53 protein-coding genes and 1 tRNA gene are annotated in these 51595 nt (G+C 62.4%); 17 read left to right on the top strand and 37 right to left on the bottom strand.

Annotated features, from left to right (window positions below):
- Nucleotides 1–538: aldehyde dehydrogenase family protein (locus VK804_RS24205; RefSeq protein ID WP_325374936.1), on the top strand; the 538-nt coding region annotated here is incomplete at its 5' end.
- Between the two features lie 251 nt (nt 539–789).
- Nucleotides 790–1995: a CoA transferase gene (locus VK804_RS24200; protein WP_325374934.1), complete on the top strand. Its 1206-nt coding sequence runs from the start codon at nt 790–792 to the stop codon at nt 1993–1995.
- Between the two features lie 157 nt (nt 1996–2152).
- Here VK804_RS24200 and VK804_RS24195 read toward each other — a convergent pair whose 3' ends face one another.
- From VK804_RS24195 to VK804_RS24175, 5 genes are all read right to left on the bottom strand, one after another.
- Nucleotides 2153–2311, bottom strand: a complete 159-nt coding sequence (locus VK804_RS24195) for a hypothetical protein (RefSeq protein ID WP_325374932.1) — start codon at nt 2309–2311, stop codon at nt 2153–2155.
- Nucleotides 2312–2373: 62 nt separating this feature from the next.
- Complete coding sequence (locus tag VK804_RS24190; RefSeq protein WP_325374930.1) at nt 2374–3783, bottom strand: MFS transporter; 1410 nt, start codon at nt 3781–3783, stop codon at nt 2374–2376.
- 144 nt (nt 3784–3927) lie between these two features.
- Nucleotides 3928–5166, bottom strand: coding sequence for a flavin-dependent oxidoreductase (locus tag VK804_RS24185; protein ID WP_325374929.1), 1239 nt, complete (start codon nt 5164–5166; stop codon nt 3928–3930).
- A gap of 93 nt (nt 5167–5259) precedes the next feature.
- Nucleotides 5260–6825, bottom strand: a complete 1566-nt coding sequence (locus VK804_RS24180; protein ID WP_325374927.1) for a hypothetical protein — start codon at nt 6823–6825, stop codon at nt 5260–5262.
- Between the two features lie 146 nt (nt 6826–6971).
- Nucleotides 6972–7997 (bottom strand): hypothetical protein, encoded by a 1026-nt coding sequence (locus VK804_RS24175; protein WP_325374926.1) that lies wholly within the window; start codon nt 7995–7997, stop codon nt 6972–6974.
- Between the two features lie 258 nt (nt 7998–8255).
- On the opposite strand from VK804_RS24175, the gene VK804_RS24170 reads away from it, so the two are divergent.
- The 3 genes from VK804_RS24170 (at nt 8256) to VK804_RS24160 (ending at nt 10241) form a co-directional block, all read left to right on the top strand.
- Nucleotides 8256–8627 carry a cyclic nucleotide-binding domain-containing protein gene (locus VK804_RS24170; protein ID WP_325374924.1) on the top strand — a complete coding sequence of 124 codons (372 nt, stop codon included), beginning with the start codon at nt 8256–8258 and terminating at the stop codon, nt 8625–8627.
- Nucleotides 8624–9436 (top strand): MBL fold metallo-hydrolase, encoded by an 813-nt coding sequence (locus VK804_RS24165; protein ID WP_325374921.1) that lies wholly within the window; start codon nt 8624–8626, stop codon nt 9434–9436. Before VK804_RS24170 ends, VK804_RS24165 begins: the two co-directional genes overlap by 4 nt.
- 193 nt (nt 9437–9629) lie before the next feature.
- Nucleotides 9630–10241 carry a glutathione S-transferase family protein gene (locus VK804_RS24160; protein ID WP_325374919.1) on the top strand — a complete coding sequence of 204 codons (612 nt, stop codon included), beginning with the start codon at nt 9630–9632 and terminating at the stop codon, nt 10239–10241.
- A gap of 134 nt (nt 10242–10375) precedes the next feature.
- Here VK804_RS24160 and VK804_RS24155 read toward each other — a convergent pair whose 3' ends face one another.
- From VK804_RS24155 to VK804_RS24140, 4 genes are all read right to left on the bottom strand, one after another.
- Nucleotides 10376–10873, bottom strand: coding sequence for a TPM domain-containing protein (locus VK804_RS24155; protein WP_325374917.1), 498 nt, complete (start codon nt 10871–10873; stop codon nt 10376–10378).
- A gap of 18 nt (nt 10874–10891) precedes the next feature.
- Nucleotides 10892–11809 carry a YgcG family protein gene (locus VK804_RS24150; RefSeq protein ID WP_325374915.1) on the bottom strand — a complete coding sequence of 306 codons (918 nt, stop codon included), beginning with the start codon at nt 11807–11809 and terminating at the stop codon, nt 10892–10894.
- A gap of 22 nt (nt 11810–11831) precedes the next feature.
- A complete protein-coding gene (locus VK804_RS24145; protein ID WP_325374913.1) occupies nt 11832–12434 on the bottom strand; it encodes a LemA family protein in 603 nt (200 codons plus the stop codon).
- 144 nt (nt 12435–12578) lie between these two features.
- Nucleotides 12579–14906, bottom strand: coding sequence for a xanthine dehydrogenase family protein molybdopterin-binding subunit (locus tag VK804_RS24140; protein WP_325374911.1), 2328 nt, complete (start codon nt 14904–14906; stop codon nt 12579–12581).
- A gap of 196 nt (nt 14907–15102) precedes the next feature.
- Between VK804_RS24140 and VK804_RS24135 the strand changes: the two genes are divergently transcribed.
- Complete coding sequence (locus VK804_RS24135) at nt 15103–15936, top strand: hypothetical protein (protein ID WP_325374909.1); 834 nt, start codon at nt 15103–15105, stop codon at nt 15934–15936.
- A gap of 49 nt (nt 15937–15985) precedes the next feature.
- On the opposite strand, the gene VK804_RS24130 is transcribed toward VK804_RS24135, so the two are convergent.
- Complete coding sequence (locus VK804_RS24130) at nt 15986–16861, bottom strand: dihydrodipicolinate synthase family protein (RefSeq protein WP_325374907.1); 876 nt, start codon at nt 16859–16861, stop codon at nt 15986–15988.
- Between the two features lie 337 nt (nt 16862–17198).
- On the opposite strand from VK804_RS24130, the gene VK804_RS24125 reads away from it, so the two are divergent.
- Complete coding sequence (locus VK804_RS24125; RefSeq protein ID WP_325374905.1) at nt 17199–17726, top strand: hypothetical protein; 528 nt, start codon at nt 17199–17201, stop codon at nt 17724–17726.
- Nucleotides 17727–17739: 13 nt separating this feature from the next.
- Here the strand turns inward: VK804_RS24125 and VK804_RS24120 are convergent, their stop codons facing one another.
- Nucleotides 17740–18909, bottom strand: a complete 1170-nt coding sequence (locus tag VK804_RS24120; RefSeq protein WP_325374903.1) for a patatin-like phospholipase family protein — start codon at nt 18907–18909, stop codon at nt 17740–17742.
- 421 nt (nt 18910–19330) lie between these two features.
- Between VK804_RS24120 and VK804_RS24115 the strand changes: the two genes are divergently transcribed.
- Nucleotides 19331–20143, top strand: a complete 813-nt coding sequence (locus VK804_RS24115; protein ID WP_325374902.1) for a J domain-containing protein — start codon at nt 19331–19333, stop codon at nt 20141–20143.
- 8 nt (nt 20144–20151) lie between these two features.
- On the opposite strand, the gene VK804_RS24110 is transcribed toward VK804_RS24115, so the two are convergent.
- The 8 genes from VK804_RS24110 to VK804_RS24075 all read right to left on the bottom strand — a co-directional run bounded on the left by VK804_RS24110 (nt 20152) and on the right by VK804_RS24075 (nt 27586).
- Nucleotides 20152–21624, bottom strand: coding sequence for a GH1 family beta-glucosidase (locus VK804_RS24110; protein WP_325374900.1), 1473 nt, complete (start codon nt 21622–21624; stop codon nt 20152–20154).
- 56 nt (nt 21625–21680) lie between these two features.
- Nucleotides 21681–22637 carry a glycoside hydrolase family 16 protein gene (locus VK804_RS24105; RefSeq protein WP_325374898.1) on the bottom strand — a complete coding sequence of 319 codons (957 nt, stop codon included), beginning with the start codon at nt 22635–22637 and terminating at the stop codon, nt 21681–21683.
- A 143-nt stretch (nt 22638–22780) separates the two neighbouring features.
- Nucleotides 22781–23575, bottom strand: coding sequence for an IclR family transcriptional regulator (locus VK804_RS24100; protein WP_325374896.1), 795 nt, complete (start codon nt 23573–23575; stop codon nt 22781–22783).
- Complete coding sequence (locus VK804_RS24095; protein ID WP_325374894.1) at nt 23568–24596, bottom strand: LLM class flavin-dependent oxidoreductase; 1029 nt, start codon at nt 24594–24596, stop codon at nt 23568–23570. Before VK804_RS24095 ends, VK804_RS24100 begins: the two co-directional genes overlap by 8 nt.
- 53 nt (nt 24597–24649) lie before the next feature.
- Nucleotides 24650–25198: a cupin domain-containing protein gene (locus VK804_RS24090; protein WP_325374892.1), complete on the bottom strand. Its 549-nt coding sequence runs from the start codon at nt 25196–25198 to the stop codon at nt 24650–24652.
- A 34-nt stretch (nt 25199–25232) separates the two neighbouring features.
- Entirely contained in the window at nt 25233–26234 is a 1002-nt protein-coding gene (locus tag VK804_RS24085; RefSeq protein WP_325374890.1) for a tripartite tricarboxylate transporter substrate binding protein, read from the bottom strand.
- Nucleotides 26235–26357: 123 nt separating this feature from the next.
- Entirely contained in the window at nt 26358–27071 is a 714-nt protein-coding gene (locus VK804_RS24080; protein WP_325374888.1) for a hypothetical protein, read from the bottom strand.
- 263 nt (nt 27072–27334) lie between these two features.
- Nucleotides 27335–27586 carry a hypothetical protein gene (locus tag VK804_RS24075; protein ID WP_325374886.1) on the bottom strand — a complete coding sequence of 84 codons (252 nt, stop codon included), beginning with the start codon at nt 27584–27586 and terminating at the stop codon, nt 27335–27337.
- Nucleotides 27587–27908: 322 nt separating this feature from the next.
- Here VK804_RS24075 and VK804_RS24070 point away from each other — a divergent pair, with 322 nt between their 5' ends.
- Nucleotides 27909–28628, top strand: a complete 720-nt coding sequence (locus VK804_RS24070) for a hypothetical protein (protein ID WP_325374884.1) — start codon at nt 27909–27911, stop codon at nt 28626–28628.
- Between the two features lie 53 nt (nt 28629–28681).
- Here the strand turns inward: VK804_RS24070 and VK804_RS24065 are convergent, their stop codons facing one another.
- On the bottom strand, nt 28682–30088 hold the full coding sequence (locus VK804_RS24065) for an aspartate aminotransferase family protein (protein ID WP_325374882.1): 1407 nt from the start codon (nt 30086–30088) through the stop codon (nt 28682–28684).
- Between the two features lie 125 nt (nt 30089–30213).
- Nucleotides 30214–30522 carry a hypothetical protein gene (locus VK804_RS24060; RefSeq protein ID WP_325374880.1) on the bottom strand — a complete coding sequence of 103 codons (309 nt, stop codon included), beginning with the start codon at nt 30520–30522 and terminating at the stop codon, nt 30214–30216.
- 349 nt (nt 30523–30871) lie between these two features.
- Between VK804_RS24060 and VK804_RS24055 the strand changes: the two genes are divergently transcribed.
- Both VK804_RS24055 and VK804_RS24050 read left to right on the top strand, forming a co-directional pair.
- Nucleotides 30872–31537 carry a hypothetical protein gene (locus VK804_RS24055; RefSeq protein WP_325374878.1) on the top strand — a complete coding sequence of 222 codons (666 nt, stop codon included), beginning with the start codon at nt 30872–30874 and terminating at the stop codon, nt 31535–31537.
- Complete coding sequence (locus VK804_RS24050) at nt 31534–31800, top strand: HGGxSTG domain-containing protein (protein ID WP_325374876.1); 267 nt, start codon at nt 31534–31536, stop codon at nt 31798–31800. Before VK804_RS24055 ends, VK804_RS24050 begins: the two co-directional genes overlap by 4 nt.
- A 51-nt stretch (nt 31801–31851) precedes the next feature.
- On the opposite strand, the gene VK804_RS24045 is transcribed toward VK804_RS24050, so the two are convergent.
- Nucleotides 31852–33021 (bottom strand): DUF2235 domain-containing protein, encoded by a 1170-nt coding sequence (locus VK804_RS24045; protein ID WP_325374874.1) that lies wholly within the window; start codon nt 33019–33021, stop codon nt 31852–31854.
- Nucleotides 33022–33310: 289 nt separating this feature from the next.
- Between VK804_RS24045 and VK804_RS24040 the strand changes: the two genes are divergently transcribed.
- Entirely contained in the window at nt 33311–33670 is a 360-nt protein-coding gene (locus tag VK804_RS24040; protein WP_325374872.1) for an HGGxSTG domain-containing protein, read from the top strand.
- A gap of 129 nt (nt 33671–33799) precedes the next feature.
- Here VK804_RS24040 and VK804_RS24035 read toward each other — a convergent pair whose 3' ends face one another.
- The 3 genes from VK804_RS24035 to VK804_RS24025 all read right to left on the bottom strand — a co-directional run bounded on the left by VK804_RS24035 (nt 33800) and on the right by VK804_RS24025 (nt 37028).
- Nucleotides 33800–35143, bottom strand: coding sequence for a hypothetical protein (locus tag VK804_RS24035; RefSeq protein WP_325374870.1), 1344 nt, complete (start codon nt 35141–35143; stop codon nt 33800–33802).
- A 182-nt stretch (nt 35144–35325) separates the two neighbouring features.
- Nucleotides 35326–36321: a hypothetical protein gene (locus tag VK804_RS24030; RefSeq protein WP_325374869.1), complete on the bottom strand. Its 996-nt coding sequence runs from the start codon at nt 36319–36321 to the stop codon at nt 35326–35328.
- A gap of 425 nt (nt 36322–36746) precedes the next feature.
- Nucleotides 36747–37028 carry a hypothetical protein gene (locus VK804_RS24025; RefSeq protein ID WP_325374867.1) on the bottom strand — a complete coding sequence of 94 codons (282 nt, stop codon included), beginning with the start codon at nt 37026–37028 and terminating at the stop codon, nt 36747–36749.
- Nucleotides 37029–37441: 413 nt separating this feature from the next.
- Between VK804_RS24025 and VK804_RS24020 the strand changes: the two genes are divergently transcribed.
- Nucleotides 37442–37867: a hypothetical protein gene (locus tag VK804_RS24020; RefSeq protein WP_325374865.1), complete on the top strand. Its 426-nt coding sequence runs from the start codon at nt 37442–37444 to the stop codon at nt 37865–37867.
- A 201-nt stretch (nt 37868–38068) separates the two neighbouring features.
- Here the strand turns inward: VK804_RS24020 and VK804_RS24015 are convergent.
- Both VK804_RS24015 and VK804_RS24010 read right to left on the bottom strand, forming a co-directional pair.
- Nucleotides 38069–38143 (bottom strand) — tRNA-Glu (locus tag VK804_RS24015).
- A gap of 199 nt (nt 38144–38342) precedes the next feature.
- The gene (locus VK804_RS24010) at nt 38343–38675 is read right to left on the bottom strand and encodes a hypothetical protein (protein ID WP_325374863.1); all 333 of its coding nucleotides are present in this window, start codon (nt 38673–38675) and stop codon (nt 38343–38345) included.
- An 11-nt stretch (nt 38676–38686) separates the two neighbouring features.
- Between VK804_RS24010 and VK804_RS24005 the strand changes: the two genes are divergently transcribed.
- Nucleotides 38687–39703, top strand: a complete 1017-nt coding sequence (locus VK804_RS24005; RefSeq protein WP_325374861.1) for an RluA family pseudouridine synthase — start codon at nt 38687–38689, stop codon at nt 39701–39703.
- Nucleotides 39704–39919: 216 nt separating this feature from the next.
- Complete coding sequence (rpoH, locus tag VK804_RS24000) at nt 39920–40819, top strand: RNA polymerase sigma factor RpoH (protein ID WP_325374860.1); 900 nt, start codon at nt 39920–39922, stop codon at nt 40817–40819.
- 98 nt (nt 40820–40917) lie between these two features.
- On the opposite strand, the gene VK804_RS23995 is transcribed toward rpoH, so the two are convergent.
- Entirely contained in the window at nt 40918–42561 is a 1644-nt protein-coding gene (locus VK804_RS23995) for a hypothetical protein (protein WP_325374858.1), read from the bottom strand.
- A gap of 177 nt (nt 42562–42738) precedes the next feature.
- Between VK804_RS23995 and VK804_RS23990 the strand changes: the two genes are divergently transcribed.
- Nucleotides 42739–43095, top strand: coding sequence for a hypothetical protein (locus tag VK804_RS23990; RefSeq protein ID WP_325374856.1), 357 nt, complete (start codon nt 42739–42741; stop codon nt 43093–43095).
- A 15-nt stretch (nt 43096–43110) separates the two neighbouring features.
- On the opposite strand, the gene VK804_RS23985 is transcribed toward VK804_RS23990, so the two are convergent.
- From VK804_RS23985 to VK804_RS23960, 6 genes are all read right to left on the bottom strand, one after another.
- Nucleotides 43111–43395 carry a type II toxin-antitoxin system RelE/ParE family toxin gene (locus tag VK804_RS23985; RefSeq protein WP_325374855.1) on the bottom strand — a complete coding sequence of 95 codons (285 nt, stop codon included), beginning with the start codon at nt 43393–43395 and terminating at the stop codon, nt 43111–43113.
- Nucleotides 43392–43661, bottom strand: coding sequence for a hypothetical protein (locus VK804_RS23980; RefSeq protein ID WP_325374854.1), 270 nt, complete (start codon nt 43659–43661; stop codon nt 43392–43394). The genes VK804_RS23985 and VK804_RS23980 overlap by 4 nt, the downstream gene beginning before the upstream one ends.
- Nucleotides 43662–43735: 74 nt before the next feature.
- A complete protein-coding gene (locus VK804_RS23975) occupies nt 43736–44359 on the bottom strand; it encodes a peptidoglycan recognition protein family protein (RefSeq protein WP_325374852.1) in 624 nt (207 codons plus the stop codon).
- Nucleotides 44360–44378: 19 nt separating this feature from the next.
- Nucleotides 44379–45599, bottom strand: a complete 1221-nt coding sequence (locus tag VK804_RS23970; RefSeq protein ID WP_325374850.1) for a GGDEF domain-containing protein — start codon at nt 45597–45599, stop codon at nt 44379–44381.
- 717 nt (nt 45600–46316) lie between these two features.
- Nucleotides 46317–46934, bottom strand: coding sequence for a LysE family translocator (locus tag VK804_RS23965; protein WP_325374849.1), 618 nt, complete (start codon nt 46932–46934; stop codon nt 46317–46319).
- Nucleotides 46935–46947: 13 nt separating this feature from the next.
- Nucleotides 46948–47832, bottom strand: a complete 885-nt coding sequence (locus tag VK804_RS23960; protein WP_325374847.1) for a dienelactone hydrolase family protein — start codon at nt 47830–47832, stop codon at nt 46948–46950.
- A gap of 315 nt (nt 47833–48147) precedes the next feature.
- Between VK804_RS23960 and VK804_RS23955 the strand changes: the two genes are divergently transcribed.
- On the top strand, nt 48148–48990 hold the full coding sequence (locus VK804_RS23955) for an SDR family NAD(P)-dependent oxidoreductase (RefSeq protein ID WP_325374845.1): 843 nt from the start codon (nt 48148–48150) through the stop codon (nt 48988–48990).
- A 117-nt stretch (nt 48991–49107) separates the two neighbouring features.
- On the opposite strand, the gene VK804_RS23950 is transcribed toward VK804_RS23955, so the two are convergent.
- The 3 genes from VK804_RS23950 to VK804_RS23940 all read right to left on the bottom strand — a co-directional run.
- Complete coding sequence (locus tag VK804_RS23950) at nt 49108–49998, bottom strand: hypothetical protein (RefSeq protein WP_325374844.1); 891 nt, start codon at nt 49996–49998, stop codon at nt 49108–49110.
- Nucleotides 49999–50140: 142 nt separating this feature from the next.
- Nucleotides 50141–50947, bottom strand: a complete 807-nt coding sequence (locus VK804_RS23945; protein ID WP_325374843.1) for a lytic murein transglycosylase — start codon at nt 50945–50947, stop codon at nt 50141–50143.
- 217 nt (nt 50948–51164) lie between these two features.
- Nucleotides 51165–51595, bottom strand: a 431-nt coding sequence (locus VK804_RS23940) for a lytic murein transglycosylase (RefSeq protein WP_325374841.1), incomplete at its 5' end; no start/stop codon positions are given.

The following is a 51595-nucleotide window of genomic DNA, read 5'->3' as shown; positions in this document are numbered from 1 at the left end:
CGGCGATCCACGCGACAGTGCCACGCAGATCGGGCCGGTGATCGACGCCGAGGCGAAACAGCGGCTGCAGGCGCATATTGCACGCATGCAACGCGAGGCCCGCGTGCATTACGCAGGCATCGCTCCCGCCGGCAATTACGTCGCGCCGCATATCTTCGAATTGACCGACGCCGGAGAACTGACCGAGGAAGTGTTCGGACCGGTGCTGCATGTGGTGCGCTATGCCGCCGACAGCCTCGAGCGCGTGCTGCAGGCGATCGAAGGCAGCGGCTACGGGCTGACGCTCGGCATTCACTCCCGCATCGACGACACGATCGAAGCCGTGATCGACCGGCTGGCCGTCGGCAACGTCTATGTCAACCGCAACATGATCGGCGCGGTGGTCGGCGTTCAGCCGTTCGGCGGCTTTGGCTTGTCGGGCACCGGCCCCAAGGCCGGTGGCCCGCATTATCTGACGCGCTTTGCGACGGAGCAGACCATCACCATCAACACAGCGGCGGCGGGCGGCAATGCCGCGCTGCTGTCGGATACGGAGTGAGATCGTCATCCTGAGGTGCGAGCCTCTTCGGCGAGCCTCGAAGGATGACAGCCCGGTGTATGCGGCCATCCTTCGAGACGCCGCGCAAAGGCGCGGCTCCTCAGGATGACGACGTTGTTTGCGGCGCGCCACACTTCACCCGTTGCATCTCGCGGCCAACATCGGTCAAATGCGCCGTTCAAAGCCGCTGATATAGAGCGATTCCACCGCGCGGAATAAGACCAACAAACGTCACGGGAGCGACGGCCACCATGGAAAAAGGCATCTTCGAAGGCCTCAAGGTTCTGGATTGCGCGAGTTTCATCGCGGCGCCCGCGGCCGCGACCGTGCTGTCGGATTTCGGCGCCGACGTCATCAAGATCGAACCGCCCGGCCAGGGCGATCCCTATCGCAACCTGACCAACCTGCCGGGTTACCCCGCCAGTCCGCACAATTTCGCGTGGATGCTGGAATCCCGCAACAAGAAGAGCCTGGCGCTCGATCTGTCGAAACCGGAGGGACAGGCGGTGCTGTACCGCCTTGCCGCCGAGGCCGACGTCTTCATCACCAATTTTCCGCCCGCGGTGCGCGCGCGGCTCGGCATCACCTACGAGCAGTTGAAGCCGCTCAACGACCGACTGGTCTACGCGTCGTTCACCGGTTACGGCGAAAAGGGCGCGGAAGCCAACAAGCCCGGCTTCGACAGCAACGCCTATTGGGCGCGCTCGGGCCTGATGGATCTGGTGCGCGCGGACGAGAACACCACGCCGGCGCGCTCGGTCGCCGGGATGGGCGACCACCCCTGCGCGATGGCGTTCTACGGCGCCATCGTCACCGCGCTCTACAAGCGCGAGCGCACCGGCCATGGCTCGCATGTCAGTTCCAACCTGATGGCCAACGGCGTCTGGGCCAGCGGCGTGCTGGCACAGGCAAAATTATGCGGCGCCAAATTCCAGCCGCGGCGTACGCGCGAGCACGCGCTGAACGCGGTCACCAATCACTACAAGTGCAGGGATGGCCGCTGGCTGATCCTGTCGTTGCTCAACGAGGACCGGCAATGGCCGACCCTGGCGCGCTGCATGGAACGGGAGGATCTGATCACCGATCCAAGATTTGCGACCAGGCCCGGCCGCCACGCGCGTTCGCTGGAACTGATAAAATTGTTCGACGGGATCTTTGCCACCAAGGACCTCGCGGAATGGCGCAGGATCCTCGACGGCAACGGGCTGGTGTTCGGCGTGGTCGGCATCCTCGACGATATTCCGGGCGACCAACAGATGATCGACAACGATGTGCTGGTGCCGTTCGAGGGCGACACCATGCTGACGATCAACAGCCCGATCTGGGTCGACGGCAGCCAGAAGGTCAAACCGCGGCGCGCGCCCGGCATCGGCGAGCACAGCGACGAGATTCTGCGCGCGGCCGGCTACGACGAGGCGGCGATCCGGCAATTGCGGGCGTCGGGCGCGGTGGCGTGAACGGCGCCGTCATCCTGAGGTGCGAGCATTCGCGAGCCTCGAAGGATGAATGAGGGCGGTGTATGCGGCCGTCCTTCGAGACGCGCGCTCAAGGGGGCGCGCTCCTCAGGATGACGGGATTTGAAATAAGCTTGCCGATTGACGGCAAAGACGTCCGCTAGTGATTGTGGATCAGCACCCAGCCGACCGCCGCGAGCGCGATGATCACCGCGGCCGCGATCGCCCATGCACTGACGCGGATGTCGCCGACGGTTTGCCGGTCGGCTTCATTCTCGGCGATTTCACGATTTCGCTGCTTGTTCTCGCTATCGCTCACCGCCTGCCCTCCCCGCCATCAGGTCGACCTGCCGCTCACGCTTCCAGTTCGCGCAACCTAGCCTAGACGCCCGCCGTCGTCGATGGGCGCAAGGGTGCCTCGAACGCCTGCGCATCCGCGGCGCCCTTGCCGCTGCCTCCCAGCCCGGCAATCCGGCTCAGCGAAAACGCCGCCAGCGCCGCGCACAGGGCCGCGGCCGCAGCCGCCATGAAGACCGACTCCGTGCTCCATTTCATGGTCAGCAGCACACCTCCAACCAGCGGCCCGACAATCGAGCCGACGCGCCCGATCCCCAGCGCCCAGCCGACGCCGGTGGCCCTGACCGAGGTCGGATAGAACGCCGCAGCCAGCGCGTTGGCCGCGATCTGGCCGCCGACGACGCAGAAACCGGAGGCAAAAACGGCCACCCAAATCAAAAAAGCGTTGTGCCCAAGCTCGCCGATCGCACCGACCGCGAACACCGCGATGAAATACACCAGCGCCAGCGCGCGAAACGAGAAGCGATCGATGATGCTGCCGAGCGCAAAGGTGCCGACCACGCCGCCGACCTGCAGCATCGATCCGATCGCCGCGGCTTCCGAGACCGAGGCGCCGAGGTCGTTGAGCACCGTGGGCAGCCAGTTCGCCAGGAAATAGATGTCGAGCAGGCTCATGAAGAACACCACCCACAACAAGAGCGTGACCAGGGTTCGGCCTTCCCGGAACAGATGCAGCACCGGAATCCCCGGCAGATGCGGTTCATGCACGACGAATTGCGTGGCCGGCGCAAAAGCCGCCTTCGGGTTGATGAGCCCGAGCAACTCGGCGACGCGTTGATTGGCGTGCCCGGTAAGCGCGAGGAACCGTACTGATTCAGGCAACCGCAGCGCCAGGATCGGAGCCAGCAGCAGCGGGGCTACGCCGCCGATGATGAAAACCGAGCGCCAGCCGAAATGCGGAATCAGCGCCGCGGCAAGCAGGCCGCCGAGCGCCGCGCCGACCGAGAAGCCGCAGAACATGATCATCACCATGGTGGCGCGGCGGCGGCGCGGATTGAACTCCGACGTGATGGCGATGGCATTCGGCATCGCCCCACCGAGCCCGAGCCCGGTCAGAAACCGGATCGCGAGCAACGAGTTGACGTCCTGGACGAACGCGGTGACGAGCGCGCCGATGCCAAACGCCAGCGTGGAAAAGATAATGATGTTCTTGCGCCCGATGCGGTCCGCCAGCGGCCCGAACACCAGCGCGCCGATCATCAGCCCGAACAGGCCAGCCGAGAACACCGGCCCGAGCGCGCCCTTGGTCAGGCCCCATTCTTTTGCGAGAGCCGGCGCGACATAGCCGATCGCCTGGGTATCGAACCCATCCAGAAACAGCACCGCCGCGCAGGTCAGGAGCAGCTTCAATTGAAATCCGCCGACCGGCTGCTGGTCGATGAACTCGGCAACATCGATCTGCGGTGCGCCGCCCTGCACTTCCGAAATCGTCATCGTTGTTTCCCCCTACTGTCGTCTCTGCGTGAAGCGACCAAGCAAATCCGGCCTCCGTCATTCCGGGGCAATGCGAAGCATTGAACCCGGAATCTCGAGATTCCGGGTCTGGTGCTACGCACCATCCCGGAATGACGGCCGTTTTCACCTCGTCCGCAATGCTTCCTTCGAATAGCCGGCAATCTTCTTGTAGCCTTCGGATAACGCCAGCAGTTCCTCGCGGCTGATGACGTCGTCGATGGCCGCAAAAGGCTGGTCCCTGGTCCGCTGGAACACCTCGCGCAGGATGGCGTCCGGCGGGTTGGTGCGGTTGGTCAGTACGATGCGCGTGGTGGCCTCGAGCCGCTGCTTCTCGTAAGCGGCCAGCGCTGCGACGGGATCGCCGTGTCCGAGCAGCGCCGAGGTCAGCGCGCGCGCATCCAGGATCGCCTGCCCCGCGCCGTTGGAGCCGCGCGGCACCATCGGGTGCGCGGCATCGCCGAGCAATGTCACCCGGCCAAAGCTCCAGCGCGGCAGCGGATCCTGATCGACCATCGGAAATTCCAGCACGCTGTCGGAAGCGCGGATGAAGGCCGGCACGTCGAGCCAGTCGAAATGCCAGTCGGCGAACGCGCCGATGAAATCCTCGCGTGAGCCTGTCCGGTTCCAGTCGCGCTTGCGATAGACCGGCGTCTCGATCTCGGCGACCCAGTTGACGAGTTGCAATCCGTCCGCACCGGTGGGGCGGATCGGATAGATCACCATCTTGCCATGCGACAGCCATCCCGCCCGCACCATGCTGGCGCCCGACAAGATCGGCTGCCATCGCGTCACGCCGCGCCACATGTTGACGCCGGAATAGCGCGGCTCGCCTTCGTCGGGAAAAAACTGCTTGCGGACCGCGGAATTGATGCCGTCGCAGGCGATCGCAACCCCGCCGCGCACGGTGGAGCGGCTCGCCCCTCCCGGCCCGTCGGAAAAAATAGCGCTGATGCCGGTTTCATCCTGTTCGACGGCGAGGCAATGATGGTTGGTGACCAGACAATCGGCTCCCGCGCGGGCAACGAAGGCGTCGCGCAGGACCATCTGGAGGTCGCCGCGATGGACAGAGAATTGCGGATGCTCGTAGCCCGCCGCGCAGCCGAGCGGCTCCTGATAGATCAGCTGGCCGAAGCGATTGAAGAAGGTCGCATCACTGGTCGCGATCGCAACATTTGCCAGCGCTTGTTCCAGCCCCAGGGCTGCAAGCTCCTTGGTGGCGTGCGGAAGCAGGTTGATGCCGACGCCAATCGCCTTGATCTCGGCTGCCGATTCGAAAATGCGGCAGGGGATGCCGGCGGCGTGCAGCGCGAGCCCGAGCGTCAAACCGCCAATGCCGGCGCCGACGATAATGACGTCGTCCATGTTGCCTCCCCGGCGCGTGTTATCAGGCGGTTGCCGGGATGAAACAGATTAGTGAGCCTACTGTCAATCTGACCGATCGAATGATCGCACGTGTTATTTGACGAAGCACATCCCCATCCGCGACGCGCCCATCGCCTGACATGCCAGCCCCTCGGCACAGGTCCATGAGGCAAAGCTCTTGTCGTTGTCGGCGGCGACCGCGTGCTGGACATAGCAGTGCGCGCCCCAGCCGTCCTCATATTCGGTTCCCGCCAGTTCCGTGCTGCCGCGCAGCTGCGGACGGCTGGCGAAGCCGCGCGAATAGTCCGGTAGTTTGCCGTCGCGCAGCGCGGTGAGCACATCGCGGCGGCGGATCTGGTCGCCGAAGAAATGCGGCGAGGCCGGAACCACGATCGAATTGTCCGGCTTGGCCGCCATCCAGTCGACGCCGGGGAAATGGAAGCCGCCGATACCGCGGGTCTGATGGCAGCCTGCGCAGGTGACGTCGTTGAGCCGACGCTCGAAGCCCGCGACTGAGCGGATGTTCTGCAGGCCGTCCCCGCGCTCGGCGGCCTGCTTCAGGGCCGTGACGACGTCATTCTCGGTGAACAGAGGGGACGCCGAAGCGCCATCGCCCTGCACCAGACCGAAGGCGGGCTGCAGATCCGAATTCGAAAATCCGACCGGGGTCGGGGCGATCGCGCCCTTGGCCAGGAATTTCTCGGGGATCAGGATCGTGCCGCGATCGAGTTCGGCAAAATGCGCAGGATCGAGCAGCCACGCCTTGAACTCGCGCCCGAGCGGTTCGTCGGCCAAAATCCGGTCGCGGTCGATCTGGTTCTCGAGCGGCGATTCCTCGAATGCGCCCGACTGCCTGTTGAAGTCGAATACCTTCAGGAGATAGTCGGTGCGAAAATCCCTCACCGCGGATTTCGGCGCATGCGCGATCTGGAGATTGGTTTCGATGCGCTCGATATTCTCCGGCCCGATCAGATCCAGCGCGCCGTCTTTCGCCGTCAGTTTTTCCGCAAGGTCGGCTCCCGTCAGCGGCAATTCGCCGGCAGCGAGCCAGCGTCGCGCGATCTCGGCGCAGGTGACGGCCTTGCCGTCGCCGTCGATCGCAAGGTCGCCCTTGGCCTTCAACACCACATTCAGCGTCATCGGCAGCCGCGGTGAGACCGCGCCCTCGCCGGCCGTCTCCGGCAGATCGGTTCGCGTCAGGCGATAGATCAGCCGGATTTCACCGCAGCTCGCCTCCTGCACATAGGCGCGGTCCATCCGGTTGACGATGCCCGCCAGCACGAAGCGCGCATCGGGAGAATCAAGCAGCGCGCGCTCGAACAACTGAAAATCAAAGGACGTTCCGACCCCGATGGTCTCGTTGGGCAGGCTGGCGCTATGCCGTGCGATATATCGGTCGAACTCCAGATCGAGCGCCTTGCGCACGGCCACCATCGACGGAAGCGCGAACAACTGGCTGTTGGTGAGCGGCGCGCTACTCGATCCCGCCGGCAGCATGATTCGGGTCAGGCCAAATCTTCCATGATCAAGCTCGCGCAAGGCCAGCGGATCGGTGATCGCGGTTCCGCGCTCCAGCGCCGGCCCAGCCTGGGCATGGCGCACAGGCAAAATGCCGGCGAGCAAAATCAGCAATGAGAGAACAAGTCGCACGCGGTCCATATCCCGACAAACACCGTGGTGGACGCCTCATTCCAGGCGTCTCGCGGATGGCGTTTCGGGAAAATAGCCGAAAAGCGCACGGGCTGTCCCGCGGCAAGCCGGACGCCTCGGAACCGTCGCTTCACGTCACGGTGAAGCAACAGGCGTTAGCGCGCGACGATCAGGCCTTTGCTGGTCACGACGACCCAGTGTCCGTCCTGGCGCCGGACCGCGTCGATCCGGCCCAGTCCCGGGATCATGTCTCCGGCATAGACTTCGTAGGTCCCGCGCCGGCTTTCAATCAGCGCACCGCCATAACCGACGTCCCGCAGCACCCAGCCATCGATCGTCGGCAACCGGCCGACTTCGACTTTCGGCGCAGCGGTAGGCGCCGCCGCGGGAGGCGCGATCGATCCCGTGACTTCCTTCGGCGCGGCCGGCGCCGCGGCGACCGGCGCAGGCGCGGCCGGTGTGGCGGCAGCGACGACCGGAGCAGCCGTTGCGGGCTGGACGCGCAGCTTGTCCACGGCCTCGCTGAGCTTGGCGAGTTTGGCATTGGGCTCGGCTTGCGCCTTCTCGAGTTTGTCGAGCCGGTCACTGGTCTTGTTGTACTGGCTCATGCCCATCTTGGCGGTGTGCTCAACACTGACCTTCAGCGCCAGGACATCGGCATCGATCCGCGCGACCGAGGTTTCCAAGGTGCTATTGTTCGATGCTACCACGTTGCTGCCGAAGTAGCGTTCGATGCCTGAGGTCGCGAGCGCACCACCGATTGCGCCCGCCACGGTAGCCAGCGCAACCACCGCCGCCATGGCGCCGAAACGGCGCTTGCCGGATGATCCGGAACTCGGCTCGGCTTTCGACGCCGCCGCCTCCTCGCCGTGCCAGGCGCGCTCGCCGGGCGACATGATCATCAATTTGCCGGGCATCCGCGGCGCATCCGGTTCGGCCGCACCGGCTATGTCAGGTTTGGCCGGCTCAACCCTGAATGGCTCGGCCTTCGGCATGTTCATCTTGGGCAAATCCGGCTTCGGCGCCTCGTGGTCGGGCGCGATGGTGGGAGATTCGACCCCGGCTTCCAGGGCCGAAGCGATCACGGGCGTGTCTTTCCCGTCGACGGAACTGGAAGCCTCTGGCGCGGCACTGAGGGCACTGGTTTCAGTACTGCTCTGCTCGGCCTGTTGCTCGCTCACTTGCAAATCTCCAGTAAAGGTTGACCATTTGGTAACTTTTATTGCTTGCGAAATCGTTACCGGCGGCCGGCTTACGGAAATTTTAGGAACTCTTCGGGGCCGTTTTCGGCCCCTTGCGCGGCGCCGGCGCGGCAGCCGCGCGTGGACCGGTTCATGCTGCCCTGCGGCATCTAATACCATTGGCTGCCGAAGCGTCGTTTGCGCGGCCGTATTTCCCGACTAACATGACAAAATGACCAGCCAGAAGGCGGGCACCCCATGGCCATCGAAAAATGCATCAATGAATTTGATGTCGGCGACGTCATTTTCGAGGAAGGCTCGAGCGGGCGCGAGCTGTTCGTGGTGCTCGACGGCCTGGTCGAGATCGCCAAGGTCAGTGGTGCCAGCAAGACCGTGATCGTCACGCTCGGCAAGGGCGAATTCTTCGGCGAGATGGCCGTGATCGACGGCTCGTCGCGTTCGGCGACCGCGATCGCAGGCACAGCGAACACCCGCGTGATGCGCATCAATCATGCCCGCTTCGTCTATCTGGTCAGCCAGCAGCCGGCGTTCGCGCTGATGATCATGGACGCGCTATCGAAGCGCTTACGCGCCTCCAACGCCGTCACCTTCCGGGCGGCCAACCCATGAGCGACCGCAAACCGAGCCCGTTTCCGGTCCTGCTGAACAACGACATCTGTTCGTTGATCGAGGCGGCGAAGGACGTCTACCAGGTCCGTTTCAAGAACCGCGCCGCCAACGCTTATGTGGTGCGCGGCAAGTCCCGCACCGTCATGATCGACGTCGGGCTGTCGTCCAATTTCCCGGCATTGCGCGAATGCCTGCAGCATATCGACTGCCCGCCTGAAAAAATCGACATGGTGATCCTCAGCCACGAGCATCTCGACCACATCGGCGCCGCCTGGCATTTCGGCGGCCGTACCATCATCGCGGCGCACCGGCTCGCCGCCAACAAGATCATGCTGCGCGACGATTTTTCCATGCTGCGCAAGATGTTCAACGAGCCGAACGTGCCGATCAACGTCGATATCTGGCTGGAGGAGGGCAATCTGCTCGACCTCGGCAATTTCCGTCTCAACGTGATGTACACGCCGGGCCATACCTCGGCCTGCATCACCCTGTTCGACCAGGAACAGGGACTGCTGTTCGCGGCCGACACGCTGATGCCCGGCGGGGTGATGGGCGGGGTGTTCGGCTCGGGCAGCATCTCCGACTACATCCAGTCGCTGGAGCGGCTGAAGGGCCTGAATTCCAAAATCCTGCTGTCGGGCCATGGCCGGCTGTCCGACACGCCGCAGGAAGACGTCCGCATCGCCATCGCGCGCTCGCACGGGTTGCTGTCGGACACAGCCCAGCTGTTCGACGCGCTCGATGCGCGGCAGAATTTCGAGCCGATCATGCAATCGGTACGCGACCTCAACAAGCTCGACGACGCTTGATTCATGGCGTCATTCCGTCGGGTTTGACAAATGACCCGACGGTCTGCTCAAAGCATCGCCAAGACCGGGATGACTTTTCTTCGAGTAGTCATCCCGCTCTATCTTTTTGTTCGAGCATGATCTTTTCGGAAAACCGGTTCCCACTTTTCCGGATCATGCTCTAGGATGCCGAAATCATGATTGGGGGAAACCAATGAAACTCTACGATTCGATCGGGCCCAACCCACGCATTGTCCGCATGTTCATGGCGGAAAAGGGCATCGAAATGCCCAGGCAGACCGTCGACCTGCGCGGCGGCGAGAACCGGCAAGACGCACATCTCAAGCGCAATCCGCATGGTCAGATGCCGACGCTCGAGCTCGACGACGGCAGCTATCTGTCGGAGATCACCGCGATCTGCGAATATCTCGAGGAGAAGACGCCTGCGCCCGCGATGATCGGATCGACGCCGGAAGAGCGCGCCGAATGCCGGATGTGGACCCGGCGGGTCGACCTCAATATCGCCGAGCCGCTCGCCAACGGCTATCGCTTCGGCGAGGGCGCGAAATTTTTTGAAAAGCGGATTACGGTCGTGCCGGAAGCCTCACCCGGCCTGAAGAAGATCGCGGCCAACCGCCTGCAATGGCTGGACGGGCAGATGGCGGGCAACGCGCATCTGTGCGGCAAGCGCTTCACGCTGGCGGACATCCTGCTCTATTGCTGGATCGATTTCGGCAACCAGGTCGGCCAGCCGCTGGACCCGGCAAATACGAATATCGCGGCGTGGTTCGCGCGGGTTGGCGCGAGGCCGTCGGTGAAAGCGTAGGCGGCAACAAACTCCGCCGTCATCCTGAGGTGCGCGCTCTTGCGCGCCTCGAAGGATGAGACGCAGAGCACCTTAATCATCCTTCGAGGCTCGCCGAAGAGGCTCGCACCTCAGGATGACGGCGGTGGTTGGTGCTACATCACCACCGGCCTATCCGGCAGTTCATTCGGCCCTGCACCCTGCTTGGGAAAATACGCCGCCAGCTGGCGCGACACTGCCGCGATCCCCTTGATGACACCCGTTTCGAAGTTGCCCGCCTTGAAGTCGGCTTCCATCCCGGCGCAGATTTTCTGCCAGCGCTCGCGGCCGACGTTTGCGTCGATGCCGCGGTCGGCGACGATCTCGACCTTGCGGTCGGCGAGCAAGAGATAGATCAGCACACCGTTGTTATGAGCGGTGTCCCAGATCCGCAGATGCGCGAAAATATCCAGCGCGCGCTCGCGCGCCGACTGGTCGTGGAACAGCGGCGCGCCGTCGAGCGCGCCTTCGACCACGAAACGCACCTGGCCGGAATGGGTGGCCTCGCCGGCCTTGATCGCCTGCTCGATGTGGTCGAGCACCTCCGGCGTAAAGATCCGCCGCACCCGCCAGTGGTGCTCGATCAGATGCCTGCCGATCCGCCTGATATCCATCCCTGCCAGCTCCAGATTCTACCAGCTTCCAGACGCGCCGCCGCCGCCGAAACTGCCGCCCCCGCCCGAGAAACCGCTATCGCTGCTGCTCGAACTGCTGCCGCCGCTGCTCCAGCCGCCTCCGGAAGAGGAGCCGCCCGACCAGCCGCCGCCTCTGGCGCTGCTGCGCTGATAATTCTGGTTCGCCGCGGTGAGGACGTCGACAAAGAAGGTCAGCACGGAAATACCCCCGCCGATGAGGACCGCAAGCACGGTCGATCCCAGGAGATACCAGGCGAGCCCACCGATCACGCCGCCGGTTGCGACCGAACCGATCAACCTGCCAAGCGTGTGGCGCAGGATGCCCCCGACGGCGAAGGCGCCGAAGATAAAGAACGGATTGAGCGGATTGAAAAAGCCGATCCAGTTGTCGAAATCCCCGCCGTGCGACGCCTCCGGCGCGGGTGCCGGCAGCGGCTCGCCATCGATCACGCCGATGATCCGCGTTAGCCCGGCGGCAATTCCGCCGGCAAAATCGCCGCTCTTGAACCTCGGTGCGATCACCTCGTCGATGATGCGTCTTGAGGTAACGTCGGTGAGCGCGCCTTCGAGGCCGTAGCCGACCTCGATGCGAAGCTTGTGGTCGTCCTTGGCAATCACCAGCAGTGCGCCGTCGTCGATCTTCTTGCGCCCGATCTTCCAGGCCTCCGCAACCCGGATCGAATACTGCTCGATGGTCTCCGGCTGGGTCGTCGGCACGATCAGCACCGCAACCTGGCTGCCCTTGCGCGTTTGCAGGTCCTTCAGCCGTTGCGACTGCGTAGCGATGTCGTCGCTCGACAGGGTCCCTGTCAGGTCGACCACGCGGCCCGTGAGCGGCGGCACCGCGACGTCGGCGAACGCCGGAAGGGTCCAGCCCATCAGCAGCGCAAGCATGGCGGCTCTTGCAGCGTTCATCTCGGCCGATCCGGTTGTCGAACTACCTGGCCGGCGCCGGATTGAAGTCCACCTTCGGCGCGGTCGAGATTTCCTTCTCGTTGTCGACCGTGAAGTTGGCCTTTTCCTTGTAGCCGAACACCATCGCCGTCAGGTTGTTCGGGAAGGTTCGGATGCCGACATTGTAGTCCTGCACCGCCTTGATATAGCGGTTGCGCGCCACCGTGATGCGGTTTTCGGTACCCTCCAGCTGCGACATCAAATCGTGAAACAACGCGTCCGATTTGAGTTGCGGGTAGTTTTCGGTGACCACAAGCAATCGCGACAGCGCGCTGCTCAATTCGCCCTGGGCGGCCTGGAATTTCTGGAATGCTGCGGGATCGTTGACGAGCTCCGGGGTGGCCTGGATGCTGCCGACCTTGGCGCGCGCATTGGTGACGCCGAGCAGCACGTCCTTTTCCTGCTGCGCAAAACCCTTCACCGAATTGACCAGGTTGGGCACGAGGTCGGCGCGGCGCTGATACTGGTTCAGCACCTCCGACCAGGCCGACTTGACCTGCTCGTCATTGGTCTGGATCGCGTTGTAGCCGCAATTGGTCAGGCTCAAACTCGCCAGTGCCGCCAGCACGGTGAAAAATCTGCGCATCGAAGGCTCTCCATTGAAATCTGCCGCAAGCTAGCAGAACGATATTGCAATTACATCGTCATTCCGGGGCGCGCGTCGGCGCGAACCCGGAATCTCGAGATTCCGGGTTCGATGCTCCGCATCGCCCCGGAATGACGGAGGGTATTACACCCCCGCCGCCTTCGCGTCCCTGATCGCCTGCCAGACCTTTTGCGGCGTCAGCGGCGTGTGCAGCGTCTTGATGCCGAGTTCGGCGAGTGCGTCCATCACGCCATTGGCGATGCAGGGCGGGCCGCCGATGGCGCCGGATTCGCCACAGCCCTTGGCGCCCAGCGGATTGGTGCGGCACGGCGCGCTGCCATCGAGCGTGACCGCGATCGGCGGAATGTCGTCGGCGCGCGGAAGGCAGTAGTCCTGATAGCTCGCGGTCAGCAATTGTCCCTCGGCGTCGTAGGCCACGCCTTCGAACAGCGCCTGCCCGATGCCCTGCGCGACGCCGCCATGCACCTGTCCGGTCACCAGCATCGGATTGACGGCGACGCCGACATCGTCGACCGTGGTATAGCGCACCACCCGCGTGACGCCGGTCTCGGGATCGATCTCGACTTCGCAGATATGGGTGCCGTTGGGCCAGCTCGGGCCGTCGACTTCGCCGGTCGAGTCGACGGAAAGCCGCGCGCCCTTCTCCGCCCTGGCGATTTCGAACAGGTTGATCCGCTTGTCAGTGCCGACCACGGTGAGAAAACCGTCGCGATATTCGATGTCCTCCACGGAAGCCTCCAGCATGTGGGAGGCTTTCTCGCGCGCCTTCGCGATCAAATCGTTGGCGGATACCACGGCTGCGGTGCCGCCGACGAACAGCGAACGCGAGCCGACGCTGCCGAAGCCGATGGCGAGATCGGTATCGCCCTGCACGACGTCGATCCTGTCCATGGGGATGCCGAGCGATTGCGAGATCATCTGGGTGTAGGTGGTCTGCAGCCCCTGGCCCATCGCCATGGTGCCCGAATGCAGGACGACGCGGCCCTCGGCCGTGGCGTGCAGGCTGACGGTTTCAGTATGCACGCGGCCACCGGTCCATTCGATGTAGCTGGTCAGCCCGCGGCCGTAGAGCAGGCCCTTCTTTTTCGCCGCCTTCTTGCGTGCGCCAAAACCGTCCCAGTCCGCGAGCTTTGCGGCGCGCTCCATCATGTGCGCGAAAGCACCGCTGTCATAGACCTGGCCGACGGCGTTGGTGTAGGGCAGTTGCGCGGGCTTGATGTAGTTCACTTTCCGGATCGCGCGCGGATCCATGCCGAGCTGCCGTGCGGCGGCGTCCATCAGCCGCTCGACGATGAACACGCCCTCGGGGCGGCCCGCGCCGCGATAGGCGCCGACCGGCGCGGTATTGGTCATCACCGCCTTGACCTCGTAATGCACCAGCGGCAGGTCGTAGACGCCCGACTGCACGAACGGCCCGAGCACCAATGGAATGACGGTGCCGGCTCCCGAGACATAGGCGCCGGTGCCGCCGACCGAGCGCACCCGATAGGCCAGCACGCGGCCCTTGGCGTCGAGCGCGAATTCGCCGGTCGATGTCAGATCGCGGCCATGGGTGCCGCCGACGAATTCATCGGTGCGGTCGCCGCGCCAGCGCACCTTGCGGTTCAGTTTGGTCGCGGCATAGGCCACCAAGCCGTCTTCCGGATAGAGGCTGGTCTTTTGCCCAAAACCGCCGCCGATATCGCCGACCAGCACGCGGACGCTTTCCTTCGGCCGCTTCAGCACGGCTTCGGCGAGCAGATCGCGGGTCGAGCCCGGGGTCTGCGACTGCGTATGCAGGATCAGCCGGCCGGACTTCTTGTCGACCTCGGCAATACTCGAGCGCGGCTCCATGGCGGAGGGCGCCAGCCGTTGGCTGACCAGATCGAGCGATACCTTATGCGCCGCGTCGGCGAACGCGGCCTCGACGGCCGCGGCATCGCCATAGCTCATGGCGGCGAGGATATTGTCGGGGGCTTCCGCCCACACCGCGGGCGCGCCTGGTTTGGTGGCCTCGATCGGATCGACCACCGATGGCAAGACTTCGTATTCAACGGCGATCGCTTCCGCCGCGGTCTGCGCCGCGACCCGCGATGTCGCCACCACGGCTGCGACCGGCTCGCCGGCAAAGCGCACGATTTCGTGGGCGAGCAGCCGCCGCGGCGGCACCGTCATCGGCTTGCCGTCGGGGCGCATGAAGACCAGCAGCGTCGGCAGCGTGCCGATGTCGTCGGCGATCAGATCGGCGCCGGTGTAAACAGCGCTAACGCCCGGCATCCCGGAGGCGGGTTTAGTGTCGATCAACATGATTTTCGCATGCGCATGCGGCGAGCGCAGCACATGCAGCCACAGCGCGCCGTCGTCCGGCTTGTCGTCGATGAATTGCCCCTTGCCGGTGAGAAGTCTCTGGTCCTCTAGCCGCTTGACGGGCTGGCCCGCTCCGAAACGCAGGTTGCCGGGAAGAATATTCATCAGTTTGTCCTTCGAGTCTTTTGTTTGGTCACTGCGTTCTAGCCGAAAGGCAAGCGCCGGGCCAACCCGCGTTTTGCGAATGGTGACTGGAATTAGAACCGCTGAGACAGGTTGCACGGCTTGCTCACCGCACTTCTCGGATGTAGCTTGATGTATTGCAAATCGATCGTACTGCGCCAGTGAAACGGGGGAAGATATGCTTCAGATCAAAATAGGTATTACCGATACGACCGGAAAAGTTGACCCGGAAGTGATGGTGGCTGCCGCCGCGGCAATCAACATTCAGGTCACCAGAGACCTTCCGCAGTTTTGGAGTGTAAGCGCCAGCGTTGCCTATCTCCCAGACCACACAAAGATTCCGCAAGGCGTGTGGCCGGTGCAGATCGTCAAGACGTTGCCTCCGACCGAAGGTGGATTCCATTTCACCCAGAACAATCAGCCATACGCGAAAGTGATCGGCACGCCGGGGAGCAATGAGTGGACCCTGGACGCTAGCCACGAGACGCTTGAAATGCTGATCGATCCTTCCGGAAATCGGCTGCAGACTTCCACCGCCATCGCAATCGCAGATAATAAAATCGTCGATGGCACCGGCCAATTCGAATATTTGGTCGAGGCGTGTGACCCATGTGAGGCCGATGTTTTCAGTTACCAGATTAGCGGCATAGCCGTTTCAGATTTCATTACACCTCACTTCTATGAGCCCTATCCGCTGCCGGGGACGAGATACAGTTTCACGGGCGCGCTCACGGCGCCAAGGCAGATTCTCGACGGTGGTTACATTAGCTGGACCAATCCCGAGACCGCCGAAATTCAGCAATTGCAGAACTTCGGCGGCAAGCCCATCGTCAAGAACCTGGGGAGCGCCAGTGGCGCCAACCTCAGAGCATTTGTCGACTCGCGTACGCGCATTAAGGTGCCCGGACCCAAAGCATCGCCCAAATTGCTGCAAAAAAAGGCCCGTCTGGACGACGCCTACACCAAGGCCCTCGAGGCCGCGACCATCGCAAGGTCGAAACACTATGTCTGACACCGTTCCGAACAGGTGAGCACGAGGCCATTGAACACATAGTCGCGGGTTACACAATTTCCCGCAGCACCATCGCGACCACCCTGCGCTCTTCCGGCGAGAGCGCCGGCTGCGGGGCGATGGGATCGCCGACGTCATAGCCCTGGATTGCAAGGCCTGCCTTGATGCAGGCCGCGAGATTGTAGCGCGCAAACGCCTCGTTCAGCCGCCACAGTTTTCGTTGCAGCACAAGCGCGTCGTCCCAGCGCGCGGCCTTGCAGAGATCGTAGAGCTCCACGCTCTGCCGTGGAATGAGGCAGGCCGGCCCTGCCATCCACCCAACCCCGCCGATCAGCATCACCGCGGCCGGGATGTGCGCGGAGGCCGAAAACACGCGGATGGCGTCGCCGCAGCGGTTGATGATCGACAACAGCCGCCCGGTATTGGTGGAGGCATCCTTGATGTATTGGATGCGCGGATGGCTGGCGAGCCGCGCGATCACCTCCAGCGTCAGGTCGGAGCGCTGAAAATTCGGATTGGTGTAGATCACCACGGGAATATCGACCGCATCCGCGATGGCGCGGAAATAGGCCTCGATTTGCGCGTCGGCCAGCGGAAAATAGGCTTCGAGAATGGCGAGAATCCCATCGGCGCCGAGCTTCTGGTAGGCCCTGGCCTGCGCGACCGCATCCAGCGTCGAGGTCGAGGCGACGCCGGCCACCACCGGTACTCGACCTTTCGCGGCCTCGATCGTGGTGCGCACCACGGCAGTGCGCTGCGCGTTGCTGAGGTAGGCGAACTCGCCGGTCGAGCCGAGCGGCGTCAACCCGTGCACGCCCGCGCCGATGAGATCCTCGCACAGACGGCCGAGCACGTCATCGCGGGTTTGCCCCGACGCATCGACGGGCGAGACCAGATAGGGAAAGACGCCGTGGAAATCAGTCATGGCGCCCGCCGACACGTACGTCGATCGGCGCGACCGATCATGCAACGACGAATGCAATTCGACAGTTGAGACAACATCAATAATTTCCGCATCTGCAAAGCACGCCGGAATCGGCATGACCCGCACCGCCGGGATGGAACAGGGCCGACCCTGATTCATTATCAGACAAATGGCGTGGTGCGGGCGGGTTTTCCCCGCCGCCCGCGCCACGCGATCCTGCCGAACGGGTAGCCGCTGGACCAAAATGGGATCAGACTGGCTCGAAGCGAGACCCTCAAGGTGCCCCATGTCGAACGAAAATGCGCCTCCGCGCCAAGTCTTCCTCTTCAGCGGGCACATGATCGATGCCCCCGGACGCAAGGAGCCGCGTTTCCCGGCGGACAAGGAGGACGTTGCCAAAGCCGCGATCGAGGCAACGCTCACGAAAGCCGGCGCGGAAGCCGGCGATCTGGCGATTTGCGGCGGCGCATGCGGCGGCGACCTGATTTTTGCGGAAGCCTGCCTCGCGCGCGGAATGAGACTCGAACTCTACATCGCGTTCGACGAACCGACCTTCCTTGCAGAGTCCGTTGATTTTGCCGGCGCCGATTGGCACGAGCGTTACCTGGCGGCGAAATCGCGCGCTACACTGCGCATACTGCCGGTCGAGCTTGGTCCTGTGCCGGCCAGCGACAATCCTTACGAGCACAACAATCTGTGGATGCTGGACGCCGCTGCGCGCTTTGGACCGGAAAAGATCGTCTTCATCTGCCTCTGGAACGGCCAGGGCGGCGACGGTCCCGGCGGAACGCGTCACTTCATGGAAGAAGCCGGCCGCAAGACCGAAAAGATCTACTGGCTGGATACGCGCAAGCTCTGGGGCTGACGGCGATGGCCCGTCACGGCTTGAACGTTGCGAGATTGAAGTGCTCGGCCTTCACCCGTTGCGCCGCGGCTTTTCCAACCCTTTGCAGGCTATCGAGCGCATCGATCGAGTCCATCTTCTGGACGCTGGCCGGCTCGATGTCGTCGCAGCCGAGCGCCTTGAGGCCTTCGGGCGTGAGTTCCGCGTTGTAGCGGACGAAGCGGAACAGCTTGTTGTCGAGCGGCCCGCGCGACGGCATCATGGTGTCGATTTCGCGGTCGAGCAGCGGACCGCAAACGCAATCGCCAAACACCCGGCAGAGGAAATCCTGTTCGTTCAGCGCCGCATACATCAGCGCCGAGGGAATCGTGGTGGCGTTGAACAGCAGGTTCATCTCGTCCGGCTTCAGGCTGTAGTTTTCGCCGGCGCTGGTCCCGGTGCCGACCGACACGATCAGCATGTCGTCAACGCCGGTTTTCCAGCCGCGACTTTCGGGCGGCGCGTCGATCCAATAGCGATCGACGGTCGCCATCAGGAACATCTGAAACGTCGGATTATTGTACATGGTGACGCCGCCATCGACGAAGATGAAGGACTTGCCGCCGCAGTCGATCACCTCCGGCGGGAAATAGGTCGGCGCCGCCGTGCTGGCACGGACCAGCTGCCACAGCGGGAAATTCAGGTTGCTGGCGGCTTTATAAGCCGCGTTGTTGTACTTGGCGAACGGATTGTTCGAGATCGGCCAGGGCGAGTCGGTGGTGGCGTTGCGCATCACCAGAAGCAGCAGGGTTTCGATCTCGGGCGCGCCGAGCGGGGTCGCCGCGCCAAACACCTCCTGGAGCTGCAGGGCAAGCGGCTCGCTCTTGTACTGATACTTCAGCCGGCGAATGATGCTGGCCTTGTCGAACATCTCCTTGCCGTGGTTGAGATAGAAGCCGAGGATATCCTTCACCGACATCCCGATCGAGATTCCGGCGGCGATGATTCCGCCGGTGCTGGTGCCGGCCACATAGTCGAAATAGTCGGCGAGCCGGTAGTCCGGCCGCCCGCTTTCCGCGATCAGCAATTTCTCGATTTCGGCCAGGATTTGCAGCGAGAGCACGCCGCGGATACCCCCTCCGTCAATCGCGAGCAGCTTGCGGGGCCCCTTGCGCGCGAGTCGGCTATGCAAATCAACGCGGCGCTCCGGCGTACGACCTACCATTGTGCTTCTCCCAATGTTTTGAAATTCAAGCCAAATCCACGGTTAACGCCGGCGGCCGCATCACACCGAGCCAATCGAGCCGCCGATTTGCAGTCATTACTTTGCGGGAATATCGCTTCGGAGCTAAACACGCTGTGGTGGTGTTTTCAAGAATTGTCTCTCGATGACCAGATGTCTTTTTTGCAAGTTGACCTGTCGCGACGAGGCAGCTTGCCCAGCAGGTTCCTGGACGCACATGCGCATCCCAACTGCGCCTTACCGGCGCCATAGACCGTGCCGGTTTGTGGCTCGGGGCGACATTTTTCCGCCGCACTGGATCAACAATATCCACAGCCAGTTGAGTTCAATTTGTATGCGTGCTCCAGCGTAAATTCGCGGCGGGAATTTCGGACGGGGGACGAATCTCGCAGCGAGAGCGACGATGCAGACGCTTTACGATTTGCTCGGGGCGCTTCCGGACGACGACGCCGAAGCTCTCAGGGCCGCGTTCCGCAGGGCCGTCAAGGGCGCCCACCCCGACATCAGGCCCGGCGATCCGGACGCGGCGCGGAGATTCCGGGAAATCGTCCGCGCCAACGAAATCCTCAGCGATGCCGAGCAGCGCGCGGTCTACGACGACCTGCTGGACCTCGCACGCCAGGAGCAGGATCAGACATTCAGATACGCCATCGCCGCCAGGATTCAGAGGCTGGCCTCCGGGGCGTTCGCCTTCGCCGGAGGTTCGGCTTTGACCGTCGCAGGCTATTTGCTGTTCATGCAGATGTCGGCGGCATCGGTCGATCCGGCCAACCATATCGACGTCGCCATGCGCGTATCGCCCGGGATCGCCACCGTCGGCCAAGCTGGGCCAACGGAGACCAAGGGCGACAGCGCATCGTCTGCGAAGCCGCAAGGTTCAGGCTCATCCGGCGAGACGGTCGTCGCAAACATCGCCATGCCAACCGCGGTTGAGAGCACTCCGTCGGCCGATTTCGGCCCGTCTTCCACCCAGGCCTCGAGCGCGGCGGTATGCCTGCGGGCCTACGGCGACGGCGACCTCAACGCGTTCGCCGACATCGCGCCGGAAAAACGGGTCGAAAAGGCGAGCCATGCCAGATCGGCGCCGCCGATGATCCGGAAGCCGCACTACGATCAGGCCGCGATCGCGCCTCGGGTACTTCCGTTGCCGCGACCGCGAACGGCGGCGCAGGATCCGTCGCGACAGGAGGGATTCGCCGCCCTGCGATGGCGCTGAAATCCCCTCTATACGCCTATCGCGTTCCGGGCGACGACATCGCGATAGAATGAGACGCTGAGCTTCGGCGTGCGGATTTCCGTGTCGAAATCCACGTGGTACAGGCCGAAGCGTTTTTCAAATCCGAATATCCACTCGAAATTGTCCATCAGGCTCCACAGGAAATAGCCGCGGACCGGCACGCCCTCGGAGGTGGCGCGCTGCAGCTGCGTCAGATAGTTGCGCAGATACATGATGCGATCGAGGTCGCTGACCTTGCCGTCGGCGGCCGGCACATCGGTGGACGACGTGCCGTTCTCGCTGATGTAGATGGTATCGATGTTCCAGATTTTTGCCGCCAGTCGCGGTACCCAATAAATCGTCTCGGGGCCGACCCGCAGCCACTCGGAATTCATGTGCGGAAACGAAGCCGGAAACGGCAGCACGGAAAATCCCGGCGCATGGTCGGACGCGACCACGTAAAATTGCGGCGCGTAGATGTTGAGGCCGACGAAATCGATCGGGGAGGAGATGATCTTCAGCTCCTCGGCGGTGAAGGTCGGGGCATCCTTGCCGGAATAGGCGAGAAATCCCTCGGTGTACTTGCCCTCCAGGATCACGCCGAGAAAGCCTGCGTTCAATTCGCGCGTCGCGATCTCGGCGGCGCGGATGTTTTTCGGCGTATCGATTGCCGGTACGCAGGCCGCGATGTTCTCGGCCGGACCGACCCTGGTGCCCGCGCGTCCCCGCGCCCGGATCGCCTGCACGGCGAGCCCGTGGCCCAACGCAACGTAATGGTGGACCTGGTTCAGTTCGCGCAGCGGTAGCTTGAGGCCGGGAGCATCGATGTTCCAGCCATAACCGAAATTCACGAACCTTCCGGGTTCGTTGACCGTGAAGATATTCTTCACCCGATCGGTGAGCCGCTCCGCGACGTAACCGGCGTAGTCTCCGAACGCTTTGGAGGTTTCGCTGGATTGCCAGCCGCCGACGCGATCCTGCAGCGATTGCGGCAAGTCCCAATGATACAGCGTCGCATAGGGCTCGATGCCGTTGCGCAGCAGCTCGTCAATCAGGCGATCGTAGAAATCGAGGCCCTTGGGGTTGGGCGCCCCGCTGCCTTCGGGAAACACCCGCGGCCATGCGATCGAAAAGCGATAGGCCTTGACGCCGAGCTCTTTTACCAGGCCGACGTCTTCCTTGTAGAGGTGATAGTGATCGTTGGCGCGATCGGCCGTGCTGTGATCGGCGATCCTGCCCGGCGTGTGGGCGAAGGTGTCCCAGATCGAACGGCCGCGGCCGTCTTCGGCGACCGCGCCCTCGATCTGGTAGGCCGAGGTCGCCGTGCCCCACAGAAAGCCGTCCGGAAAACTGGCCGGCGCATGGCGGTCGGGCAAAGCTTTTGGTCCGCCCTCCTCCGACTTCGCCCGCGTCGCCGCCATTCCAAGCGCGGCAGACCCCGCGAGCTTCGCAAACGCCCGACGCGAGAATTTTCCGAACATCGAGTTCTCCCGTCAGGCTGGCTTCCTGGCCACGGCGCTGCAGGCGCCGACAATAACTAGTATGAATCGATTTGATAAGCCGAAACCCGGTCGATCTGGAATTCCACCACATCAGGAGATTTGGCGTCGACGAATCCTACGCCGCCAAAACGCTTGGCGCCCATCGCCAGGTTCACGATCATGTACATCGGGTCACCGAATCCGGCCGGAGCCTTGATATCCAGCACCGGTTTGCGATCGATATAGTAGACCACGCGATCCCGCTGCCACAGCGCACCGTAATCGTGGAAGTCCATCCAGGCGTTCGCGACCGAAAAATCCATGCCGCAGTCTTGCACGAAGCCGGTGACCGGAACCCGCCAATGCGTCGTCATCACGATGTCGCCGGGCCGTTGCCCGCGGCCTTCCATCGCATCGATTTCCGGCGGCCAGCCGCCGTCATTGGCGAGCAGCCAGAACGCCGGCCACACGCCGACGCCCAGTGGAATCTTGGCGCGGATCTCGAAATATCCGTATTTCTGCGAAAACGATTTCTGGGTGGTCAGGATGCCCGACACATATTCATTGTTGAACAACAGCGCTTTGAGCGTGGGCGGCGTCCGGCTGGCGACGATCGAGAGAATTCCGTTGCGAACGATGAATGGATCGAGCCCGAGCGGAGTTGACGCCATTCCTCTGTAGCGCGGATCGACATAGATCTGCTGTTCGCCGTTGTATTTGGACTTGCGCTCGAGTTCCGATCCTTCTCCCCCCGCATAGTCCGCTTCCGGCAACTCAACCCTGCCGGTGTAATGCGTCTCCCATTTTCCGCTCGACAGCGGATGTTCGTCGAAATCATCGTGGAAGGTCCGGTGCAAGGACAAGGGCGCGAGCGGAGGTGCATCCGGCGTGTCGATGCGGCGGCACTGGTCGCCGAGCAGGTCGCTGGTAACGAGCAGCGAAAGCCGTAACGGGGCGGTCGTGAGATTCTCCTGCGCAAAGGCTGGCGCGAGAGTGGCGAGACAACCGATCATGACCAGCGCTCTCGGTGTCAATGTACCCATCCTCGATTGGCGGCAGGATCGATGGACAGCCCGCATCGCAACTATCCCGCGCGCCCCTTCGTCTTGTCATTTGACAAAACAGTGATCGGTGCGGGCGACGGCCACAGTCGGCGCTATTTCCTGCGCACCGGAAATCCCATTTGCGCCGAGAGTTCTTGGCTCAGTGCCAACATCCGGGTAGCGACTGCGCCGGTCATTTCGGCGTGGAAGCGCGGCGCCATGCCGAGCGCGGTCACGGCGACGACGACCTGCCCGTCGGAGGCGAAAATCGGCACCGACAGCGCGTTGAGACCGCTGCGGCGGGCGCCCAGCGAGTTCGCGATTCCCCGCGCGCGTATTTTCGCATATTCGCTGTAGACGCGTTCGACCTGTTCGGCGACCGGCATTTGGCGCTCCGCCAACTCGCTTCGCACCAGCGGCTCGGTGATCTCGCGCGGAAGATAGGCGGCCAACAGCTTCGCGGTCGCCGACGTCGTGATGCCGAGTTGGATGCCCGGCTTCAGGCGGATGGAGAATTCCGGGCTGGATTCGAACCAGTTGACGAAGGTGATGCCGTTGCCGACCCATTGGGCGACGCCGACCACCTCGCCGATCTCCCGGCTGAACTGGGCAAGCCGCGCCTCGATCTGCGACACCACGTCATTGTCGCGGGTCACGACCTGACCGACCTGGTACGCCAGCAGGCCGAAATCATAGCGGCCGCCGTTGCGCCGGACCAGGCCGCAGCGGATCATGCTGACCAGATAGCGGTGGAGCTTGGCCGAGGCAATTCCGGTCGCGGTCTCGATATCCTTCAGCCGCGCCGGCCGCTCGCATCTGAGCAGGGCTTGCAGGATCGTGCCGGCGACCTCGACCGCGTCGATGCCCTGAGGGGAGGCCGTACGATCTGTCGTATCGGCGTCAGGCATAGGCCGGCTCGGCGGTGAATTCGGGCATCACTTTCGCCGTGAACAGCGCGAGCGAATGAACCGACTCCTCGTGCGTGAGATCGCCGAACGCAAACCGCGTCAGCACGTAGTTGACGCCGGAGATGCCGATTTCGCGCTTGAGACCTTCGCACACCTCCTCCGGCGTGCCGACGACGACGATGCCGGCCTTCACGGCGGCCGCAAAATCCTCCGGGATCGGATAGCTCGCCAGCGGATTGCCGTGCTTGCGCCACAGCAGCATCAAATTGCCGTACCAGACGCCAAAGGCGCGCTTGCCAATTTCGTACGCCTCCTTGCTGGTCTCGCCGATCATCAGATGGCGGCCGAGCCCCATCATCGGCAATTTGGCGCCGCTCGCGCCATTGACCTGCTGCCATTCCTGCCGATAGCGATCGGTGATCGCGCGGATCGGCGTGGACGGCCCATTGCAGACGATGTTGATGCTGTTTTGCGCGGCCCATGGCACCGCGTTGGGATGGGACATGCCGTACCAGATCGGGGGATGGGGTTTTTGCACGCATTCCATGGCGACCGGCACGTTCTTCAACTGGAACACCTCGCCCTCGAAATTGATTTCGCGGGACTGCAGGCCCTGCAGGATGATCTGATAGGCCTCGGTGTAAACCTTCGACGAGCGCTGCGCATCCACCCCGAAATAGCCGATCTCGTAAGGCGAGGCGCCGCGGCCGACGCCGAGTTCGAGGCGGCCGTTGCTCATCTGGTCGAGCATGCAGATTTCCTCGAGAACCCGCAAAGGATGGGTCACGCTGAGGATGTAGACCAGCGGCCCAAAGCGCAGGCGTCTGGTGCGCTGGGCGACGGCTGCCAGCAGGATACTCGGCGAGGCCGCCATGCCAAGCGGCGTCGCATGGTGCTCGGCGATATGATAGGCGTGGAAGCCGCTGCGGTCGTAAATCTCGGCAAGCTTGAGCCGGCTTTCATAGAGTTCCGCAAGGCTCGAATTGCCGCGATCGACGTGGTCGAAAACTCCGAATTTCATGTCTCTACTTCCTGTTGAAGGAGGCGCCTGTCGCCTATTGATGCAAGTGGTGCTCAACCCTTTTTGGCGAGCGGATCGTTGGCATCGATCAGGATGAACGCGATCCTGCAGAAGTCCGAGGACCGGTTGACCCAGGCGTGGTTGGTGGCCTGCTGGATGACGATATCGCCGGCCTTGAGATGGACTTCCGAATCGTCCAGCAGCATGTCGATCTCGCCGGACAGCACGATGCCGTAGTCGACGCTCTTGGTGCGGTGCATGTAGGCATGCCGGCTCGGCGCGCCGGCCGAGCCCGCATGATCGACGCCCATGGCTTGCCGCAGCGCGCTGCCGTCCATCCGGTCGACCTCGGAGGTAACCGGTGGAAAGTCGACGATGCGCAGGATCGTGCCGCTCGGTGGCGGCGCCACCGCGATGGTGCGGTCGGCCCGGTCGATGCGCAGATCGACATTGGCCGGCGTCTCGTCGGTGACCCACAGCAAGGTCGAGACGAAGCCGGCACCTTCGCGAACTTTCACATTGGGCGCTGGCCCGTCGCTTTCAATGATCGCCTTGCCGCTGTCGTCGTGGCCGGTGACCACACGGCGTGTTGCATGATTCATGAGATCGATCCTGGTTGACGGGAAAACTTGGAGATCATTCGACGGCGCCTGAAAGTTTTATCACCGGCTTCCAGCGCTGGTATTCGTCGCGCACGAAGGCCGCGGTTTGGTCCGGCGACAAGGGCGACATCGTCTCCATCAGCGCGTTGCGCAGGGCTTCGGTGAATCGCGGCGTGGCCTCAACGTCGGCCACCTGCGCGGCGATGCGGGCCACGACCGCTTTCGGCATGCCGTGCGGTCCGGCAATCATGATCCAGCCCGACCAGTCGAAGCCCGGCACGGTTGCCGCAATCGGCGGCACGCCTTCGATCAGGTCGGTCTGCCTGGCCATCGAGGTGCCGAGCGCCTGCAACTCGCCGCTCTTGATGTGAGAAACCGCCTGCGAGCCGTCGAGGAAGGCCATGTCGACCCGCCCGGCGAGCAGATCCGGCACCGCCTCGACGCTGCCCTTGTAGGGCACGTGGGTGATGTCGAGGCCGAGCTGCTGTTTCAACAGCTCCATGAAGATGTGATGCGGCGTGCCGATCCCGGCAGAGGCATAGCGATACTTGCCGGGATTTCGCTTCACCTCATCGATCCACTCGCGCATGGTCTTGGCCGGGAATGACGACCGCACCACCAGAAAAAAGTTCGTCGCGCCGAGGCGTGCGATCGGCGTGAAGTCGTTGATCGGATTGACGCCGGTTTTGGGATTGAGCTGGGGCGCGATGCTGAGCGTGGTGACGGTCGGAATCAGCAGCGTGTAGCCGTCAGGCTCGGCGTTCGCGACCACCTTGGCGCCGAGCAGCGTGCTTGCGCCCGCGCGATTTTCGACCACGACCGGTTTGCCCAACTGCGTCTGCAATTGCTCACCGATCAACCGGCCGAGCGTGTCAGGAATTGAGCCGGCCGGATAGGGAACGACGATCCGAATCGGAAACGACGGATAGTTCGCGGCGGTGTCCTGGGCTTGTGCACGGCCAGCGAATGGGATGCCGCCACAAATCTGCAACGCGCAGGCCGCCGCGAGCGCGGCGACCGCCAAGCCCTTCCTCATCCGATCCTCCCAAGATTACGCTATGCGTAATTTATTCCTTAGGGGACCATAGAAGGCTGGCCGGGCTTTGCTGTCAAGCGAGGGAGCCGCTTCGGATCGAATTCGACAATGTCCCGGTCTCGGTCATTCGTTCCCGACGTCGGGTCGGCCGAACAAGCCCGGCATCCTGAACAGATCGAAATGCTGCTCTTGCGGCGCGGGTACGACCTGCTCGGGGTCCTCCACAACCTCGAGCCTCCGCGGTCTCATTCTGGCAACGGTCGTGTCGCTGGTCGCATCTCTCGGCTTTCGCTCGGCGTACCGTTTCGACCGCTCGGGCTTCCGCTCCGATGTCTTCCTCTGCTCGTCTTCCCTGGGTTCCGTTTGCTTGGCTTGCTCGGCCGGTTGTCTCACCTGTTCGGCCGGTTGCACTGGGCCCGGTTCCTTCGCGCGTTCAGCTTCCCTCTGCGGATTCGGCTTCGTCGGCTCCGTACCAGCCGTCGGAGTTGCGACGGGCTGAGTCGCGGCAGGCTGAGCGGCCGGAGTCTGCGCCACCGGGGGCTGTGCCACCGGAGGCTGATCGGCGTTAACAGCAGGCGTCTGCGCAGCAGGCGCTTGGCCGGTATTGACGGCCGTTGTCTGCGCCGCTGGCGGAGCGGCATTTTCGGGAGCGCTCGCAACTTGCTGCGCGGGCGCCGGCTGCGGTTCCGATCGCGCGACCCGCTCCATTTTTGTCAGTGACGAGGGATTTTCCTTCATCGCCGTATTGGTCAACAACACCCCGCCGCCGAAACCGAAGGCCAAAGCACCGACGACGGTTCCAACGCCCAAGAGATATGAGTACAAAGAGAACGGCATGATCTTTCCTCCGCTTCTAACCAAGCGAACGCACGGATCGCGGCGGAAGTTCCTGGAGGAGTATTTTTGCTGGAAGCGGGAACCATGATGCCCGCTCCAACAGGAACACCATCATTCTATTGGCCTTCAGTAGCCACGCGACCGCAATGGACGACCGATTGCAAACGTTCCCGCGGGTGGTTCTCACGAAAAGGAGCGCACGTCAGATTCTTTTCAGGCAAGCGATGGCCCGGAGCGCTTGCGCCGGGCCATCTCGCGATCGATCACCAGTATTGCCGCCAGCCGTGATTCCATCCGCCGTAGTAAACCGGCGCGCCGTAATACACAGGGCCGTAATAGCCATAGCCGGCCCCGTTAGCATAAGCGTCCGCCGCCACACCGGCGGCAACGGCAGCGGCGGCGAGACCGATGCCGGCGCGGGCGCCCACGTGCAAACCTCGCGCCTCGGCAGGCGCGCTGACGGCGGCGGCCGCAAGTGCGGCAACCATCGCAACAATGAGAGCTGTCTTCTTCATCTGTCGTTCCTTTCTGTCGATCGCCTGCCAACAGAGAAATTCTGGTGACCGCGATAGAGGGAGTCGTTCGTGCCGACCAATACGGTGGAGGCTACGAACTTCGAGCGACAGATTCTGTGCGCGGTGTCACACTGGACCCGGGGGCGCATTGTCGAGAAGCCTGGACGAGACGGCTTGGCGCAATGAAAACGCTCACGATCGATGGCGATGCGCGCCCGCCGCTCTCACTTCGGCCGGTTGAAATCAGGAGATTGCTGTTCCGCGAATCAACACACAACGCTAATGATCGCGAGGAGCTGTCGGTCCAATTCGGAGAAGTTCCATGGCCCTTCCTCTCGTCCAACGGCAGCCGACCCCGGCTTGGGGCGGCGATATGCCTTCAACGCGCGACGGTTTCCTTGCCGAGTATCTACGCCTTCGCGAAATCTCCAAGAGACTTCATCAGGAAGTTCTCAAGTCCATATCCGGCGACTCACTGCTGAAGCACGCGCGTCGGCTCGGGTTGGCACAAGGAAAGACCCTGACTCTCGATGACATGGACGAGATGTACTACGTCTACGACCTTGCTATCTACACCGCACCGGCGGATCGCTCGCGGGCGATCGACCGCTACGCGAAGTCGGCCAGGTTTGACCCGCAATCCGACGAGCGGCTGATGCTGGACGCGATGCGCGCATCGCAGTTTGCGATCCTCCTGATCGAACAACGTCACGCGGCGGCGGGCCTGATCGCCACCGATATTCTCCGCAACTCCAAAGTATGGCTGCTCGACGTCGGGCTCGAGAGTTCGATGGACGGCGGAGAATTGATCGCTACCAGGCTGGTCACCCCTGGGCCGTTCTCGATGACCGCCGGCGTCAACGTTCCGTTTGAGATCGAAATGCTCGAGCCTCTTTGCATGCTGCTGCCCCAGCGCATGGGCGATAGCAAGCTGAGCCGAATAGCCGACGACCGGCGCTTCGCTGAAGCCGTCTACAAGGTGGGGCTCGCGGGCGGCGTCATGGATCGCCTGACCTATCTTGATCCATCCGATCGAGTCTGACCTCGGATTCGCAAGATCGGTTGAGCTCTCGACACCAGGCAATGGCCCACCCCTCACACCGCCTGCTTCACCTCGTCTCCCACCAGCCCCCGGCGCGTGGCTTCCGCATATCCATCGTCGAGCGCGCCCGAAAGCGCGTCCATCAGCTCGTCGATCTCCGCTTTGGTGATGATCAGCGGCGGGCACACATAAACCGCATCGGGTGTGGCGCGAAGCAGAACCCCGCGATCCATGGCGCTCTGCTGGATCAGCGGGCCGATGCCGGCGGCGGCCGGCAGCGGCGTCCGGCTCGCCTTGTCCGCGACGATCTGAACCGCACCGATCAGTCCGACGCCGCGCGCTTCGCCGACGAGCGGATGGGCGGCCAGCGCTTGCAGCTTGCCTTGCAGATAGGGACCGACTTGCCTGACGTGGGAGAGGATATCGCGCTCCTCGTATATCTTCAGAGTCTCGAGCCCGACCGCCGCGGACACCGGGTGACCGGCATAGGTGAAGCCGTGCGCGAAGTTTCCGAGCTTCCCGGAATGCTTCGTGATGGCCTCGGCGATCGTCTCGCTGATGACCGTCGCCGAGATCGGCAGATAGGCCGACGACAGCGCCTTCGCGACCGTCATGATATCGGGCTCGATGCCGAACGTTTCGCAGCCGAACATGTTGCCGGTGCGCCCAAAACCTGTGATCACCTCGTCGGCGATGAACAGGATGTCGTAGCGGCGCAGCACCTCCTGCACGCGGGGAAAGTAATCGCGCGGCGGCACGATCACACCGCCCGCCCCGTTAACGGGCTCGGCGATGAAGGCCGCGATGGTGTCGGGTCCTTCGCGGATGATCATCGCTTCGAGATTGCCGACCAGCCGGTCGACGAAGGCCTGCTCGCTCTCCCCGGGCAGGCCATAGAGGTAGTGGCTCGGACAATCGGTCCGCAGCACGCCGCCCACCGGCAGATCGAAATCACTGTGGTTGGGCGCAAGTCCCGTCAGGCTTCCGGAAAACACGGTGATGCCGTGATAGGCGCGCACGCGGCTGATGATTTTCTTCTTGCGCGGGCGGCCGATCGCGTTGTTGTAGAACCAGACGATCTTGGCCGCCTGGTCGTTGGCTTCCGAGCCGGAATTCGCAAACAGGACCTTGCCGAGCCCCTTCGGCGCGATCTTCAGCAGCGCCGCGGCGAGCTCGATCATCGCCTCGTTCGATCGGCCGTTGAAGGTGTGATAGGTCGGAAGCTGCTCCATCTGGCGAACGGCCGCCGCCACCAGCCGCTTCTCGGAAAAGCCGAGCGAGGTGCTCCAGAGGCCGGCCATCCCCTCGAGATATTTCTTGCCGCCGTCGTCGTAGACATAGACCCCCTCGCCTCGCGCGATCACGGTCGGACCGACGATCTTGTGCTGCTCGAGGTTGGTGTAGGGGTGAATGACTGACGCGACATCACGACCGGCGAGCGAATTGGGTTGAGCGACCATGGAGTTCTCCGGAAGGTTCGGACGGCGTGGAGCGGCGATCTTGTCCCACCCCGGGGAAAACGACAAACTCAAATTAAGCGATAACCCACGGCCGGACCTCGCATAGCCTGAGTGACCAGAGCAGATTACTCGCTTTGCCGCGGCGAGGTTAAAGCCCTGCAACGCTCTTTTGCATAATCCCATGCCGAAAAGCGCATCGGGTTGTCGATGTTGCCGACAGCGACAATAAAGGGATCCTCGCCGAACATCGTGTAGGCTTGGTACAATTCCTGTTCGGTCATGCCAAGCTTGAATGCATCCTTCAAATATTCATCAACGATGCGTTTGCATGCCGCGACAGCTTGATCGGCGGTCCGAAACACTCCGTGCTCGTAGCGCTCGCTTTCATCCATGTAATGGTAGTTGTCATCGACCATAACCTTGTACGGTGACATCGGACGCGCCTATCTCGCTCGCGGAGCGGCCGGCGCTACCGAGCGTTCAGCATCTTCAGCCGCCAGCGAAGATGCGCTCCCAAAATATCGAAAACAACCCCATGCAAAGGAGCAGGCGGCCGGCATGGAGGCTTCGAAAGCAAGTTGACACGTCGGGCAAATCAGGGGCATTTCTTCACCATCCCGCAATCCTGTCAACGCCCCTCGCTCCGCAACCATGCGGCGCGCCGGTTGCGATTGCGGCTCGACATCCTCGCCCCCCATTTGCAATTGCACCGCCCAACCGCGGCGATCGCCCGCGCGTGACCCATCACGCGCTCGCCGCGCCGTGGCCCAAGGAAATCCCGACATGAACACCGTTCCTGACCTCGCCGCCATGCCGACCACGATCACCGCAACCGATCCGGCGAACGCTGCCGCCGCCCCGCGAATAAAGCTGCTGCCGCACGGATTCGCCATCGACCATCCAGACCCCCAGATCGGCGAACGGCTGATGGCGAACGCATTGGGCGTCGCAGACCGCGAAGCGATGCACGGTATCCTCCGGCAACTGGTGAAGGCCAGCGCGAGCGGCGAGAGGCCCGACGAGGTCAATCTCTCTTTCATGATTTCGATGGTGAAGAGCATTCGCCCCCGGGATTCCGTCGAGGCCATGCTGGTCGCGCAAATGGTTTCCGTTCATGTCATGGCGATGCGATGTGCCCATCACCTGGCGCAAGCGCACGATCTCGCCCAGCACGACAGTGCCGCGCGCGCGTTGGGCCGGCTTGCCCGCACCTTTCCCGCCCAGATCGAGGCGCTGAACCGCTACCGGAGCCAGGGCGAACCCGCCATCACCGTGCAGAACGTGTCGGTGGGCGAAGGCGGCAAGGCCATCGTCGGCAACGTCACGCAGCATGCGCGCGTGATCCTGTCGGACAAGAACGCAGGCTCGGCGGCGCAACCTGCGCCGAAGGCCGTGCGCGCCCGGCGAAGGCGCGATGCCGCTGATGCCGAGCGGGAAGCCCAGGCATGAGCGATCAGGTCAACGATATCGGCCCGATGCTGGCGAGCCCGCGCTGCGGCGCCAAAACCCGTTGCGGCGGCGCGTGCCGCTCGCCGGCGGTGCACGGCAAAAAGCGCTGCCGCATGCACGGCGGCGCCCCGGGATCCGGCGCGCCACGAGCCAACCGGAACGCGCGCAAGCACGGCCGGTTCACCGGGGATGCGATCGCCGAGCGACGGCAGATTCGGGCGCTGTTGGGGGAAACGCGGAAGTTAGTGAGAGAGATGAGGTAATTAGGTTTAGTAAGTTTGGCCGTAACGACCGCGACCAACGGCGATTGTGCCTTAATCAGGAACCGCGGTCTTTGGTTCGTTTGCTCTGACTGAGCCTCTTAGTTCGGCGGGATCGACCTGATATCGAGTTGCCCATTCGGCCATACTAGGTGGACGATAGTTTGGGTCCGCGCGGTAACGGTCGAACACAGAGGCATCAATCGTTTCATTCACGTTGGTCTGCGTTCCATCATCATCTTTCCTTGGTACCTCTCCGATTGGACGGTAATACCGCCACGAAAGTTTTGAATACGCGCCATACATGAACTCACGGTATGAGTCACAAATATCTGCCTTCAAGAAATCGCCGTCCAAGTCGATATCGTTCTTGAAGACCAACCCGTGGGATGAGGCCTTTTTCATCATCCACCGCAGAGAAACCTGTGCAAGCAAATCGCTTGGGTATCCTCCACCAACATTGGCGTGTGCGCCGACGAACCATCTTTGTTCGACGCTTTTGAGCTCTCTGGGAGCGGCAATGATTGCCTTTGGATCTGTCGGCTTCCGAACAGTCCAGAGTGTAGGAGCGAATGCGCGCCTATGCTCATCAATAGCCATTGCGTGGTAAGCGTTTTCTATCGGTACTCTCAGACCCGTATGGAGCCATCCAAAGCTGGACCGGCTTACGCCCGGTATGTTGCCAAACGGCATGCCTAGCGCACCGACGGTATCCCAAACAGCGACAACCTTGATGGGGACGCGTTGCGAGTACTTGATAAGAAGCCGTTCCTCGGTGTTCTTGCCGCCGTCACCGTTATCCCACAGTTGCCAAATCGTGTCGGCTTCAGAGTGCTGGTATCTCGCGTAGAGCTGTTTCACACCCATTGCACCTCCTGATTTCAGCAGGCCGCATTTTGTAATAAGTCCAGCAAGGCTTCGAGCAGCATACGCTCCGCGGCTGAAGCCGAAGACAAATATGTCATCACCTATTTCGTATTGGTCGATCAGCCACTCGTAGCCACCTTGAATTAAGTCATCCAATCCCTTCCCGACTGTCCCGCCCCAAAAGCCGTTCACGCCCCTTGCATAGTAAACGAGCTGCTCAGAGCCATCTTCACCTTTGGCCGCGCAAACAGACTTAAGGCGCCAAACGTTGGTGTTGTCGTCCACCGCGTTGAATGTTCCGTCCAAGAAAACCGCGAGCCTTTTCTTAGGCTGTTTCGCAATTGCAGGGTCGGCCATCTCTCACCTCCATCGCATCATCGAGGATACACGTAATGCGCGAAAATGCATTAGCGACGTTTGCCCTTGCGGCATTAGCGGCACTAGCAGCCGGGGCGCTTGGACTAAACCGGGCGCGGACACCCGACGGCGCCTACAGGGCAGCGATTGTGGGCGTGCTAGGAGTTTGCGGGCTTCTAGCCTCGCTTGCGTTTAGGCTGTTCTAAGTACCTGTCCGCAAGAAGGCGCCGAAGGCCGCGCGCGCCAGGCGAAGGCGCGATGCCGCTGATGCCGAGCCGGAAGCCCAGGCATGAGCGATCACGTCAATGATATCGGCCCGATGCTGGCGAGCCCGCGCTGCGGCGCCAAAACCCGTTGCGGCGGCGCGTGCCGCTCGCCGGCGGTGCACGGCAAAAAGCGCTGCCGCATGCATGGTGGCGCCCCGGGATCCGGCGCGCCAAAGGCGAACCGGAACGCGCGCAAGCACGGCCTGTTCACCAGGGATGCGATCGCCGAGCGACGGCGGATTCAGGCGTTGTTGGGGGAAGCGCGGAAGCTGCTGGAGGAGATGAAGTGTGCGAGCTTTGCAGACAGTTCGCAAACAAAAGGGAAGCTAACGAATCAATCTACCCTGACCGCCCCGACACAAGCTCGTGACAGTGCAAGTTAAGTGCACTGGCACCGTAATACCCCGCTTCAAGGAGGCCGCGCCGCGAAGCCTTCATCGAGTTCAAAAGGTAAGATAATCCAGGGCCCGTCAATCAACTGTCCCAGTTTGAGTGCCCGACGGGAGATGCAGCTAGCCGGTCGGGATTTTTCTCTGAATCTTAAATTCGGCAACCACATCGCGCGTGTCCTCGAGCCACGCATCGACCGCCTTAAATAGGTCGCGCTGCATCACACGCGACCATTCTTGAACCGTCGTATCCAACGCCTGAGCGTTCGCTCGCACAAAGTCCGGCCGATCGAGCCTTTCCTGTCCCTTACTCATGAAATAATCTATGGTAACTCCGCTCGCAGCACCTAGGGCCCAGCCCGCAACCGTACCAAGGCCCGGCTCGAACATTGTCCCTGTGGCCGCGCCGAGGATTTGCGGGCGCATTGCAGTTACGACTTTGCCCGCAGCCTTCGCGAAGATGGGAAGGACGGCCCGCTCAATAGCCGGCGTGACACTCAAGGCGACCAGAGCCGAAACCGAAGCGGCCCCTGTTCCCCTGAGAACAGTCCAGAATGCTTCGTCGTCCACCGCGTAGCGCGGCGCTTTCCATTTTTGCTGGTCCCATCCGAACGAAACGTCCAGCTTGGCTAGCGGGTCGAGACGCTCAAGGTGCTGCGTTTCGCGGCTCAGATAGTCTTGAACGCGGTCGTCAAGGTTCGCGACAACGGCAAGATATTCTCTATGCGCATCCGCGAGAATTCGCGCAATACCGGCTTCGAGTACAGGATTTCGGAATTCGGATTTAAGCACGAACCGCTGATAATTTCGGACAAGATACGCCTCGACTGCGTTGTGGCTCGCCTCAACGACCCCTTGCACATTGTTGGGTGCAAAGCCCGTCAAGCCTCCAATGGAAGCCTCTTTTAGGAGGGCCCACGATCGGCCCCAAGCGAAGTACCAATCCGCATAGGCAGCAATTGAAGCCTCGCGATCCTCGAACACTGTCGCGAGAAGCGCCTCAATTCGAATGGCCGTGTTAGCCTTTATTCTCTGACATTCCGTATCGAGGTAGATAAGGGTTTCGTTGACGAATTTGTTCACTCCGCTCTCGTCAGTCAACAGCAGGTACAACCTGCCGTTCACATCGCGATAGTAAAGAACAACGGACCGTTTGAACTGTGCAGTCACGCTAGTGCGGATGATGCTGTCGTCCCGGTGGACGGGAGTCCGATGCAGCGCCCGTTGCTGTATTGATTCGAATAACCCAGGCGCGACCCAAAGAACAGCACACCCGACAAAAACAAGTGCTGACGCCCCAGACAAACGTCGCATTACAGATGCTCGTCCCTCAGAGCGAACAAACTTGGATCCAAACCGCAGCATCACGCGAGATAAACGTGGGAATGACCATTCGCTCTTCGCGGCGGCCTCGGTGAGGTGATCGTCTCCCGCGACAACGCTCAAACTTGGCCGCTTTGTCGCCATGTTTCACTCCATCGCGGTAGGTGGTACGATCGAGGTCAATCTAATAATCTAAGTGATTCCGTATCTGCGCGCAATGAAGTGCGGTTGGCAATCCCAGCGATCCGCTGCACAGACGCTTCGCGATGTGCAGCGTGGGATGGCGCGGATTGCCAGCGTTCCAAGGCGTCCGCAGCGAGGGTAGCCTAGTCAGCACGATCAATTTGCCGCTTCAAGCGTTCGCGCCATTCCCGATCGACTTGAGCTTTTAGTGGGTCGCCGCGCTGTCGCTTTCTGCCGCCGGAACGAACGGCTTTAGCAACAACACCGGTGCCGGGCGACACCACGGTGGTAACGCTCACACCTTGGAGCCCGCGAAGCTTGCTCGTAACGGTAACATTCTCGGCTTTCGCAGCCTGAATGAGATTATAGATGTCTTCGCCGTTGATGGTCTTCCCGGGGTCAGCAACGATCATGGTGCTGAGTTCGATCAGCGCGGCCTTTGCTTCGTCTTCCTTTGCAGCCGACCGCCCCATGGCGACGACCTGTTCCAGCGTAGATGTATTGAGCACATCGCCCATGCTGGTGCCGCCCGCAAAACGTCTTCGCACCTTTCCTGAATTGTTACGGATGTGTTCAAGTAAGCCTGCGTCCTCATCGGAAAGTGCCAGATGGAAATCGTTGTATCGGATGAACGGCATGTCATCGACGTACATTTGAAAATGCCAATGGGGCCGTTTCGAGTGCTCTCCGCCGCCGTCGTGCCCGCTTAGGTCGCTTGCGCTGCATGAGAATGACCATTGCAGGTTCTTGTATTTGATTGTGAGTTCGACAAGCTTGCCGCTGCCTTCATCAGCGAGGTCGTTAATGTTCTTCGCAAACGCTTCCTCGTTCGCTATCCAACGCAAGTAGTGCTCAAGCCTGATGAGACTGCATTTCTGAGTGATCAGTTCGAAATGCTCTTTGCCGAAGCCACTAGGTTTGAGGAGCCAATGAGGGCATGGCTTGGTCGGATTAAACGCGCTCAGCGCTTCGCCGCAAACCCAACACTGTCCTGCCTGGAACTTTTCGCGAAAGGCCCTATGTTCTTCCTCGCCTTGTCTCCGGGCGCGCTCGTTAAAGTGCTGCTGCTCCTCTGGCGAGCGGGCAGCGAGATATTTCGCGTACTCAAGGCCGCGCTGTCTGATTTCATCATCATTCATGGGCAGGTCGGCCCGGGTTGGTCCGGTTCAGCGAGTAGCCCGCATGGGCACAGCGATATGCGGGGATGGACCATCCCCCGGATGTCGCTGCGCTCATCCGGGCTACGCTTGCTTTGATGTGTAATTTCGCGGTCATGGCCCTCGCCTCAGTTTCTTCCCCCCCACCCACACGACTCTGGAGAGCAGCCAATGTAAAGAGGCCCAACGGGGCAAGTCTCCGACTTTTTGCGCCGCCACGATGGGCGGTTTCACTCTGATTGGTTCGTCAGTCGAATTGGCTTGGGACGAGGACCCCATGCTTCGATCAGGACATTCAATTCGTGTTACGGCTCGCTGGGAAATATGATCTTGTCGAGGTCTTCCTCCTAAAACAGACAGGGCGGCCTTTCAGCCGCCCTATCCGCCGTCGATGTGTATCGCTTACGTCATGCGGCCTTGAGGCCGTACCAAGTCCGCGCACCCGCTTCGGTGACGATGACCGCAAACGATGTCTTCACCTGCGAAGCAGCAGCTTTGGCCTTGGCCAAAACTTCGGTCCGCGTGGCCGCCGCCTCGTAGTTGTACTCAGCGGGTGGCAGCCAATAACGCTTGCCGTCGTCTGCGGTGATGGTGCGCGAGAAACCTTGCGCGGCCATCTTCTGGTGAAGATTTTCGTACTCAGACCAGTCCGCGCCGTGAAGTTCTACGCGGATAGTGAAGCCCGCCATTTTATGCGAACTCCTTTGGGGGCAGGGTTGAAATTTAACGGCTTTCCGGGTATCTCGGCATTGCGAGTGACGAGGTCCGTTGTTATCGCGGGTTCCATACGGCCCCCGGCGCAGTGGATCACGAAGACAAAAGCCCTCTACGGATGAATTCCGCAGAGGGCTTTTTGTTTACCTAGAAAGCTGGTATCGTCAAGATAACAGCTTCCCGCTTCCCCCATTTTCGGGTGTTCGCGACAAATAGCAACAGCCAGTGCATCTGAAACAATTCTAAATGTATTAGTGACTGCGATCAACTGATCGCAGTCACTAATACATTTCATAACCCTTGTAAAGCCCCCATCTAGGTATCTGTAAATGTTTCTGTTTCTGAAAATCGCGTTGTGAACTCCCGTTTCAATATATATGATTGAAACATGATAGACTTTCGAGATCAAGAGGCTGCCGCCGAGGTGGAGAAGAAAATTCTCCAAGAGATTGCTGACCGAAAGCGCCAAATCGCCGGCATCCAGCAAGAGATCGATACCTTCGAACGCATGCTGATGAAGTCGCGACAGCAGCAGGTGCTTATCACGCAAACCGATGTTACTCGAAAAAATAGCATCAATCGTATTCTCGTGGAAAACAGTGTGCTCAACAGCCTCAAGTCTTCTGGTCGGCCAAGTAAGACGCGTTCGCTATATCGCGACGCTGCCCTGATCGTCGGCACGCTAAAGGAAGGCACATTTCGCACGATCCTTCATCGCATGAAGAACCGAGGGTTGATCACATCGGTCAGCGATGGGAAATGGCAGATTGCAGCTTCGTCCCTAATGCCGCGAACTGACCCGAAGCGGACCTAAGCGTTCGGTTTCTAACTTTCAAAGTCAGGTTCGTTCGCGACCGAGTGTCGCGGCAGCAAAATACAGTCGGGATGTTTTGCTTGCTACCGGCTCGAACGCTTATCCTCATAAATCTCGGGACCGATTGTCGCCGGAGGAGGCGCGTTTCACCGCAAGTGACGACTGCCGCTAAACTGTTCCGCAAGTCATTGATTTCTTGGCTGGCGCTCCCTAGGGGAATCGAACCCCTGTTTCAGCCTTGAGAGGGCCGCGTCCTAACCGCTAGACGAAGGGAGCGTGCAGGCTGAAGGGAATAGCCTCGAAATCGGCTGGCTGCAAGGCGGGTTTGGGGGCCGGGATTTAGAGCTTCGAGCCGGCAAGATGGCAAAAGCCCGTCGTTGCCGGGCTTGACCCGGCAATCCATCTACTTCGCCAGAGTCTTGCGAAGCGAGATGGATACGCGGGTCAAGCCCGCGTATGACGAGTCCTTGTTAATCTACGGCTCGTTGGCAAACCGGAGCCGGCCGGTCGCTCTCAGCGTCCGCGCATCAAAAGTGCGGATTTCGGTCGTGCCGCCTATATCCAGCGTCACCACCAGCCGGTCGCCGGCCACCGCCGTGGCGACGATGCGGGCGCCCTTCGGCAGAACCGCCGTGGTGTCGGTGGCGACAGCGCTTCCCTCTGATCGAAAAAGGCGGTAGCCGATGGCGATCAGCACGGCGGCTACCGCGAGCGCCGTGGTCAGGCCCGCAATCAGCATCATCCGCCGCACCCGCGCGAACAGCGCGGCCTGTTCGGGGGTCGGTTCGGGCAGAGCGGTCTCGGTCATAAGGCTCATCTTTGGAACAAGGCACGTTAGCGAATAGCGGTCAAAGGCTCGAGGTCACCGTCGCCGGCGACGAGGGCTCGCGCCGGCTCGACCGCGTGCTGGCAAAGCTCCTGCCGGAGTTGTCGCGCTCGCGGCTGAAAGCGCTGATCCTGGCCGGTCAGGTCGCGGTCAAGGGCGCGGCGATCCGCGACCCCGCTTATCACGCCGCGCCGGGCGAGACGATCACAATTGACGTGCCGGCGGCTGCCCCTGCCGAGCCCGCGGGAGAGGATATCGCGCTCGGTATCGTCCATGAGGACGACGACATCGTCGTCATCGACAAGCCGAAGGGCCTCGTCGTGCATCCTGCCGCCGGCCACGAGACCGGTACGCTGGTCAACGCGCTGATCGCCCATTGCGGGACCAGCCTTTCCGGGATCGGCGGCGTGCGGCGGCCGGGCATCGTGCACCGGCTCGACAAGGACACCACGGGGCTGATGGTCGTGGCCAAGAACGACCGCGCGCACGCTTCGCTCACGGCGCAATTCGCCGATCACGGCCGCACCGGGGAGATGCGGCGCGGCTATCTGGCTTTCGTCTGGGGCGTGCCAAACCGGGTGCGCGGCACCGTGGAGGCGCCGATCGACCGCCATTCCCATGCGCGGGAGAAAATGGCGGTGCGCGAGGGCGGCCGCGAGGCGGTCACCCATTGGGAGGTGCAGGAAACTTTCAACGGCCGCGACGGCAAGCCGGTGGCGGCATTGCTCGCCTGCCGGCTCGAGACCGGGCGCACCCATCAGATCCGGGTCCACCTCGCCCATATCGGCCACCCCCTGATGGGCGACGCCGTCTACGGTCCGCACTTCAAGACCAAGGCGAGCCACCTCGGCCCCCGCAGCCGGGCGGCCCTGGCGGCCCTCGATCGCCAAGCGCTGCACGCATACCTTCTGGCCCTGGAACACCCCCAAACCGGGGCGATTCTGGAGTGGATTTCGGATTTGCCGGACGATCTGATCATACTTAGGGATAGCCTGCGAGCGGCGCTATGACGCAGGCCGATCAGAAAACCCGTGCCATGCCAACAGGTTATGGCAGCCACACGGGGACGTGACGGCCGCCATCCTTCCAAAAGCCCTCCGAAATAGTGTATGTTGCATGTGCGTTGAATATCCAACGCGGAACATCGCAGCGCGACTGGCTTTAATAAAGCGGCCGCCTGCCGGGCCCGCCGCTATCGGGGGCCTGAACCACTGGAGGGCGCTATCATGGCCCGTACAGCTACCTTGCCGGTTCTCAACGGAGAATCCGGTCTATCCCGATACCTCGCCGAGATCCGCAAGTTTCCGATGCTGGAACCCCAGCAGGAATACATGTTCGCCAAGCGCTGGCGCGAGCATGACGATCGCGACGCAGCACATCACCTCGTCACCAGCCATCTCCGGCTCGTGGCCAAGATCGCCATGGGCTATCGCGGCTACGGATTGCCGATCTCCGAGGTCGTCTCGGAAGGCAATGTCGGCCTGATGCAGGCGGTGAAGCGATTCGAACCCGACAAGGGGTTCCGGCTCGCCACCTACGCCATGTGGTGGATCAAGGCGTCGATACAAGAGTACATCCTGCGTTCCTGGTCGCTCGTGAAAATGGGCACGACCGCGAACCAGAAGAAGCTGTTCTTCAACCTGCGCAAGGCGAAGAGCAAGATCTCGGCGCTGGACGAGGGCGATCTGCGCCCCGACCAGGTTGCGCTGATCGCCAAGCGGCTCGGCGTTACGAGCCAGGACGTGATCGACATGAACCGCCGGCTCGGCGGCGATGCCTCGCTCAACGCGCCGATCCGCGACGACGGCGAGGCCGGCGAATGGCAGGACTGGCTGGTCGATACTTCGCCCAACCAGGAAGCCATCATGGCCGAGCACGAGGAGTTCGATCATCGCCGCGAGGCGCTGAACGGCGCCATCGGCGTGCTCAACCCGAGGGAAAAGCGCATCTTCGAGGCGCGGCGGCTCGCCGAAGAGCCGATGACGCTGGAGGATCTCGCCGCCGAATTCGGCGTCTCCCGCGAGCGCGTCCGGCAGATCGAGGTCCGCGCCTTCGAGAAGGTGCAGTCGGCGGTGAAAGGCACGATCGCCAGGCAGGAAGCGGCCGCGCTGGAAGCCGCGCACTGATCGCGGCGGATTGAGGAGAGATGCGAAAGCCGGCGGCAACGCCGGCTTTTTTGTTGGAGAGCCAAACTCCCATCTGGCCATGCAGAAGCTCGCATACCCTATTGAATCAGCTTGAGCCCCTTTCTGTCCAGGAACGCCTTGACGACCATGACATAACTGGTCGTCGTCGAACTTGCGGCAAGCAATCCGATGAGTTGACCTGCATCATCTAGCACGGGGCCACCCCCGTCCCCCGGCAATCCGATTCGATTAGTTTCTACTAGCCCGTTCAAAACCAGCGATCCATGTTCTGTTTCGATCCGGAGACCGTCGACTTCTACCGCCGTAATAACCGCTTTTGACGTTCCCATGTTCCTACCTATCAGGCGGACAGCCGAGTTGAGGCGGGGGTCGGGCGCCACGCCCTTGATTTGATCGTTCCTGATTTCCAATCCGCTCTCAATCGTGACCAAAGCAAAGGCACCGTCGACATCCGCGACCTTTCCGATTTTTCTATGCTCCGCCGCAACGTCGATCAACGCGGGAGAGACGACAGAGTCGCCAACGGCTCCGACGATATATGCCAAGCTCAACAGGAATTTCCTTCCGTCCTTCTCAACAAAGCAACCGAAAGTACCCGCCGTCTTTCCCTCGGCTGGGCCGATGCTTGTACCGGGCCGCAAAACAAGCGGAGTATTGGACGCATTTTGCGATGTCGTGTCCTTAAGCGCAGAGTTAACCGTTTGCAAAAAGGTTGACGCATCGACTTGTCCTAGGTTCTCGGCGGTCTGGGGCGCGCCTCCGCGCGTCACCAGGGATGCGAGCTTTTCCTGAACGTCAGCATCGCTGGCGCTTGGGTCGTGCTTGGCAAATTGCTTCATGTAGTCGCTAAGCAACGCTTGGGCCTTGTCCAATTGTCGCTTGATGACATTGGGATCGGGATTGGTGGAACTGGCAACCTGTTCCAGTTCAATATAGCCGCCGAGCTTATAGGCAAAAATGAGATTGCTCTTGTCAACCACAAGCCGGTCGATCAACCTTTGCGCGGTCTGGAGCAACTCGTTAGCCGCCTTTGTGTCGGCTTCATTGACCGCAAGGCTGCGCGCGGTCAAATAGGCGCGAAATTTGAACAACGCAGTCGAGAACGTGCAAAAGTCGCTCTCGCTAACATCTTTCAGCCATACGTCATCAGGCGGAATCCGTGCAAACAATATCCTGCAAGCCAGGTCGAAACTCGCGGCCTGCAATGTAGCTTGGGTAGGTAGCACAAGCATCTGCCATGCCGTGCGTCTGTCAGACGTATGAGGCGGATTGGTCCAATTCGCAGATACGATAACCTGGGTCCCGATGAGATCGACACTGCCGGTGATTTCGTTGGGCGCCACAATCCATCGCCGGAGTGTTGTCAACACGGAAGTAACATTTATTCCGGCAGCCTCAATCTTCAGACTGTCGAGTGACGACCCCGGCATCCTAACGAGGTCCGCGAGATGAATGGTCAGGACATCGCCGGAAGAAACACGAAATTCTCCTGGCTTGGAGTCAGCACCCTTGTAGAGATCGAACAATACGTTCTGTTGCTGAACGACTAGACGGCGAAAGCTGTCAGCCATGCTCGGCGCATCGGCACCGTCCTTGGTTCCGACAAACTGTCCGATTTGCAAGGGGTGCTCAAACCAGACTAACCAAGCTTCCCGCAGGCAAAAAAGCGTCACCGCAAACAAGATGATCGTGTAAAGCGCTTTGACCCCGATTTCGATCATGATCGACCTTGGGTTGAATGTTCACAGGTAACATAGGATCGGATGAATTATCAACATTTGCCTAGAGGCCGCGTGTCGCCGACCGCGAAAAATGCTCCAGTAGGGCTCAAGCTCAGGTTCATTGAACCAGTCGGCACGGTCAGCCGACCAATACCGGCAACGTTCGAGGGGATCGCCGTGCCGATCACGCTGCAATCAACCGTCGGCGGGTTTTCCGCCGAATTCATGCGCAAGCTGCCCGGGGTCGAGCAGGCCATGATCGCGCACGGGCTCGAACCGTCGGAGTTCGTGATCTCGAAGGATCGCGCCACGCCGGCGGCGATGGTCCCGTTCGTCGGGCCGTTCTTCTACGACTACACGGTGTTCATCGGCGAGGAGAGCTTTACCGTCACCGAGCCGAACGACATGGTGTTTATGGATTATTTCTACCAGCGCTGCATCGCCGAGGACGGGCCCTCGCCCGAGGAAGAGCGACGCGCCCGCCGCCCCGGCCTGATCAACCGCCTGTTCCGCTGGATGGCGCAGCCGATCTGAGTTGGCCGCGCGATTTCATTCCCGCGATTCACGTGCGTGAAACACTCGCAACATCACAAGACGCCTTCCATCGAAGCGATATTGAAACACATAGGCGGCGCCCAGGACCTGCAACACGATCTGGCGATATTCTTGCCTACCCGCAATCGGCCGTCCCAACCGCGGATGGGCGGACAGCACTTGGGCCTTGTTGACAATCTCCGTAGCGACGACGGCGGCGAGGGACGGATGTTGGCGGTGAAGAAATTCGGCAAATCGATCAAGGTCGGCGAGAGCCTCGTCCGACCATTCCAGGTTCATCGCTTCCGCCAACTCCGGAACGCGGGCGTGCCCCACGTCTGGAGCCACCGCACGACATCGTCATTCGCTGCGACCGAATCTTGGGCGGCGAACGCGCTCCAGCGGCGATCCAGTTCTGCGATGTCAGCGGCCTCGGCATCGACCGGGCCAGCCTCAAGCGTGACCAACTCCGCCACCAGTTCGGGAACGGTCACACCACGTTCCCCGGCTCGCTGCTCCAGCGCCGTCGCGGTGTCCTCGTCGATTTCGATCGTCTGGGTCTTCATGGGGTACATGATAGCCGAAAATGCGTCCCTGATCCAGAACGGACCGTACTGTCGCCAGGCCAGCACAATGGCCCCTACTCCCCCCATTGCCTCGCCAGTGTCGCCAACGCGCAGCCTTCGCAATAGCGCGCGTCCTTGAAGTCGATCCAGTTGTGGGCGTAGACGCGCTCGAGCGGAATGCCGTAGCGCGCGCGGAGCACTTTCACCAGCACACGCCACGCCGCGACCTGCGCCTCGGTGGCGGGCCGCGTCACGTCGGGATAGTTGCCGGCGAACTCCACGCCGATCGAGGTATCCTTGTTGACCTGGTGATAGGTCGGACGGTTGTCGATATATTTGTTGTCGTTGCGATCGGCGCCGTCGGTATGGGTCGGAACCAGGTTCTCGGCCACCGCCCAGTACACCGTGCCGTCGGTTTCCACCCAGACCATGACGCCGCGCCGCGTCGGGTTCTTCGACTGCGCCTCGGCGCCGCCGCGCGCGGAGCCGGCCGGCCCCTCGGTCTGGTGCACGATGATGTTCTTCCAGGGATGGGCTTTTGCGACGTCGCCCCATGGCGCCAGCCAGACCATCTTCAGCCCGGTAATTTCGGGCGTGCCCGAGCTGCGCGCGACGGCGGCGAGATCCGGCGTCTGCGCGGATGCGGGGATCGAGAACAGGACGGCGCAGAGCGCCGTCACCAGCGGGCGGAGGGTCATGGCAACCCGATAGCACACCTCAGGCGTGCTTGCGCAGCGCCGGTTGCGGCATCGCCGGAAGCACCGGCACCAGCGGCGGCGCCGGATCATAGATCGCGCAGCGGTTCTTGCCGTCCCGCTTGGCGGCATAGAGCGCATGGTCGGCGGCGGCCATCAGGCGGTCCGGGAACGCGCCGATCTCGCGAGTCCATTGCGCGACCCCGATCGAGAGCGAGATCGGGATATCGGCGCCGACGCAGGCCTCGGCGTCGAGGCGGCAGACATCGAGGATGCGGCGGGCGATCATCGCGCCCTCGCGCAGCGTGGAGGCGGGCAGCACCACGCAGAATTCGTCGCCGCCGGTACGCGCCAGCATGTCGCCGGGGCGCAACCTGGTCTGCGCCATCAGGGTGAAATGCTGCAGGCAGGCGTCGCCCGCGGCGTGGCCGTGGGTGTCGTTGATCGCCTTGAAGCCGTCGAGATCGACCACCAGCAGCGCGAACGGCTCGCGGCTGCGGTCCGATTTCGCGCATTCCTCGCTCAGGCGCTGCAGCAGATACCGCCGGTTGCCGACGCCGGTGAGGTCGTCGAGCAGCGCCAGATCGGCGACCTCGTTGCGCAGCCGGTCGATCGCCATCAGCAGGAAACCGAAATTCACCGACATCGACAGGAACATCAGGATCAGCACCAGCACCGACTGCACCGGATTGGCGTGGGTTATCGAATAATTGCCGCCGACATGCAGCAGGGTGCCGCCCGCGCGAATGGCATAGATGGCGATAATGAGTGCGCAGACCACGCCGGCAAGCCGAGCGCCATGATTGACGCGGCCATCCCGCCGCGACAGCAACGGCTTCAGCGCCAGCGCCATCGGCACCGACTGGCCGATCGAGTAGAACATGATCCGCATCTGGATGCTGTCATAGCCGATGACGAAGAACGTCAGGACGGCGCAGCTCAGCCCGGTTATCAGCGCGGTGCCGCGCCAGCTGACCGGCTGGTCGTAGAACCGCTTGATGCCCATCGTGGCAAGGCAGGCGGCGAAGATCATCACGGTGCCGCCGAGCACGAGCGGCAGCAGCGAGTCGACGTCGAAGCGCAGCATCGCCACCGCCGCGCCGCCGGCTCCGGCGAACGCCGAGCCGGTCCAGAACGGCGCAGCCTCGAATTTCGGATAGCTGCGCGCGACATAGGCCCAGATCAGGCCGAGCGCGAGAAAATTGACGACGAACGCCGTCCACAGCGTCGGAACGCTCAGCATGGCGAACGCGGGACGGCCGCAGCCGCCTCTCCCCTGATCTCGAACAGCCCACCCATCATGACGATCCCCGTTGTCTTACGGACAAAATGGCCCCGCGCCGCTTAACGGACTCTCACCGCGCCGGGCCAATCGGTGGAGTGGTTTTGAAATCGTGAAGAGCGCGGGAACCGATCCGCAACGATGCGATCCACCGGGCGCGTTGGCGCGTCGTTAACCCTGACGAGGCGTGCGCGGCGGCGCCGATCGGCCGCGGTGCGCGGTTTGGCGGCCAAAAATCCATCGAAAACGCATAACAGCTGTGGATAACGCAATGACAGTGCCGTGACAGCGCGGGGCAGAGCCTCGCGAATCTGTTGGATTACATTTCGAGGATGTTGCGAGGCTGGCCCTCCGCCGAGCATGCCTCTCGTGTCGCGTTTCCATCCATTAAACCCTGAGAGGATACTATGGCTAAGAAAGCGAAGAAGGCGAAGAAGGCGAAGAAGGCCAAGAAAGCCAAGAAGAAGTAACTTTTCAAAGCCCGGGTGGAGCTCAACTCCGCCCGGGCATCCGCTACACGGTGCAGCAAAACGGCGGGCCTTGGGCCCGCCTTTTGATTCGTCCTTGTCGTCGCTCCGCACGATCCAGATCGTAGCCCGGATGAGCGAAGCGAAATCCGGGGTCCGGTCTCGCGTTGGTTCCCGGATTTCGCTGCGCTCCATCCGGGCTACGGGTGGCTCATGGCTCCCGCTCCGCGAACGCCAGCCTCGCGCCGAGCGCGGCGAAGGCGCCGGCGAAGCCGCGGCGGAGCCATCGCATCACCTTCGGCCGGCTGACGACGCGGTCGCGGACGGCGGCCGCGAACAGGCCGTAGACCACGAATACGGCGAACGTCATCGCCATGAACACCGCGCTCAGCTCCCCCATCCGCAGCAGCGGGTGGGCCTCGCCCGTGGCGATGAACTGCGGCAGGAACGCCAGGAAGAAGATCGACAGCTTTGGATTGAGGATGTTGATCAGGAAGCCGGTGACGATCACCCGCCCCGCCGACCGCGCGTCGACGTCAGTCTCGACCGCGAGCGCGCCCTGCTCGCGCAGCGTCTGCCAGGCCATGTACAGGAGATAGGCCACTCCGCACCATTTCAGCGCCGCAAACGCCAGCGCCGAGGTGTGCAGCACGGCCGCCAGCCCGAGCATCGCGGCGGACATCGCAGGCACAATCCCGAGCGTACAGCCGAACGCCGCGGCGACGCTGGCGCGCGAGCCCCGGGTCAACGCCGCCGCCAGCGTGTAGAGCACGCCGGTGCCGGGGGAAGCGACCACGATCAGCGAGGTCAGGAGGAAGGCGAGCGACATCGGCGCGACCCTTTCAATTGCTTTCCAGACGGGATTTCAGGAATTCCAGCACGCGGACGAAGGCATTGAGGCGGGCGTCGCGATCGGTGGCCTCCACCGGGATCGGCCCGTCGCCGGTGCGGTATTGCGGCAGTTCGCGGCGCGACAGATTCGGTGCGTCGAAGGCATGCACCGCCGACGGGTAGCTTTTCAGTTCGATCGGATTGCCGCGCGCCTTTGCCGCCGCCAGGAACGCTTCGCAGGGCGGAAACAGCGTCCAGGTGTCGGCCTCCCCCATCAGGGCGAGCAGCGGGATCTGCGTGGTCCAGCCCTCGCGCTCGACTGACGTGAAGGGCTTTGACTGCAGCCGCTCGCTGCAGGCGCCGGGATAGAACGCCACTGCCGCCTTGAAATCCTGCGCGAGATTTTGCGGGCGGGCGGCGCTCTTGTCGCTGATCGAGAGCAGCACGATGCCGCCACCCTGCGACCAGCCCATCAAGCCGATGCGATCGCCCCTCACAAACGGCTGCGCCTGCAGAAATTGCAGGGCGGCATAGGCGTCCCTCGGCCGCTCGCGCGACATCGTGATCCGGTCCGGACCCGCTGAGCAGGTCTGCCCGAAACCGCGCGGGGTCGCGCTGTCGACCACGAGCGCGACATAGCCCTGCACCACCAGCGCCCGCGCCCAGGCGCGGTAGATCGCAAAGATCCGCCCGCGGCCGTCGAGCAGGCCGGAGCAGCCGTGCATCATCACCAGCGCCGGCCGCGGCGCGTCGCCTTCGGGCCGGGACAGATGCGCAGTCAGGTTGGTGTGGCCGTCGAGCGAGACGAAATTCACCGTCTCCTCCGCCGCCGCCACGGAGGCGAGCGCCGACAGGGCGAGGGCTGCGATCGCGGCTCGGAGGAACGTTGCGGACATCGCCCGCCATATCATGGCGGGTGCTGTGGCGGAAGCAGCGCCGGTTGCCCTCCCGCACGCGTGACGGCTCGTTCGTCGTAGCGCGGAGGGCATTGTTTTTTCGTCATGGCCGGGCCTGTCCCGGCCATCCACGTCTTTCTTGCTGGTACGTCCGTCAAGACGTGGATGCCCGGGACAAGCCCGGGCATGACGAATCTGGTTTGCTGCATTCATGATCGGACACAGCAAGATGCCGCCGCCCCGGTTGCCAAAGCCGGCCGGCCGTATAAGGGTTCGCCCGCGCAAAGCCTTTCCCCGACATGGAGCCGACACGAGATGACCGCGATCCGAGGAGCCGCCGCCGTGACCGGCGCCGCCAGCGGCATCGGCCGGGCGCTGGCGCTGGAATTGGCCGCGCGCGGCTGCGACCTTGCGCTCGCCGATCGCGATGAGGCCGGACTGCAGGCGGTCGCAGCCGAAATCGCCAAAGCTGGTCCGCGGAAGGTCAGCGTGCATCGCGTCGATGTCGGCGAACCGGCGCAGATCGCCGAATTCGCGCAAGCCGCGACCAGCGCCCATCCGGGGCTGAATATCCTGATCAACAATGCCGGCGTGGCGCTGCTCGGCCAGTTCATTGAGGTCGAGCAGGCGCAGATGGAATGGCTGTTCAACATCAATTTCTGGGGCGTGGTGCATTCGACCCGCGCCTTCCTGCCGCATCTTTCCCGCCAGAGCGAGGCCCATATCGTCAACCTCTCCTCGATCTTCGGCATCATCGCGCCGCCCGGACAGAGCGCCTATGCGGCGGCGAAATTCGCGGTGCGCGGCTTTTCGGAAAGCCTGCGGCATGAATTGCAGACGGCAAATAGCCCGGTAAAACTTTCCGTGGTGCATCCCGGCGGCATCGCCACCAACATCGCGCGCAATGCGAGAAGCGGCGCCGGCGTCACCGACAACGCCAGCCGCGCCCAAGCCATCGAGCGCTTCGACAAGATGGCAAGGACCACGCCTCAGGCCGCCGCGCTGACCATCATCGCCGGGATCGAGAAGAATGCCCCGCGTATATTGATCGGCAACGACGCCCGCTTCATGGACCTGCTGCAGCGTTTTCGCCCCGGCACCTATTGGCGCGTGCTGGCGCGGCGGATCGCGAAGACGGGGACGGCGGGGAAGAGCTGAGAGCGTCGTTGCCGCCTCTACTCCCCTCCCCCCGCGAGCGTAGCGAGTGGGAGGGGCGGCGCACCGTGCATGGTTTCGCGATCTCGCTCAGCATCGTCATTGCGAGCCAACGGGTCGCTACATTATTAAGGGCGTCATCCAGGCGAGCGCGACGGCGGCGTTGTGGGATGCGACGAAACTCTGGGCATAGGAGCGCGGCGCGGCCTCCATGTTGAAATAGCCCATGCGATTGGCAATTCCGGAGACGAACAGGAATTGATCCGACGGCACCATCAGGCGAATGACGCCGTGGGTGGTCTCGACCGACGCCACCGCCTGCCGCGGCGCGGCCTGCGCGCAGGCTTTCAGCGCTTCGGGATCGGTCCAGTAATAATTGTTGAAGTCGGTGACGTTCACGTCGCTCAGCGCGGCATAACCGGCCGACAGGTTCAAGGTCGGCGGCGCCGCGCCGTTGAGCGGCGCGGGCAGGAAGCGCTGCTCGATCTGAGAACGGAATTGCTGGTCGAGCGGCGTGAAAACCTCGGCGTTGACCGGCTGCGTGGATGAATCCAGCAGCTTGCCGATGTCGGGATGCGTCCACTGGCTGGCGGGATTCGGCGTCGCGGCGTAGGGATTGTAGACGAAGCAGTTGGCGCCGATCGTGGGGCAGCCATTGTAGGAGTGGGAATCGGGGTACGCCGCCGTGCCGAAGGCAATGACCAGTTTCGGCCTTGGGCCGCTGGCTGCGACCAAAGGCAGCACGCGCGCCTTTTCCTCGCTGCTCGACGAACTCCTGGCCGGGTCCATCATGTCCTTGATGCACCAGACGTCGACCGTGGCGCTGGCGGAAGCCAGCGAAAGCCGCGCCGAGACGTTCCTCGCGCTGCCGTCGTTCAGGGGAATCGAAACCTGCGGCGGCGCCTGCTCGGGCGGAAAATTGGCCGGCCGGGCCTGAGCGTTTCTGAACACGCCGACCAGCGGATCGGCTTCCCAGGATTTGTTGGCGAAAATCAAGATACGATCCGGCATTCCCGTCTCTCCCCAGCTCTCAGGTCCAATCGCCGCCGATGCGTCATTCCGGGCATCGAACCCGGAATCTCGGGATTCCCCGATGTGCAATTGCACATCTGAGGTTCGCGCTATCGCGCGCCCCGGAACGACGGGCGCGCCCTCACCGCCCCACCAGCTGGTCCGCGAAATACGCGATGGTCTTGCGGTAGATCGTGGCGTGGTTCCATTCGCGCATGGCGTCGAAATTGGCGCTGCCCTCGTCGTAGGGCGCGCCCATCTTGAAGCCGTTGGTGTGCAAGAGATTGGCGGTGGAGGCGAGCACGTCGGCGACCGAGTGGCGCAGGTCGACGCGGCCGTCGCCGTCGAAATCGACGCCGTATTTGATGTAGGACGACGGCAGGAATTGCGTCTGTCCGATCTCGCCGGCATAGGCGCCGATCAGGTCGTGCAGCGGCAGGTCGCCGCGCTGCACGATCTGCAGCGCCGCCAGCAATTCGCCCTGGAACAGCTCGGTGCGGCGGCAATCATGCGCCAATGTTGCGAGCGTGCGGATCACCGGCAATTTGCCCATGTCGCCTTTGCCGAAATCGGTCTCCAGCCCCCAGATCGCGACCAAAATCTGCCGCGGCACCCCAAAGCGCTGCTCGATCCGCGCCAGCAGCGCCGCGTGGCGGGCCAGCATCGCCCGCCCGCCATTGATGCGCGCCGCCCCGACGCGGGTCGAAACATATTGCTCAAACGTCTTGTTGAAGGTGTAGCGCTGGCGACGGTCGAAATTCAGCACCGCCGCGTCCTCGGTGACGCCAGCGAATGCGGAGCCGGTCACGCTCGACGAGATGCCCGCTCCTTGCGCCTCCGCCGCCATGCTCGCCAGGAACGAATTAAAATCGCCGCCGCAGCGGGCGGCAAGTGCGGGGGTGGCGAGGATGACTGCACCGAACACAACGGCCGGAAGAAGCTTGCGCATGCGAAACCCTTGTTGGTGCCGATTTGTCCTGATCATGCCATGAGAAAATGGCGCGCGGCAGGTGTCTTTGCACGCCGCGGGGCAACATTGCCTATTCTCGTCATGGCCGGGCTTGTCCCGGCCATCCACGTCTTTTGGTCCAAAGGAAGACGTGGATGCCCGGGTCAAGCCCGGGCATGACGGTGGAGAGAGAGACGCGCCGGAGCGCCCGGATCGCTCACTCGCCGCCGTCGATCTGGCGGCCCATCAGCGCGATCGCCTTCTGGTAAACCTGCGCCGCGTTCCATTCCTGGATCGCCGCGAAATTCGGCTCGCCCGGCTGATAACCGGCGCCCGTGCGCCAGCCATGGGCTTTGAGGAAATTCGCGGTCGAGGACAAGGCGCCAGAGGAGCTTTCGAGATTGCCGACACCGTATTCCAGCATCGTCTTCGGCAAAAACTGCGTCTGGCCGATTTCGCCATGCATGGAGCCGCGCTGCGCGCCCGTGAGCGTGCCGCGCTCGATCAGCTTGAGCGCGGCGTAAAGCTGGTCGGTGAAATAGTCCGGCCGGCGGCAATCATACGCCAGCGTCGCAATCGACGAGAGCATGTTCTGGTTGCCGCGCTGGCTGCCGAAGGCGCTCTCCATACCCCAGATCGCAATCAAAG

Source organism: Bradyrhizobium sp. (genome assembly GCF_035484855.1).
Taxonomy (GTDB): Bacteria; Pseudomonadota; Alphaproteobacteria; order Rhizobiales; family Xanthobacteraceae; genus Bradyrhizobium.
This window is presented reverse-complemented; position numbering and strand designations above follow the sequence as displayed.

Bases quoted from the DNA above. Each gene is read 5' to 3' on its own strand.
- VK804_RS24200 (WP_325374934.1), top strand. From the start codon at position 790: ATGGAAAAAGGCATCTTCGAAGGCCTCAAGGTTCTGGATTGCGCGAGT.
- VK804_RS24190 (WP_325374930.1), bottom strand. From the start codon at position 3,783: ATGACGATTTCGGAAGTGCAGGGCGGCGCACCGCAGATCGATGTTGCC.
- VK804_RS24185 (WP_325374929.1), bottom strand. From the start codon at position 5,166: ATGGACGACGTCATTATCGTCGGCGCCGGCATTGGCGGTTTGACGCTC.
- VK804_RS24180 (WP_325374927.1), bottom strand. From the start codon at position 6,825: ATGGACCGCGTGCGACTTGTTCTCTCATTGCTGATTTTGCTCGCCGGC.
- VK804_RS24170 (WP_325374924.1), top strand. From the start codon at position 8,256: ATGGCCATCGAAAAATGCATCAATGAATTTGATGTCGGCGACGTCATT.
- VK804_RS24165 (WP_325374921.1), top strand. From the start codon at position 8,624: ATGAGCGACCGCAAACCGAGCCCGTTTCCGGTCCTGCTGAACAACGAC.
- VK804_RS24160 (WP_325374919.1), top strand. From the start codon at position 9,630: ATGAAACTCTACGATTCGATCGGGCCCAACCCACGCATTGTCCGCATG.
- VK804_RS24155 (WP_325374917.1), bottom strand. From the start codon at position 10,873: ATGGATATCAGGCGGATCGGCAGGCATCTGATCGAGCACCACTGGCGG.
- VK804_RS24150 (WP_325374915.1), bottom strand. From the start codon at position 11,809: ATGAACGCTGCAAGAGCCGCCATGCTTGCGCTGCTGATGGGCTGGACC.
- VK804_RS24145 (WP_325374913.1), bottom strand. From the start codon at position 12,434: ATGCGCAGATTTTTCACCGTGCTGGCGGCACTGGCGAGTTTGAGCCTG.
- VK804_RS24140 (WP_325374911.1), bottom strand. From the start codon at position 14,906: ATGAATATTCTTCCCGGCAACCTGCGTTTCGGAGCGGGCCAGCCCGTC.
- VK804_RS24135 (WP_325374909.1), top strand. From the start codon at position 15,103: ATGCTTCAGATCAAAATAGGTATTACCGATACGACCGGAAAAGTTGAC.
- VK804_RS24130 (WP_325374907.1), bottom strand. From the start codon at position 16,861: ATGACTGATTTCCACGGCGTCTTTCCCTATCTGGTCTCGCCCGTCGAT.
- VK804_RS24125 (WP_325374905.1), top strand. From the start codon at position 17,199: ATGATCGATGCCCCCGGACGCAAGGAGCCGCGTTTCCCGGCGGACAAG.
- VK804_RS24120 (WP_325374903.1), bottom strand. From the start codon at position 18,909: ATGGTAGGTCGTACGCCGGAGCGCCGCGTTGATTTGCATAGCCGACTC.
- VK804_RS24115 (WP_325374902.1), top strand. From the start codon at position 19,331: ATGCAGACGCTTTACGATTTGCTCGGGGCGCTTCCGGACGACGACGCC.
- VK804_RS24110 (WP_325374900.1), bottom strand. From the start codon at position 21,624: ATGTTCGGAAAATTCTCGCGTCGGGCGTTTGCGAAGCTCGCGGGGTCT.
- VK804_RS24105 (WP_325374898.1), bottom strand. From the start codon at position 22,637: ATGATCGGTTGTCTCGCCACTCTCGCGCCAGCCTTTGCGCAGGAGAAT.
- VK804_RS24100 (WP_325374896.1), bottom strand. From the start codon at position 23,575: ATGCCTGACGCCGATACGACAGATCGTACGGCCTCCCCTCAGGGCATC.
- VK804_RS24095 (WP_325374894.1), bottom strand. From the start codon at position 24,596: ATGAAATTCGGAGTTTTCGACCACGTCGATCGCGGCAATTCGAGCCTT.
- VK804_RS24090 (WP_325374892.1), bottom strand. From the start codon at position 25,198: ATGAATCATGCAACACGCCGTGTGGTCACCGGCCACGACGACAGCGGC.
- VK804_RS24085 (WP_325374890.1), bottom strand. From the start codon at position 26,234: ATGAGGAAGGGCTTGGCGGTCGCCGCGCTCGCGGCGGCCTGCGCGTTG.
- VK804_RS24080 (WP_325374888.1), bottom strand. From the start codon at position 27,071: ATGCCGTTCTCTTTGTACTCATATCTCTTGGGCGTTGGAACCGTCGTC.
- VK804_RS24075 (WP_325374886.1), bottom strand. From the start codon at position 27,586: ATGAAGAAGACAGCTCTCATTGTTGCGATGGTTGCCGCACTTGCGGCC.
- VK804_RS24070 (WP_325374884.1), top strand. From the start codon at position 27,909: ATGGCCCTTCCTCTCGTCCAACGGCAGCCGACCCCGGCTTGGGGCGGC.
- VK804_RS24065 (WP_325374882.1), bottom strand. From the start codon at position 30,088: ATGGTCGCTCAACCCAATTCGCTCGCCGGTCGTGATGTCGCGTCAGTC.
- VK804_RS24060 (WP_325374880.1), bottom strand. From the start codon at position 30,522: ATGTCACCGTACAAGGTTATGGTCGATGACAACTACCATTACATGGAT.
- VK804_RS24055 (WP_325374878.1), top strand. From the start codon at position 30,872: ATGAACACCGTTCCTGACCTCGCCGCCATGCCGACCACGATCACCGCA.
- VK804_RS24050 (WP_325374876.1), top strand. From the start codon at position 31,534: ATGAGCGATCAGGTCAACGATATCGGCCCGATGCTGGCGAGCCCGCGC.
- VK804_RS24045 (WP_325374874.1), bottom strand. From the start codon at position 33,021: ATGGCCGACCCTGCAATTGCGAAACAGCCTAAGAAAAGGCTCGCGGTT.
- VK804_RS24040 (WP_325374872.1), top strand. From the start codon at position 33,311: ATGAGCGATCACGTCAATGATATCGGCCCGATGCTGGCGAGCCCGCGC.
- VK804_RS24035 (WP_325374870.1), bottom strand. From the start codon at position 35,143: ATGGCGACAAAGCGGCCAAGTTTGAGCGTTGTCGCGGGAGACGATCAC.
- VK804_RS24030 (WP_325374869.1), bottom strand. From the start codon at position 36,321: ATGAATGATGATGAAATCAGACAGCGCGGCCTTGAGTACGCGAAATAT.
- VK804_RS24025 (WP_325374867.1), bottom strand. From the start codon at position 37,028: ATGGCGGGCTTCACTATCCGCGTAGAACTTCACGGCGCGGACTGGTCT.
- VK804_RS24020 (WP_325374865.1), top strand. From the start codon at position 37,442: ATGATAGACTTTCGAGATCAAGAGGCTGCCGCCGAGGTGGAGAAGAAA.
- VK804_RS24010 (WP_325374863.1), bottom strand. From the start codon at position 38,675: ATGACCGAGACCGCTCTGCCCGAACCGACCCCCGAACAGGCCGCGCTG.
- rpoH (WP_325374860.1), top strand. From the start codon at position 39,920: ATGGCCCGTACAGCTACCTTGCCGGTTCTCAACGGAGAATCCGGTCTA.
- VK804_RS23995 (WP_325374858.1), bottom strand. From the start codon at position 42,561: ATGATCGAAATCGGGGTCAAAGCGCTTTACACGATCATCTTGTTTGCG.
- VK804_RS23985 (WP_325374855.1), bottom strand. From the start codon at position 43,395: ATGAACCTGGAATGGTCGGACGAGGCTCTCGCCGACCTTGATCGATTT.
- VK804_RS23980 (WP_325374854.1), bottom strand. From the start codon at position 43,661: ATGAAGACCCAGACGATCGAAATCGACGAGGACACCGCGACGGCGCTG.
- VK804_RS23975 (WP_325374852.1), bottom strand. From the start codon at position 44,359: ATGACCCTCCGCCCGCTGGTGACGGCGCTCTGCGCCGTCCTGTTCTCG.
- VK804_RS23970 (WP_325374850.1), bottom strand. From the start codon at position 45,599: ATGCTGAGCGTTCCGACGCTGTGGACGGCGTTCGTCGTCAATTTTCTC.
- VK804_RS23965 (WP_325374849.1), bottom strand. From the start codon at position 46,934: ATGTCGCTCGCCTTCCTCCTGACCTCGCTGATCGTGGTCGCTTCCCCC.
- VK804_RS23960 (WP_325374847.1), bottom strand. From the start codon at position 47,832: ATGTCCGCAACGTTCCTCCGAGCCGCGATCGCAGCCCTCGCCCTGTCG.
- VK804_RS23955 (WP_325374845.1), top strand. From the start codon at position 48,148: ATGACCGCGATCCGAGGAGCCGCCGCCGTGACCGGCGCCGCCAGCGGC.
- VK804_RS23950 (WP_325374844.1), bottom strand. From the start codon at position 49,998: ATGCCGGATCGTATCTTGATTTTCGCCAACAAATCCTGGGAAGCCGAT.
- VK804_RS23945 (WP_325374843.1), bottom strand. From the start codon at position 50,947: ATGCGCAAGCTTCTTCCGGCCGTTGTGTTCGGTGCAGTCATCCTCGCC.